Below are 44,315 nucleotides of genomic sequence, written 5' to 3' on the forward strand. Positions count from 1 at the left end.
GGCTTTGAGCATTCTTATACGAAATCGACAGATGCCAGCCAGAATGATCCATCAGCAAATGGCGTCACTTTTTATAACGCAGCGGGTAAAAAAACGGGCAGCTATGCCAATGATGTTCCTGGTAAATATGCCGATGCTACTTTCCGATCTTATGGCGATACGCTGGCATTAAAAGCTACAACGCCGGTTGGTGAGATTTTGACCGGTATCTGGGCAGATGTACAAAATGATCGGCGCTATACATATGCGGTTGATCTTTCGCAAAATTCTATCATGGTTCCAGGCAAGAATGGATCCGCCTACAGCTACAATATCCATGACATCAACACGACGTTACAGCCTTATTTAGAATTTGATTGGCACCCAATTAAAGGGATGACGATCAAACCAGGCATCAAATATTCCTATTTCCATCGGAATTACGATGCCTCCATGAACAAGAATACAAAAACACCTTTAAAAGACCAACAGACCTTCAAATCTTGGCAACCTTCAATCGCGATCAATCAGATGTTGATGAAGGGGTGGAGCGCTTATGCACAAGTTGCACGCGGTTTTCTGGCTCCCCCTTTAAGCGTATTTCAGACCCAGAATGTTGGTTATGTTAAGCCGGAAACAACTTGGAATTATCAAGTCGGAACGGTTCTTCAAAAGAAGAATTGGACGATTTCGGCCGATGGTTATTATATTGATTTTTCGAACTATATTGCCTCGGCACAAATCAATGTTCCCAATATCGGGACTGAAACTACCTATGTGAATAGTGGTGGTGCTGTTTATAAAGGGCTGGAAATCGAAGGCCAGTATGCCGTCGGGCATGGCGTATCATTATATGGGAATTACAGCGTCAACAGCGCCCATTATAAAGAATCCAAAATACGGGTAGCCGCTTCGCCCAAATCACTGGCTTCTTTTGGTGTGTTGTATGAGAAGAAGAATGGCCCCTATTTCTCCTTTATCGGAAAATATGTTGGCAACCATTGGGGATTGGATAGCACCACCGACAGTGCAGGTAATACGGTTTTCAAAAATCAGTATTTAATACACAGCAACCTTACGGCTGATCTTGCCTTTGGTTGGCATTTCAAAAATGTTGGCGGCAATATTCTGCGGAATATCACGCCCAGCATTAAGGTATCGAATATTTTCGACAGCCATGCCATCAGCGATTTTGCTGGTAACCAGTCAAAAACCAGTTCGGAATATCCGAATGGTGCGCCGCTCTATTGGCGGCTTTCCGGAAGAAGCATCTTCTTCAATTTAACGATGACAATTTTATAAAAGAAAAAAGCCTGCCCTTAAAAAGGGCAGGCTTTAAAGCCGATGCGTTGGCTATGCTTTTTTCTTCTTTTTCGGTACGGTTTTTGGATCGACAGTAAGCGGACGATAAATTTCGATCCGCGTTCCTTCTGTTAAAGGTGCATCGAGTTTTGCAACCTTGCCGAAGATACCAACCTTTTGTTTTTCTAGGTCAATATCAGGGCAACGTTTCAATATACCAGAGGCGTTAATCCCGTCTTCGATCGTCGCCCCGTCTTCTACTTCACATTCAAGCCATAACTGGCGTTCCGGTTTGGCATAGACGACTGATATTTTCATCTTTTTGCCCCTTTAAGCCCCATGTGCGCCGGACATGGAGATTTCCTTGCCCTGTGCAACATCAATCATTCTTTTCCCGACTAAAACAAAGCCGGTAACAAGGAAACCACCCGGTGGTAAGACCATCATCAGAATATGGCAATCAGCCGGTAACAGATGGCATTCAAGAAACTTGAAGCTTGAACCCAACAGCAAAGCGGCATTGGAGAAAAGCGTTCCTGAACCGATGATTTCACGAACGCCACCGATAACCGTCAAAGCAAAGGTGAAGCCCAATCCAGCAAAGACACCATCGACCAAGGATGCCGCCGGTGGTCTTTTTCCAGCGAAAGCTTCAAGATGCGCCAGAGGCAAACAGTTTGAAACGATCAGCGGAATAAACAGACCCAGCACCTTATAGAGCGGATGCATATAGGCATTCATGACCAGATCGACCAAGGTCACCATGGCCGCGACAATCAGGATATAAACCGGAACGCGGACTTCATAGGTAATATGATGTCTAAAAACAGAGACCAAAAGATTGGAAGCCGCCATCACTGCGGCGGTTGCCAATCCCATGCCCAAGGCATTCGTGGCGCTGGTGGTAACTGCCATGGTCGGGCACAAACCCAACAGCATGCTTAAAATACCGTTATTATCCCAAAGCCCGTCTTTGGCGATGCGGAAATACTCGTTATTGGACATTCGAACTCTCCAACAGAGTGCTTTTATGCGTCTCGAAAAATTCCAGACCGCGATGGATAGCAGCAACAACACCGCGCGGCGTTATCGTCGCACCGGAAAACTGGTCAAATTGACCGCCGTCTTTTTTGACTTTCCATTTGTTTTCCGATGGGTTGGTCAGAGAAAGACCCGTGAAACGCAAAATCCAGTTTGATTTATTGGCTTCGATTTTATCACCAAGACCCGGCGTTTCCTTATGTGCCAAAGCACGAACACCGAGAATATGACCTTGATCGTCAACCCCCATCATCAAGCGGATTTCGCCGCTATAGCCGCTGCCAGAAATTTCATAGGCAACGCCCGTGACATGACCCGCTTTTGTCGCCCGAAAGACGGTGACATCATGGCCTTCTGCATCTTTTAAATGCAGTGGGTTTGCCGAAATGTCATTGTCGTGAATGGAGGCTGGAATAACCTGCTCCAAAGAAGCCTGTTGATCTTCTACACCCCTCGCAACAATTGTTTGCGCCGTCAGATGATAGGTTAACGCCAATAAGGCACCGAAACCGAGACAGAAGACTGCCAACACAAGGCCGTGGATGAAAAACGGTTTTTCTTTTTCCGTTTTATCATCTTCATGCATCGCTTCATCTGCTCGAAATAAAGCGTCTTCTTCAACGGCTTCTTTCCGGTCTTCCGCTTCGTCCTTGTGATCGGTCATTTCTTGTCCCCAAATGCCACCGGTTGTCCTTGGCGAGTGCGACCGAACACACGAGGGCGGCTGTAATGATCAATGATCGGGGTCGTCGCATTCATCAGCAACACGGCAAAGGCCACCCCTTCCGGATAACCGGCGAAACTACGAATAATCCATGTCAGGAAGCCGACCCCAAAGCCGAAAATGATCTGACCTGTTTTCGATACCGGAGACGTCACATAATCGGTTGCAATAAAGAAAGCGCCGAGCATCGAAGCCCCTGACAGTAATTCAATCATACCAGAGGCATAGCGTGCTGGATTGATAGCTGAAAACAGCGTCCCCAATAAGAACAGCGTCAACAGCATCGATACAGGCGTATGCCAGCTGATAATCCGCCGCCACATGAGAAATAAGCCACCCAAAAGGATGAAAATGGCCGAGGTTTCACCCATGGAACCAGGCTTAATGCCCAGAATCATTTCTTTTAATCCCGGCAAACTTTGCACCGTATGCGTAACCGGAATACCCCGCGTTAATTCGGTTTTGATATGCCCAAGAGCAGAAGCCGCACTTAATGAATCCAGATTACCTTCACAGCCCAAGGTGATTTTTAAACCTGTCAGGATATCCGGTGCGTGAGCGGTGAATATCGGATGCGGGGCTGCAAATTGCGTCATCTGTAAAGGGAAGGAAATCAGCAAGGCCACACGGGCAACCATGGCCGGATTAAACAGATTTTGTCCTAATCCGCCAAAAACCTGTTTTGCCAAAGCGATAGCAAAAACAGCGCCCAAAAGCGCAATCCACCAAGGCGCCCAAGGCGGCAAACTCATTGCAATAAGCCAGCCGCTCAAAATAGCAGAACCATCTTTTAACGCTGGAAGAACCGGACGTTTCGCCAGCATCAGGCATCCGGCTTCAACGGCCAGACAAAAAAGAATGGTCAGACCAAAAAGGAAAATGGCAGGCCAACCAAATAACCACAAATCAAATGCAGTGGCGGGAAGAAGTGCCAGCATGACCATCTGCATGGTGCGCGAGACACTGTTATCAGCATGGGTAAAGGGCCCACTGATTGCGATACTGCCACTCATTAAACTGCCTTTTCCTCTTTATTGGCGGCTGCTTTGGCGGCTTTTGCGCGCTCTGCTGCCAATTGCCGCTGACGTAAGACTTCAGCCAGACGCGCTTCTTTGGCGGCGGCCAGTGCCTTGATTTTATTCTGCTTTCTTTCTTCGTCGCGACGATTCCAGATTTCGCCTTTGGCGTAATTAAAATATTGAACCAAAGGCAAATGGGACGGGCAAACGTAAGAGCAGGAACCGCAAGAAAAACAGTCCATCACCTGAAGCTGTTCGGCTTCATCCAGTTTATCACGCCGGATAAGGCTGGACATTTCAACCGGACTGAGACCGCAAGGGCAAACATCGACACAACGACCACAACGCAAGCAAGGTTCGGCCGGACGATGATCCATCTCTTCGGAAGTCAAAGCCAGAATACCAGCAGTGCCTTTGATAACCGGCACGTCAATATTGGGCAGTCCGACGCCCATTAAGGGGCCCCCTGTCACAATCTGTTCGGCTTTTTCATTCATGCCGCCACAATATTCGATCAGGGCTTTGACGGGTGTGCCGATAGGTGCATCCAGCGTTTTGGGATCATTCATGCCGCCGCCGGAAACTGTGACGATGCGTGAAATAAGCGGTTCGCCATAATGAGCTGAGCGCCAGACCGCACGCGCCGTTCCGACATTTTGCACCAACACCCCGACATCGGCGATACGGGTACGTGCTGAAATTTCAAGGCCGGTTAAAGCCTGCACCAAATGACGGGCAGAGCCGACTGGATATTGAGCCGGTAAATCAGCGATTTCTACATTATCATAGGCTTCGGCAGCCTTTTTCATGATCGCGATGGCTTCTGGTTTATTGCGTTCAATACCGATTACAACTTTGGGTGCGCCGACCGCATAGGCAATCAATCGGCCGCCAGAAATTACCTCATCGGCATATTCCTGCATCACCCGATCATCACCCGTCAGATAGGGTTCGCATTCGGCACCATTCAGCACCACCATTTTAATGGGTTTTTGGCTGCTCTGTTCTAATTTAACCGCCGCAGGAAAAGCCGCACCGCCTAAACCGACAACCCCAGCCCAAGCAACGCGTTCACGAATTAGCTTTGGATCGACCGAGAAAGGATCCGAATAGGCTTCGGGTAATTCAGCCCAGCTATCTTTTCCATCAGATTCCAAAACGATCGTCATGCCCGGCAAACCCGAAGGATGCGGCGCGGTCATATTCTGGATTGCGCGAACAATACCGGAAGTCGGGGCATGAACCGGTGCCGATATCCGACCAACCGGAGCGGCAAGCAACTGTCCCTTCCCTACGTGATCGCCAATATTGACGACGGCTTCTGCCGAAGCGCCTGAATGTTGGCGCAATGGCAGAAAATAAAACGGAACAACGGGTAAAGGCTCAATCTTTTTTGCGGTTGTTGCCTGTTTTCGGTAACTGGGATGAATACCGCCACGGACTGAAAATAATTTCATTGCTGCTCCCCTAGCCTATGGCTTCTTCTTTGGCTTCTTTTTCAAGAGAAGCTTTGTAGGCCTTACCCTGACCACCGTCGGATTCTTCCGTTATCCGGTTAGCCAAAGCCTGTGCGGCGAAAGCAGGATTAGCTAAGCTGTCCTGTATGGCGAGATTGGGTTTGTCCCAATGCCAATTGTCCAAGGTGACCGCAACAGGCACCATTTCAATTGCACCTGTCGGGCAAGCGGTTTCGCATTTGCTGCATCCATGGCAGACATCACCGATAACCGTATGCACCTGACGGGCGGCACCGATGATGGCATCACTGGAACAGTCACGGATACAAGCCGTACAACCGATACATAAATCTTCGTGGATCAAGGCCGTTTTGGGGCCAATATCTTCGGCATCGGAGAGATCAAGGCTGACCCCCAAAGCCTTTGCCAAAGCTTCGGCAACGCTTTTACCGCCAGGGGTACATTGAGTAACGGGTGCACCATCATGCGCCAAAGCGGCAGCATATTGGGAACAACCGACATAACCGCATTGTCCGCATTGTGATCCCGGCAACAAGGCTTGAAGCTGGCCTTCAATCGGGTCTTCTTCTACCCGAAGCAATTTTGAGGACAGACCCAGCATCAGGCCAAGCGCCAGCCCCATCACGCTCAGGCTTATAATGGCTATCAACATCGTTCTTTCTTCCCGTCTAGTGGACAGACATTCCAGAAAAGCCCATAAAAGCCAGCGCCAGCAAGCTTGCCGTCACAAACCCAATAGGCGGACCTTCGAACAAACGGGGCGTTACCGATAACGCCAATCTTTCACGTAATCCCGCAAACAACACCATCACGAGGCTGTAGCCTATCGAGGATGCGAAAGCGAAAACCGTGCTGTCCACAAATCCATAATGCTGTTCTACCAACAGCAAGGTAATGCCCAATACGGCACAGTTGGTTGTGATAAGTGGCAGATAAATGCCCAAAAGCCGAAATAACGTCGGCGAAAATTTACGAAAAAACGATTCTGTCAGCTGCACAGCCGAAGCGATAATCAGAATAAAGGTAACTGTCCGGAGGTATCCAAGGCCAAAAGGCGTCAACAACCAATGTTCCAAAGCCCAACTGGCCATTGAAGAGGTGGTAATAACGAAGGTACAGGCAGCCCCCATTCCGACCGCCGTATCAACACGCGTCGTCACCCCCATAAAGGAACATAAACCTAAAAAGCGCGTTAGAATAACATTGTTGACCAGACAGGCACTTACCACCAGAAGTAGTATATCCGTCACTGTTTTCTTCCTTCCTCAGGAGGTCTGAAGGCGAAAAACTACGCCCCCCCTTGTTCATATTCCCGCCGGATATATCAACTGACAGACGAAATATGTAATGGGTTCTTTGTAAATTTTTTTGAGCAAAATTTATGCCACTCTCATATTTAACGCTAAATTGGTGATTTTTCAGATCAAATGCTGGCCAAATCCGCGTTTATTGTCGCAAAAGTGACAAAACAAACACATTATGTCGCTAAAAAAAACCTTTTGGGCGAAAAAGGCAAAGCGCCATTTTGAAATTTAAATTTATTAAACGACAAAATATTCAAAAAATATTTCAAAAATATCTGATTATGTAAATTTTTTGGAAAAATCAGAAAAGAGCTTTCACGCCTTTACATTTCTTAATAATGATACAGTCATTAGGCCGGAATTTTTTTGAAAAAACACCGGCCTAACATGACTTCTCTGCGGTTGAGATAAGAAAAAAGCGAATCCTTACAAGGTGCATTCCAGCGTGAACTGATAGGTACGCGGCAGACCAGCATAAGCGCTGTTGGTGCCACCCGCTGCCCCGTTGATAGAAGACGGATAGACCGAAGCCCAATAATGTTCATTCATAATGTTGTTGACGGTAAAGCGGGCAACCCATGGTTTGTTCGCCATTTTGAAAGGATAGCGGATACCAATATTGGCGGTCACAAATTGAGGTGCGTAGGTTGTATTGAGATTATTGGCCGCCCGTGTTCCAGTATATCGAACGCTACCATTGATAGCCAATCCGTTTGCAAGACTTTGCTTGGAAAATGGCAGAGTATAGTCAATCAAGATATTGGATTGGACAGGCGGAACGCCAACGATTTCTTTATGGGAAGTGGTTAAATCACCCGTTGAACCCACCTTGGCATTCAGCCATGTGACACCGCCCAATACGGACAAATCATGCCGGATATGCCCCGCCATCTGGAATTCGAAACCCCAGTTCCGTTGGGTGCCATACATTCCATAGACATTGGTTGTTGTATCCACATAGGCATAAGGACGAGTCATTCTGAAACCATCGATATTCAAAGACAGATTGCGCCATTTCACCTTGTAGCCGAGTTCGTATTGCTCGCTTTCATAAGGGTTGAGAATCTGGCTTACATTGGCGCTTCCAGCAGGTGCGGTCATGCCTTGCTGAATGCTGCGTCCCCATGTGAAATAGGCAGTATGATTTTCAATGGGATGGTAGATCAAACTGGTATTCGGGCTAAACGCGCCTTGAGTATAATTATGGGCGGTACGCGCCCCCGTTTTTCCCCAGCTTGAAGAGGTCATCCAGCTCCAGCTAAAAGCACCCAAGATTGACCAATGCTTATTAAAGGTAATGGTGTCACTGACAATCAAAGACTGGTTACGGGCAATGGCAGAACGATAACTGCCAGAAGAATAAGGCTTGCTCCCCGTAAATTTGGTCGGATTATATATTGCTGGTACCGAGCGAAAAGTTCTGGCTAGTCAGAGGGTTATAGTTACTCATGACATAGCCATTGGTACCCAAAGCGACATCATGCCGAACAAATCCGGTATGAAAATGGCCATTTAAATAAGCAAGGTTACTGGCAATTTTGAAACGATAGGCAGTCGCAGCCGAGGCAATATTCTGTTTATAATCTCCAGCATTATCAATCAGAGTATTGGCATTTGAGAAAACGTCGCGCCAAGCATTTTGGAACAGGCCACCCGCAACAAGGCTCCAATTATCCCCGAATTGATGTTTGATCTTACCCGAAGCTGTATCGGTTTGCGCATGATAACCAGCATAGCTTTGCCCCAGATAAGGGGTGCTTAAATCCGGTGCCGTCGGAAGCTTGATAGAATTGCTGTAAGAAAATCCCGGTGCGCCGCCTTTGGTGTCATACACATAATGGCTGGCATTCAATTCGATAACAGTTTGCGGATCGATATGGATGTCAAAGCTGCCACTGACCAAATTACGGTTGAGATGGCCTGTTCTGACATAATTTGAACCAGCACCATGAACCAAATTAACCCGATAACCGAACCAATTGCTTTTTCCGGTTGAGCCGGAGAGATCAACCGCTTCGGTTACAGTTCCACGGGAATCAATACCGACAGAAAAATCTTCCATCATTTCGGTAGTTGGTCTTTTTAGAGTATATTCAAAAGTACCGGCTGGATTTTGAGGACCATAGATCGCGCCGCTTAGACCATTCAAAACCTGAAGATTTTCAAATTGCTCGGCAGCATATGGTGTCGTCGTCGCTATATTGAAGCCGTCCATACGACTATTGGCGATAACATCGGCTTCAAAACCACGTGATTGCGGACGAGATGTTCCGGGATCGCCGCGCATTTCCAATTGCACCGAAGGCAGATATTGCATCAAGTCATTAACATTACGCGCTTGCTGGTTACGAATAACATCATGCGGCACGCTCATGATAGAAAATGGTGCGTTTTCTGGCTTCATGTCTCCGAGAGGTCCAAAATTGACGGATGATAATGCCGTTCGAGCCGCAGTACCATTTTCGATTTTAGCGTTAACGGTAATATCCTGCGAGGCGACTTCTGTCGGCGCATCTTTATCGTTTTGATGATTCCAGTCGGTAGTTTTCTTTTTATTCGAATCTTTTTGAGAAGAATCGCCCCCAAGAATAGAATCATTTTTACTATAGGTTGTCGGCGTCTCTGCTTTGCCTTCTGCTATCAATCCTATTGATAACATTGCAGAATATAAAACTAATTTTTTATAGGAGTGCCATTTTATCATTCGCCCACCCAATCAACAAAAATATCAACAATCATTTTATTTTAAAAATTTTATTACAAAAATAAAGCCCACACAAACATAAATATTTAAAACAAGGCAAGTAATGATTATTAAATTTAAAATTACAAAGGATAAGAGCAATAAAAATTCAAAAGACTCGGAATGATGTTGGAAACATTTTTAACAACGAAATATCAATAAAAAATAATTTATTATAATTTTATATTTTTATAATATTAATTGTTAAAAAAATACCGCATATAGTCAATCTTCAGGATTTAAAGGAAATTTATAATTGATGACTATTGTTTGATTTTTTATAAAGATTAATATCATTTTTTATTATTATATAATTTATAAATTAGTCTTTAAAATAACAAATACCCTTTTTGATTCAATTATACTTTCATTGGAGCCGATCCAATATTTTGATAAAGCGAACTTTCAAGTAACCGTGCGCCCTGTCTAGTCGGAAAAATGGCGCTAAAGCGTCACCTGAAAATGATAATAACTTATTTATATTTATGGTGTTTTTAATCTTATAAAAATTTATATATTATGCTAAATTTATTTTATTGTTGCACTTTCTTTGCAGTCGGTTATCTTATTTTCAAATAAGGTTTGAGTAATTTCGACCCAATAAACAGTAGTTATTCTCCCCCCGTTAGACGAAGTAGGGGATCTGACATGTCTGCAAAACAACTTATCTACAAACAATACCCCGTCGAAGGTCAATCCGGTTGGTCTGATATGGCCTTGTTCGGTCTTTATGAGATTTCGAAAATCCTGTGCGCGCCAATGGAAACGGTGACGCTGATCAAACGGGTAATTGCGGTTCTGGAAAGCTTTATTGACTTGCATCACGCAGTGATTGCGCTGTTCGATGATCGTCAGGAAGCCGAAATTATAGCAGGCGCCAAAAGCGACCAACAGGGCGCTAAAATCTATTTCGATTCCATCCCTGAACAAATCATCGGACAAATTGTTACCGGAAAAATGCCGCTCATTATCAGGGATATTTCAAAGAATCCTCACTTTCTGAATGCCCGCTCCCATATATGGAGCATTAACAAAAAAAGCTGCGTTATCGGCGTGCCAATTATGACCCGCGATAAGGTGTCGGGTATCTTGTTTATAGATCGTCCAACGCCTCGTAACGACAAGGAATCTCTGGCACCTGACAGAGACGCCCGCATGTTAACGATGGTCGCGTCTTTGTTAGGACAAACGGTCAGATTGCATCAAATGGTGCGGCTTGAGCATGAGTTTTTGTTAAGACAGTCACTGTCTCAGCCTGCCAAAAATGAAGAAAAGACAGAAACTGGCCGTCGAGAGATTATTGGCGAAAGCCCTGTTATTCGGGCTATTCTGGAAAAGATTAATCTGATTGCCAAAAACAATGTCACAGTTTTGCTGCGTGGGGAATCCGGCACGGGAAAAGAGCTTTTTGCGCAAGCGATCCACCAAGCATCCCCGAGAAAAGATCTTCCTTTTATAAAGTTAAACTGTGCAGCTTTACCGGAATCGGTGTTGGAATCTGAATTATTTGGCCATGAAAAAGGGGCTTTCACCGGCGCCGTCAATATGCGGAAAGGCCGTTTTGAACTGGCCGATGGCGGGATTCTATTTCTTGATGAAATTGGCGAAATATCGCCTAACTTTCAGGCAAAGTTACTACGTGTTCTGCAAGAAGGCGAGTTTGAACGGGTCGGGGGCACCAAAACATTAAAGGTGGATGTTCGTGTTATCGCGGCGACTAATGTTAATTTGGAAGAGGCGGTTAGTCGCGGTAATTTCAGAGCCGATCTTTATTATCGCTTGAGCGTTATTCCAATTTCGCTGCCTCCGTTAAGGGAACATCCTTCTGATATTCCGTTGCTGGCAAAACAATTCTTGAAAAACTTTAACCAAGAAAACAAAACCAGCCTGACCATAACGGACACGGCCTTGGAGGTTTTATCCCGTTGCTATTTCCCCGGTAACATACGGGAGCTTGAAAACTGTATTCGGCGGACAGCGACTCTCGCCCGAGGTTCAAAAATTTCGGTGGAAGATTTCACTTGTTATGAAGATAACTGCTTATCTTCTATTTTCTGGCAGCGTCCTGATGAAAATAAGGCCAAACATATTTGTAAAACGGTCAATTCGGATGGCGAAGTCAATGAATGTCCTTCTTCGGCCAGTTGCCAGACAGCGGCTGCGACGCCTTCTGAAGCAGAAAAAGGAAATCACTCAGCCCCTTCATTCAAAGAAAATGCGCCATCGCCTGAACCCCGAAGCCAGAGAGATGAATTAGTGGATGCGATGGAAAGAGCTGGTTGGGTGCAGGCGAAAGCCGCGCGTATTCTGGGAATGACCCCGCGGCAGATAGGCTATGCTCTACGTAAAAATGGTATATCCATTAAAAAATTCTAAAAGCAGAATCGATATTCTGTCGCAATCTGCGCGCTCACAGAATGTCTGATTATTCCAAAAAATTTACCTATACCGACAATTTTGTAAGGGTTAAGACAATTATGTTTGAAATAATCACAGCATTATCCCGATTTTAAGGCGATGTCAGATTATGGCACGCCCGTTGCATATCCTTAAGGCAAAGACAGTCAGCCGTTAGGAATGTTATGTCCCAGCTCATCAATATCCAGCCTTTGGAACCGGAACGGGGAAATATCCGCGCGTCATCACCGGAGCAACCGAGTTGCGCTTCATCGGCTTGTGGCAAGGCGTCCGCGCCAGAAAGCCTTGATCCTGATGTCTGGGAAAAAGTGAAAAATCACCCCTGCTATTCAGAAGACGCCCATCAATATTTTGCCCGTATGCATGTTGCAGTCGCCCCTGCCTGCAACATCCAATGTCATTATTGTAACCGGAAATATGATTGCGCCAATGAAAGCCGTCCCGGCGTTGTTTCCGAACGCATGACACCAGAACAGGCCGTTCGCAAAGTTGTGACGGTAGCGAATGAAGTTTCCCAGCTTTCTGTTCTTGGCATCGCAGGGCCTGGAGATGCTTGCTATGACTGGGCAAAGACAAAAGAAACTTTTGAACAGGTTGCAAAGGTCATTCCTGATATCAAATTTTGTCTATCTACTAATGGTTTGGCATTGGCTGATTGCATTGATGATATCACACGGATGAATATCGACCATGTGACCTTGACGATCAATATGGTTGATCCCGAGGTCGGTGCCAAAATCTATCCGTGGATTTTCTTCAATAACAAACGTTGGACGGGCATAGAGGCTTCCCAAATTCTGCATGAAAGGCAGATGTTGGGATTAGAAATGCTGAAAAAACGCGGTATTCTTGCCAAAGTTAATTCGGTCATGATTCCCGGTGTCAATGACGAGCATTTGTTAGAAGTTAATCGGGTCGTCAAAGAAAAAGGTGCCTTTCTTCACAATGTGATGCCGTTGATTTCTGATCCGGCGCATGGAACCCATTTTGGTCTGACAGGGCAAAGAGGCCCGACCAATCAGGAATTGATGAACTTACAAAACCGATTATCTGATGGCACAAAATTAATGCGCCATTGCCGCCAATGTCGGGCAGATGCCATTGGTTTGTTGGGTGAAGATCGTGGGCAAGAATTCACTATGGATAAAATCCCCGAAGAGGTGGCCTATAATCCTGCCAATCGTGACAGCTATCGCGATATTGTCGCCCAAGAACGGGGCGAGCATTTGGAGCAAAAGCAATCCGCCGATAAAAAATTGGCTGTTTTAGAGGAAAAGCCAACCATTTTAGTGGCTGTTGCCTCGAAACAAGGTGGGCGGATTAACCAGCATTTTGGTCATGCCCAAGAATTCCAAATTTACGAGGCGTCGCCTGATGGCGTAAAATTAATCGGTCATCGTAAAATTCCGCCCTATTGCACGGGAGGAAATGGCGAAGATGAGGTTCTGGATAGAATTATTTCAGCCCTTGACGGGGTTCAAGCTGTTCTATGTGCCCGCATCGGTGATTGTCCTCGTGAAAAACTGGAAAAGGCTGGTATCAAGGTGAGTGACGCTTATGCCCATGACTGGATAGAAAGTGGTATTTCTGCTTGGTATTCTGCTTGTTTTTCGGAAGAAAAACGGCAGATAGCCTGAGTGTCGATTTGCAAAAGAGTACTTTTTCAAGGAAAGGATTAGATTTTATGTCTTATAAAATTGTCGTTGAAAACTGCACGGCCTGTGGCGCTTGTGAATTCGAATGCCCGAATTCTGCTATTTCCATGAAGGGCGATGAATTCATCATCAATGCAGATAAATGCACCGAATGCGAAGGTCAGTTTGACTCCCCGCAATGTGCCGATGTTTGCCCAATGCCTGACACCTGCATTCCGGCCTGATTTTAATCCGGTTTGTTATTACCCAAGGGAGGGCAGTATGGACGATGAAAATGAAATTCAAAGACCGCCTGCCTTTCCTGTCGGGACGAAAGTCAAATCAAGACTGCATATCAAAAATGACGGAACCTTTATCGGTGCCGATATCGGAGAAATCCTGATTAACAAGGGCGATGTCGGCTATATTCGCGACGTCGGCGTCTTTCTTCAACGCTATTATATCTATGCTGTTGATTTCATTGATCGCGGCAAAATTGTCGGAATGCGAAAACGAGAAATAGAAATCGAGCCTTAAACATTATTTCCGGAGAAAATTGATGAAGATAATGCTGCGCCAAACAGCGAGAGGGCTTTCTGTTTATGTTCCGAAAAAAGACCTTGAAGAACCCGTTGTCGAACAAGAAAATCCCGATATTTGGGGCGGCTGGGTGCGATTAAAAAATGGTTGGACATTGGCCTTGCCCGAAATGGCCGCCGACACAAAACTGCCAATTACTGTAGAAGCGCGCAAACTGGCAGAAGATAGCTAATGGATATCTTTTCTGACATCTCAGATCTTTTACGCCACCATGAACTGGCTTTTTATCTGGGGCCAGATGTCAGTGCCATTACTGCCAAAGAAGGCACGCCCGTTTCGACAAAAGAACTTGCTGATTTTTTAGGGCAAAAAGTTGCCCTTCCCAGACGAGCAAAAGGTAATCCTTGGGTCGCTGCTCAATATATTGAAAGCCACCGTCATCGGAAAACCCTGACTACGATTATGAATGCCGCCTTTGAAACGCCGGTTCCCCCTTCCCCCCTCCATCAGGTAATTGCGGATCTTCGCCCTCCTATTATTGTGGATAGTTGGTATGATGGCGCAATGCGTCAGGCGCTATCGAATGACACGGCATTAAATTGGGGCGAAATTCAAGGCATTAACCATGCAGTGATTAATGAATATCGTTGGTTCGCTGCCTATAATGCCACAGGTGAAGAAGTCCCGATCGAAACAGCTGAAGAATGGCAGACGGTTCTTTATAAACCGCATGGTTCGGTGACGCCGCATCAGAATTATTTAGTTTCAGACTCTGACTATGTCGAAGTCTTGACCGAAATTGATATCCAGACCCCAATTCCCGAAGTTGTGCAAAAAAGGCGCGCCTCTTGCGGCTTCTTATTTATCGGATGTCGCTTTTATGATCAGATGCTTAGAAGTTTTGCACGGCAGATCATAAAGAGATCAAAAGCACCGCATTTTGCAGTGGTCGATATCGAAAGCCTGACCAAAAACGAGTTACGTTTTTTTGAAGAGTTACAGATAACCCCCATCCCTCTTTCCCTCGAAAAGATAGCCGATCTTTTATCCCTTAACCTTTGATGGTCTATCCATCCAATTCGGCTAAATAAATGGCGATTGTTCCCTAAAATTCTTCGCCATTTCAACTAATAACGGGCAGTGTGAAAGCTGCCTGTTTTTTTATTTATGCCTAGGAAAAAATCGATTGAGCATTCAGAATATTTGCCATTAAGCGAGGCGCCCAGAGCAGGCTCTACTTTCCCCAAAATGGGCTTATGTAGCCCTTTGGAGCCGATAGTTTGGTTATTCTCGTGATTTGTCCCGCTTTATTTATGTTTTAGAATATACAGCATCATTTTATAATAAAATAATATCATTCATAAAGGGAATGTATTTTTGCGACATTGGCAATGTATGATTTGTCGTGCTTCGAACAATTAACCTTACAATTTATAAGTCGATCCGTTTTTTCATAATCACAAAAAAGCGATGGACGCCTTTTTATAGGCAAAATCAGAATTGGCACGCTGTTTGCGATGAGTGGGGTGTCGGGCCGAACGGTCCGCCTATCGCGACTTATCGGAAACAGGACATTAATCATGAGCAAAATTCGCCAGATTGCTTTTTATGGTAAGGGAGGTATCGGAAAATCAACGACCTCTCAGAATACACTCGCCGCATTGGTCGATCTCGGCCAGAGAATTCTTATTGTCGGTTGTGATCCGAAGGCCGATTCTACCCGTCTTATTTTGAATTCAAAAGCGCAGGACACTGTGTTGAGCTTGGCCGCCGAAGCCGGATCTGTTGAAGATCTTGAACTCGAAGATGTTCTGAAGCTTGGCTACAAAGATATTAAATGCGTTGAATCCGGTGGTCCAGAACCGGGTGTGGGTTGCGCTGGCCGCGGGGTTATTACCTCGATCAATTTCCTTGAAGAAAATGGCGCCTATGATGACGTCGATTACGTTTCTTATGACGTGTTGGGCGATGTTGTTTGCGGAGGCTTTGCTATGCCTATCCGCGAAAACAAAGCGCAGGAAATCTACATTGTTATGTCTGGCGAAATGATGGCGCTTTATGCTGCCAACAATATCGCCAAAGGTATTTTGAAATATGCTGGCACCGGCGGTGTCCGTTTGGGTGGTTTGATTTGTAACGAACGCCAGACCGATCGTGAATATGAACTGGCAGACGCCCTCGCCAAAAGACTGAATTCCAAGCTGATCCATTTCGTTCCGCGTAACAATATCGTGCAGCATGCCGAATTGCGGAAGCAGACGGTTCTTCAATATGCGCCCGATTCCGATCAGGCCAATGAATATCGCGAGCTTGCCAGAAAAATCCATGAAAATTCAGGGCAAGGTACCATCCCGACCCCGATCACGATGGAAGAGCTGGAAGAAATGCTGCTCGAATTCGGCATCATGAAAACCGAAGAGCAGGAACTGGCTGAACTCGCCGCGAAGGAAGCCGCAGTCGCCAAGTAAGGAGACGCAAGATGAGCTTGAACGAAGAAGAAACCATCTTCAACACGCGCCTCATCGAGGAAGTGCTTGAAGCTTATCCGGAAAAAGCCAAAAAGCGCCGTCAGAAACATCTGACGGTTGCTAAGGCGCCGGATACCGAAGCCGATCCGGGTGCCTTGAGCGAATGCACGGTTAAATCGAATATCAAATCGATTCCGGGTGTGATGACGATCCGTGGTTGCGCCTATGCCGGTTCAAAAGGTGTGGTTTGGGGCCCTGTCAAAGACATGGTTCATATCAGCCATGGTCCGGTCGGTTGTGGCCATTATTCATGGTCGCAACGTAGAAACTTTTATACGGGTACTACCGGCGTTGACAGCTTTGTAACGATGCAGTTCACGTCCGATTATCAGGAAAAAGATATTGTTTTCGGCGGTGATAAAAAGCTGAAAAAAATTCTGACTGAAATTGACGAATTGTTTCCGCTTAATCACGGCACGACGATCCAATCAGAATGTCCGGTTGGGTTGATCGGGGATGATATTGAATCCGTTGCCCGTGAACAAAAGAAAATCAGTGGAAAAACCATAGTTCCGGTGCGTTGCGAAGGTTTCCGTGGCGTTTCCCAATCTTTGGGACATCACATTGCCTGCGACGTCATTCGTGACTGGGTATTAGATCAAGACGGTAATCAGGTTCCCTTTGAACCATCACCCTATGATGTCAACATCTTGGGCGATTACAATATTGGTGGTGATGCGTGGTCTTCCCGTATTCTTTTAGAAGAAATGGGATTGCGGGTTATCGGTAGCTGGTCTGGTGATGCCACCTTGGCTGAAATCGAACGCGCCCCTAAAGCCAAAATGAATCTGATCCATTGTTACCGGTCGTTGAATTACATCAGCCGCCACATGGAAGAGAAGCATGGCATTCCGTGGATGGAATATAACCTTTTTGGCCCTAGCCAGATTGCAGCCTCCCTTCGCAGTATTGCCGAGCATTTCGATGACAAGATCAAAGAAGGTGCCGAGCGCGTTATTGCCAAATATCAACCTCTGGTCGATGCGATTATTGCGAAATATCGCCCACGTCTGGAAGGCAAAAAAGTGCTGCTTTATGTCGGTGGTTTGCGGTCACGCCATGTCGTGAATGCCTATACCGATTTGGGCATGGAAATTGTCGGAACCGGTTATGAATTTGCCCATAACGATGATTATCAGCGCACCGGACATTACGTCAAAGAAGGCACGTTAATTTACGATGATGCCTCCACCTATGAACTTGAAAAATTCATCGAGGCGATCCGCCCTGATCTCGTAGGTTCCGGCATCAAAGAAAAATACGCTGTGCAGAAAGCGGGCATACCATTCCGCCAGATGCATTCATGGGATTATTCAGGCCCCTATCATGGCTATGACGGCTTTGCCATTTTCGCCCGTGATATGGATTTGGCTATCAATAGCCCAGTCTGGGGCATGTTCAAAGCGCCTTGGAAAACTGCCGCTTAATTGATCGGCCTATGGCAGGGCACCGCCCCTGCCACCCCCTGATAAAAGAGGATTCGAGAATGCCTCAGTCTGTTGAAAAAACGCTTGATTACTCCTCTCTTTTTCTTGAGCCAGAATATAAAGAGATGTTGGCAACCAAAGGCAAACTTGAAAATATGCCTGAGGCTGACAAAGTCAAAGAGATAGCCGAGTGGACGAAAAGTTGGGAATATCGCGAGAAGAATTTTGCGCGTGAAGCCCTGAAGATCAATCCAGCCAAAGCTTGCCAGCCATTGGGGGCGGTTTTCGCCGCCGCCGGTTTTGAAGGCACGTTAAGCTTTGTTCACGGTTCGCAGGGATGCGTTGCTTATTACCGTTCGCATCTTGCCCGCCATTTTAAAGAACCGGCTTCGGCTGTTTCTTCATCCATGACCGAAGATGCCGCCGTTTTCGGTGGTCTCAATAATATGGTTGATGGTTTGGCAAATGCCTACAGCCTGTATAGCCCGAAAATGATTGCGGTTTCGACCACTTGCATGGCTGAAGTTATCGGTGACGACCTTCAATCCTTTATCAATACCGCCAAGGACAAAGGATCGGTTCCGGCTGATTTCAACGTACCTTTTGCCCATACCCCCGCCTTTGTTGGAAGCCATGTCACGGGCTATGACAATATGATGAAGGGTATTCTAGAAAATTTCTGGAAAGGCAAAACGCGCACGCCCAATAATTCCATCAATATCATTCCGGGTTTCGATGGCTATGCTGTCGGTAATAACCGCGAATTAAAACGTATTCTTGATCTGATGGACGTTGAATATACGATTTTATCGGATGTTTCCGACCAGTTTGACACCCCTTCAGACGGTGAATTCCGTATGTATGACGGTGGCACCCCATTGGAAGCTGTCGGCGGCGCCATCAATGCCAAAGCCACGATTTCGATGCAATCTTACTGCACGCCGAAAACCTTGGAATATATCGGAACATTTGGTCAAGAAACCGCTGCTTTTCATTATCCATTAGGCGTGACGGCAACCGATGATTTGTTGATGAAGGTTTCCGAACTGACCGGAAAAGCTATTCCGGCAGAACTAGAAAAAGAACGTGGCCGTTTGGTCGATGCCATAACCGATAGCCAAGCCCATCTGCATGGCAAAAGCTATGCGATTTATGGCGATCCTGACTTTGTTTACAGCATGGCACGCTTTGTCATGGAAACCGGCGGCGAGCCTCGCCATTGCCTGGCCACTAATGGCACCAAGGCATGGGAAAAGAAAATGCAGGCTCTGTTCGACAGCTCTGCTTTCGGTCAGGATTGCAAAGCCTGGGGTGGTAAAGATCTGTGGCATATGCGCTCCCTTCTGGCGACAGAAAAGGTCGATATGCTGATCGGTAATTCTTACGGCAAATATCTGGAACGCGATACGGATACCCCGCTTGTCCGCCTGACCTTCCCGATTTTCGATCGCCATCACCACCATCGTTTCCCGTTATGGGGATATCAGGGTGGCATACGGGTCGTCGTTGCCTTGCTCGACAAGTTTTTTGACGAGCTTGATAAGAAAGCCGTGGCTTCCGACGATGCAGCCTATGCTTTTGAATTAACGCGCTAATTCCAGAGACGGACAGAAAAAGCCCTGTCCGTCCCCCTTTTCAGGCGTTTACTTTTCCAGGAGCCATTGATGGATAACAGGTTAAAGGCAAAAGTTGTCAGTCTTTTCAACGAACCCGCTTGCGCGAAAAATGTCGCAAAAGGGAAGAAGGAACGTCGGAAAGGCTGTGGAAAACCTTTAACACCCGGTGCAACCGCCGGAGGTTGCGCCTTTGATGGCTCTAAAATCGTCTTGCAACCCATTACCGATGCGATTCATATCGTCCATGCACCGTTAGCCTGTGAAGGCAATGGATGGGATAATCGTCAATCGGCCAGTTCGGGACCGACCCTTTATCGAAACGGCATTACGACTGACCTGACCCAGATGGATATCATCATGGGGACAGGTGAAAAACGTCTTTATAAAGCCATTCGTAACGCCGCCGATCGTTTTAATCCTCCTGCAATTTTCGTCTATGTCACCTGTGTTCCGGCATTGATTGGTGATGATGTTGAAGCCGTCTGCAAACATGCCGCCAAAAAACTGGATATTCCCGTTATTCCAGTGAATGCGCCGGGCTTTGTCGGTACCAAAAATTTAGGTAATAAAATCGCCGGTGAAGCACTGTTCGATCATGTGATCGGCACAATGGAACCGGAACACAGCACCGATACCGACATCAATATTATTGGTGAATATAATCTGTCCGGTGAGTTTTGGCAGATTAAACCCCTTTTTGATAAATTGGGTATTCGGGTTCACACCTGCATTACCGGAGACTCCCGTTATCGGGACATCGCCTCTGCCCATCGTTCCCGCGTGAATATGATGGTTTGTTCGGCGGCACTAATTAACCTTGCCAGAAAGATGGAAGAACGCTGGGATATCCCGTTCTTTGAAGGGTCTTTCTATGGCATCGAAGAGACATCCCGTTCGCTTCGAAAAATCGCTGAACTGTTGGTTAAGCGTGGTGCAGCCGCTGATCTGATCGAGCGGACAGAAGCAGTGATCGAGGAAGAAGAAAAGCGTTGCTGGGAAAGGCTGGAACCCTATCGCCAAAAGTTACAGGGGAAACGCGTCTTCCTTTATACCGGCGGGGTTAAGTCATGGTCGATCGTTTCGGCATTGCAGCAAACCGGCATCGAAATCGTCGGCACATCTGTCCGTAAATCGACAGAAACTGACAAAGAAAAAATCAAAACCCTCATGGGCGGTGACGCCCATATGATTGAAAAGATTCCACCGCGCGAGATTTATAACCGCCTGAAAGCCGGAGAAGCCGACATTATGCTTTCTGGCGGACGCACCCAGTTCATTGCCTTAAAAGCCAAAATTCCGTGGATTGATATCAACCAAGAACGGCATCGCCCCTATGCCGGTTATGACGGCATTATCGCCTTGGTTCAGGATATTGATTGCGCCCTGTTCAACCCAGTGTGGCAAGAAATCCGCCAACCTGCGCCATGGGAAGAAGGTTGGGTTGCACCTGAAATAGACTGTCTTTTTGATGACGATCATCTTTTCAGCGAGAGGGCATCATGAGCATTGTTGTTGAGAATAAACGGCCAGAAACCATTAACCCTCTGAAAGTTTCGCAACCCTTGGGTGCGGCTTTAGCCTTCCTAGGTATTGATAAAGCGATACCACTTTTTCATGGTTCGCAAGGCTGCACTTCTTTTGCTTTGGTTTTAGCGGTCAGACATTTCAAAGAAACTATTCCGTTACAGACAACGGCTATGAATGAAGTGTCGACTATTCTTGGCGGTCATAACAATCTTGAAGAAGCTATTCTAAATCTGACTGCCCGCGTTGATCCGCGTTTTATCGGTATTGCCTCTACGGCATTGGTGGAAACCCGTGGTGAAGATTATGTCGGTGCCTTAAAGGAAATAAAGGCCAAAAACCCTGATCTTGCCAATCGTCAAATCACCTTTGTTTCGACACCAGATTATAACGGTGCGTTGGAAGATGGTTGGGCAAATGCCGTCGCAGCCATTATCGACGATGTGGTGGTTCCGTGGAGCACCGCCGTCACATCCTTTCAGCAAATCAATGTCTTGCCCGGTGTGCATCAGACAGCCGCCGATATTGAAGCGTTAAGAGATATTATCGAGAGCTTTGGCCTGTATCCGGTTATCTTACCTGATATTTCGTCATCATTAGATGGCCACATGCCAGAAAACTGGATGATGACGACCATGGGCGGCACCCGTATGGAAGAAGTGTCCCATATGGCGCGTGCGGTACATACCATTGCGATTGGCGAACATATGCGAAAACCTGCCGATCTTTTGGAAAGTCTGACAGGTATTCCGACCAGTTTATTTCCCGATATAACCGGAATATCCGCATCTGATCGCCTGATTGCTTTACTGTCCCGCATATCAGGGAAATCCATTCCTGTGCGTTACCGGCGGCAACGAAGCCAGTTGGTTGATGCGATGTTGGATGGTCATTTCTATTTTGGTGGGAAGAAAGTGGCGATTGCCGCTGATCCTGATTTGTTGGTTAGTTTGGCGCGTTTTTTTCACAGTATGGGTGCCATTATTTCGGTGGCGATTGCCTCGACAAGCCATTCCCCCGATTTGAAAGATATTCCGACAGAAAAAGTTATCATCGGAGACCTGGCCGATTTTGAAGATGCCGTGCGCGAAAAAGGCGCGGATATGCTGGTGACCCATAGTCACGGCAGGCAAGCGTCTGAACGGCTGGGTATTCCTTTACTTCGGGTAGGCTTTCCGATTTTTGACCGGATCGGGAATGCCCATAATCTGACCCTTGGATACCAAGGGACGCAGAATTTAATCTTCCGTATCGCCAACATGTTTCTGGATCACAACCATAGCCTGAAACCGGCTGATTTTGCCGACAAAACATCGGATATTTCGAAGGAGCCTCTTTATGCCTGAACGTCGTCTGCAATTGGTTGAATCCAATGGAAAAGCGGAATTGGCAGGAAATACAGAAGTCGCCCCACTATTACGCATTGCTATCGCGACCAATGATATGAAATCCTTGAATGCCCATTTCGGGGGTGCCAATCGTTTCGCCATATGGGATGTTACCAGTGATGATGCCCATTTCGTCGAAGCCTTAGGGTTTCAAAGCACATCTGACCAGACCGGTAGCCATAAGATGGAAGGCGATGACAAAATCACGCCCAAAGTTCAGGCGCTTTCCAGCTGTAAATTGCTTTTCATCCTCGCGATCGGGGGGCCTGCTGCCGCAAAAGTAGTCAATGCAGGTATCCACCCCATCAAATTACCAGCCGAAGAATCTATCAGCTCCATCATCAAACGGGTGCAAGCGATGATGAAAGGCAATCCGCCGCCTTGGTTAAGAAAGGCAATGGGGATGCCTTCCCGTTCGATGGATTTTCTTGATGAAGATGACGAGTAATGGAACGGGATAGAATTATGGATGATCTCAACACCCCCTTTATGAGAATGTTGATTAGCCGCATTCGCGCAGAAGATGCCTTTGGCGCGTGGGAAAATAAAAAAGATTCTACTTTGTTATCGGAATATCTGGTGACGAAAGAGGAAAGACGGGCAATCCCGATCATTGGTGACCCCGATCCTGAAACGGTCGATCGTATCCATTATTTCTATCAAGCGATTGCTTTGGCCATCGAAGAGAAAAGCGGACAAATGGCCGTGCCTATCATGAAATTAAGTCATGAAGGTTTTGGGCGGTTATTCGTCATCGTTGGCCGGTTAGTGGTTTTATCGAAAACACTACGGGATGTGCATCGTTTCGGTTTTGAAGACATGGCGGCATTGAACCGTGACGGTTGTCAGGCTGTCGATAACGCTATCGCCATTATGGAAAAATTCCCCGAAGTAGCGGCGGCCTAAAATACAGGGTTCACGCTCTATCAAAAGGAAACAGCAATGCCCCTTTACACCCGTGATGGCCGTGAATGGCAACCGCAATATCTGCTGTCGATCAATCCCGAACTCTGTATTGGCTGTGGCCGTTGTTACAAGGTTTGCGGTCACAATGTCCTTGGCCTTTATGGCGTGGATGAAGAAGGTCAATTGATTGACCCCGAAGAGGATGACGATGGCGATATCATCAAGACGGTGATGACGGTTCAAGACGAAGGTGCCTGTATCGGTTGCAGCGCCTGCGCCCGCGTTTGCCCGACCAAAAGCCAGACCCATGCGGCGGCGGCATAATCATCAATAGGGAATAGGAAGCTGTCTATGCGTATCTATGAACAACTGATTACCAAAAGTGGCAACAGCATATGTGACCAGTTCGAAAGTCATATACTGGCCTCGATTATAGCGATCAGCCTAGAAGATGCGCAAAAACAGCAATGCCCGTTATCAGAAACATTAGGTCATGGCGGGAAAATGGTTTCTCAGATAGTCGGGGATTATTTCCCCGATGCGTTACCGATCTTTGCGCCTTATGCCGATGAAGCCGCGCCGGAATGTGCAGAAGATGAACGTTATTTGCGGGATTTGCTTTGCCGCAACACCACGCAAGATTCCCGATTTGAATATATTCTTGCCGGAATGATTGCGCGCCGATCAATGGCACCGCATCATTTATGGCAGGATTTGGGATTAAGAAACCGTCGTGAACTGGGATGGTTGATGGAACGGTATTTTGAACCCTTGGCACAACAAAACAGTAAGGACATGAAATGGAAAAAATTTCTGTTCCGCCTTATCTGTCGCGATGACCATTATGGCCTGTGCCCTTCCCCGATATGCGAAGAATGTGATGATATCGAACAATGCTTTGGTGATGAAAAAGGCGAAAGCTTGTTAACCCATAGCCTTTAAATGTCAGGCAGTGGTTGCATCAAACGGTATTTATAAGACAGCGTGATATTGCCGGTTGTCCCAAAGCTTACATTTTGTTCTGAAGCCAAAGCGCACAAACCCGACATTGTCGTAAAAAAATCAAAAAAACAGCGCAAGCACGGTATGGCACAAGATTTGCTCTGATCTGTTGAGAGGCTTCTCCAGACAGGAAAATGCGATGATTCATCTGACCGAAAGTGCTTCTGATGCTATCCGCAATTCTATGGCGGGGGCGGCAAACGCTTCTGTCCAAGGTATTCGCATCAAGATCGAAGCAGGCGGTTGTGCCGGTTTCAAATATATGATGGCTTTGGCACGTGCGCCTGAAAGCGATGACGCTGTTGTCGAGAAAGAAGGCCTCAAAATTTTTGTCGAGGCCAATTCCGTCTCCCTTTTAAAAGGCACCACCATAGATTTTGTAACCAGTCTCGAAGAATCTGGATTTACCTTTGATAATCCGAATGCCGGTTCAAAATGCTCCTGTGGGAAGTCCTTTAATTAACCACAATCCGAACCAGACCGTTTTTGTCCCTCAATATAAATGAAGGCTTTCCGAAAATGGATTTACAGCAGCATCAGCAGGATATCGAGCTAGCGCTTGAAGAAATACGCCCGACGCTTCGTAGAGATGGCGGCGATTGTGAATTCATTTGTATCGAGGATAACAAAGTTATCGTGCGGATGACCGGCAGCTGTATTCAATGTCAGCTATCGACCTTAACCGTACATGGCATCCAAAAAACCCTGATTGACCGTATTGGTGTACCGTTACGGGTCATTCCTATGCCGCCTGGCCATTAATTCAACAGAAAGGGCGCTATAGAAAAATGCGGTTTGTCTATCTCGATAACAATGCAACGACCCGTGTCGATCCCGAGATCGCTACAGCGATATGGCCGTTTTTTAGCGAAAATTTTGGAAATTCCTCTTCCCTGCATCAATGGGGCATGACGGCTAAGAAAGCGATCAGAACAGCAAGGCAACAGGTGCAAAAGCTGTTAGATGCCGCCGAAGAACAAGAAATTATTTTTACCAGCGGCGGAACAGAAGCCAATAATACCGCGATATTATCAGCCTTGGTCTCGAATCCCGACCGCAATGAGATCATTACCAGTGCCGTTGAACATCCGGCAATCTTAAGCCTTTGCGCGTGGCTGCAAAAATACCGAAATTTAAAAATACATTATATAGGCGTCGATCATAAAGGTCGCCTTGATATGGAGGCCTATCGGCAAGCTTTAAACCCGAAAACCGCGCTGGTTTCTTTCATGGCTGCCAATAACGAAACCGGAACGATTTTTCCGATAGAGATCTTAAGTCGGATGGCTCATGAGGCAGGCAGCCTATTTCATACAGATGCGGTACAAATTATCGGGAAATTACCGGTTTCTGTGCAAAATTCAGATATCGATATGCTATCTATGTCGGGACATAAATTACATGCCCCAAAAGGAATTGGTGTTCTGTATGTCCGAAAAGGCTTGAAATTACAGCCCTTGATAAGGGGCGGACATCAGGAACGTGGACGGCGTGGCGGCACCGAAAATGTGCCTGCTATCGTTGGTTTAGGACTGGCCGCCGAAAGAGCACGCCAAAGTCTTTCAAAAGATAATTCCCATATCGCGCCTTTACGAGATCAGCTTGAACAGGGTTTATTAGACATTGCCGGAAACGGAAATGCGATGGTTCTGGGTGATAAAGAACATCGCCTGTCAAATACGCTGAATATCGCCTTTGAAAATACAGAGGGTGAAGCGCTGTTAACCTTTCTCGATAAAGCAGGAATTGCGGCTTCTTCTGGTTCAGCCTGTGCCTCTGGATCGATAGAGCCCTCCCATGTCTTAAGAGCGATGAAGATTCCTTACACCTTTGCCTATGGCGCGATCCGCTTTTCTTTCTCTTATGAGAACACGGAAGAGGATATCCGCTATGTCTTGGAAAAGATGAAAGAGATCTGGGGTAATAATCGCATTAGAAGAAATATATTATAAATATATAATTTAATTCATTTTAAAATAATAAAATATTATAAAGAATAATTATTCAGATAGAAAGTGGTTGCCATGCCTCTTAAAAGTGACAGACATCTGATAATTAACGATACCACGTTACGCGACGGGGAACAGGCTCCCGGGGTGGCATTCACTCTATCTGAAAAATTGCATATTGCAAAAATGCTTGATGAAGCCGGTGTTGATGAAATTGAAGCCGGTATCCCTGCGATGGGTAAGTCTGAAATAAAGGCTATTCGCCAAATCTGCGAACAAACAGTAACAGCGCGAGTTATTCCTTGGTGTCGAATGAAATATTCCGATGTGGATATGGCATTAGAAACAGATGCCAAGACTATTCATCTTTCGATTTCATCTTCTCCCTTTCAAATAGCGGCAAAATTTCCGGATTTGTTTTATTCTGATATATTAGCGATGAGCCGATGGGTTATAAGCTATGCCAAAGATCAAGGATTAGAGGTCTCGGTGGGTGCCGAAGATGCCAGCCGTGCGGATATGTCTTTCTTGACAGATTTATTGGGTGTCATTGAAGAAGCAGGCGCTTTTAGAATCCGTTTCGCCGATACGCTGGGAATCCTTGATCCCTTTGCGACTTATGAAGTCATTAACCAAATCCATAAAATAAGCCGTCTGGATATCGAATTTCATGGCCACGATGATTTAGGATTGGCAACAGCGAATAGTTTAGCCGCCATAAAAGCCGGTGCTTCAGGTGTGAGCGTCACGGTTTTGGGATTAGGCGAGCGCGCCGGTAACGCATCGCTTGAACAGGTGGTGATGGGTGCCAGTCATCTGGCCGGTAAAAAGATCAATATCCGGCCAGATAAGCTTTATGATCTGGCGCAATATGTTGCCCAAGCGGCGGGCAGAAAGATTCCACCCGATAAGGCCATTGTCGGAGAAGCGGTGTTCCAACATGAATCCGGTATCCATGTAGCCGGTTTGCTGAGCAACCCAGATAGTTATGAAGCTTTTGATCCCCAGAAATTAGGAAGACAGCGTGAAATTGTGCTGGGCAAACATTCAGGCCGCGCAGCCATCCGCCATGCGCTTTCTTTGTTAGGTATCAAGGCACAAGAAGACATGATTCAAAATTTGCTGGCTGCCGTCAAAACGCAAGCAACAAACCAGAAACGGTCGATAGGATTATCGGAGGTGGCCATGCTTCATAGCCATTTTACCAAATAGCCCCTGCCCTGCATTGATTTCGTGGGTTGTTAATAGCCTCAATTCCAAGGAGTGAGTATGTCTTTTGTTGATACGCTGCGCGAGTTATCTTCTGCGGAGGATTTCTTTTTGGCCTTGGATGTCGATTACGATCCAAAAATATTGAATGTCGCCAGATTGCATATTTTACGGCGGATGCATCATTATCTAGAGCAAGATCAAAGTGATCTATCCGACGATGCTGCTCAAAAACAGCTATATCAGCGTTATCTGGCAAAGGCTTATGCCGATTTTGTGCAATCATCCCCGATCAAAGAACGGGTTTTTCAAGTTCACCAAAATGCGGTCAAACCCGTAAAATTGCCGATGGTCAAGCTGTCTGCTTTAGCGATGCCGCCGGAATAATAGGGTTTCGAGAAAGTTGTTTTGATCTTCATTTCGTTCTTTGAATTTTCATCTCGGTTTCAGCAGATAAAGGAAAATCTATGTCGAGCTTATCCTATGCCGATTGCATTCTGCCTGTATCTGCCAGCTTGATAGAAAATTTATGGGCCGAAGATGTCGGTTATGGTGACTTGACCACAAGAGCATTAGGCATTCAAGATCAGCCTGCGCATATAACTTTTACGGCACGGGACGATCAGATTGCCAGCGGAATAGAAGATGCCGCCGCTATTTTAACGCAATTAGGCGCAGCAATAGAATATCGCATACCATCTGGCAGTCGGGCGTTATCGGGTTGCTTGCTATTAGCAGCCAAAGCGTCAGCTGCTATCCTGCATCAAGGATGGAAATCAGCGCAAACATTGATGGAATGGAGTGCAGGAATCGCAACGACAACCCATCAAATGGTGACGGCCGCCAAGAAAATATCACCCCAAGCGGTTGTAGGTTGTACGAGAAAAGCACCACCCCTAACCCGAAAATTAGCCATCAAAGCTATTTTAGCAGGGGGTGGCGTGATGCACCGGATCAACCTTTCCGAAACAGTATTGGTTTTTGCCGAGCATTTGGCCTTCATGAATTTTGATATTGGCAAAGCCATCGGGACACTAAAGCAAAATTTGCCCGAACGAAAAATCACCATAGAGGTCGAAACGATCGAGCAGGCTTTGACTGTTGCCCAATTTTCGCCTGATATTTTGCAACTGGAAAAATTCACACCACAGCAAGTTCGGGATTTGCGCGACCGATTAAAGTTTTTTGCCCATATCCCGCTATTGGCAGCCGCCGGAGGGATTAATCCCGATAATGTCGCGGCTTATGTAGAAGCGGGTGCGCATATTATTGTGACCTCGACGCCGTATTCAGCGAAACCCCGCGATGTTCAGGTAAAATTGGAACCCGCTTGATTGTATTGAGATAAACATCGTTGGTTTAATAGATATGCCAGCCCCCCGAAGGGGGCTGCCACAGTTTAGTTATTCTTCGATACCGACCATGATGTCGGAGGCTTTGATAACGGCAACAGCCGATTTACCTTCAGCCAATTTCAGATCTTCTACGGCTTCGTTCGTGATAGAAGCCATAAGCTGAGTTCCAGCGGCATCCAAAATAACATGGGAGGTTGTTGCCCCTTTTGAGATTTTGACGATTTTGCCTTTAATCTGGTTTCTAGCGCTTAATTTTAACATGGAAATTCCTAAAAAATATATTGTCCTATATCTGAAAAAATATACAATATATTTCAAATAATTCCATTTATTTTTTAATAAAATTCTAAAATATAAATAATAAAAAAAATTTTAGAATATATCCTTCAAATAAAGCTGTACAATTTTACCTTATGCCAGAAACAGAACATTCCATTTTGATGGTTAAAAACGGAATGACCTATGATGCCGATACTTTAAAGGTAAAAACATACGATCTTGAGAAAGAATAACGGGGTATCAGGGACATAAATGATGTTAGATATGAAAATTGATATCTTTATGATTGCCTGTATCAAAAAAGCAGGTTTAGAGCCATAAAACCCGAATGATCGAGTATTCGATTGAGCAAAACCACCCAATAATTGACAAAAAATAAAGCGATACAGGTCAGAATGATAAAACGCTTTGTTATTAAAACCGACCTGTATCAACCTTGGTATTTTATGAAATGTAGCTTCTCAAAACAGTTTCGGTATCCACAACCGGACCAAAACCGGCTGCCAATATAGCGGTTGTGGTATCTAATATCTGTTGAGCCGACAGATTGGAGGCAGGAAGATCGAAGCTTAACAGCGCATCTTTGACAATAACCACGTCAAAGCCGAGGTCTTTCCCCGCACGCACGGTCGAATTAATACAAAAAGCAGCTACGCCGCCGGTAATAATCAACCGAGAAATGCCTTCTTTCCGAAGACGATCGGCCAAATCGGTCGAAGCAAAAGCGGAGGATGTCGTTTTATATAATACCGTTTCACCCTTTATTGCCTCGGCACAGGGCATCGGGTAAAAGCTTTCTTTATTCGGATAGACATGCGCCATCTTTTCAGATTGTTGGTGCCGTATATGGAAAACGGGTTTCCCCGCTGCCCGAAAAGCCGATAATAATGCAGGAATATGGGTCTTTATTTCATGACTTGTATAGTCGCGCCCTTTATCAATATTCTCCTGCATCAGCATTTGCATATCTATTACTAAAAGAGCGGTTTTCATAACTCAGTCTTCTTCTCGCAGAGTGATTCAGAAAAATTATTGTAACTGCTTAGATATAAAAAATACCAAGAAAAATTACTTTAAAAAAGAATTTCCAAATTAAAAGACAGAATACAGTATTTATATTATAAAGTGCAGCAACAAAGATGTAGATGGTTTAATCTGCAACCCGCCGCACAAAGCTGAGCGAGGATGAATTATTTTTCGTAAAATAGCGGTTGCCAAGCCAGACACAAATAAAGCCACAACCCAAGCCAAGAAGGCTGGCCAAGGCCGCAAGGCCATCCCCAAAGCCCAAGCTGTATTTGGCCACCAAAGCAAAGGCCAATAATGTCAGCAACGGCATACCATAAGAGAATAAGGCCGTTTTAACCAGCAGACGAGCCGAGGTTGCAACAATAACCTGCTCGCCCAGTTGGAAATCTTGATTATTGGGTAAGGTGAAACGACGGCTTTGCGCGGGTGTTTTTTTAGTCAAAGCAGAAAGACATCCAGCGGAATGGCTACAACCGGCGCAACCGCTGGCAAGATCAGGTTCCAGCCAGACGGTATCCTTGTCAACAGCGACGACCTTTGCACAACTTTCGAGATTATTAGCCGAATTTTCGGCTAAATCATCGGGAAGGATAGTAGAAAGTTTCGAAAAATCGCCGCTCATATATTACGCCTCAATAATCTGGCTGACCCCGTTTGGTGTCACGAAGATAGCCTTGTCCCCCCCACCCGCAACAAGCAAAGCGCGACGTTGTTCAGCAGGCACCAACAACATTGCGGTCGAAAGGCTGTCGCCGATAGTGGCCGTTGGTGCAATAACCGAAACGCCCATCATCGCCGGTGCCGTCAAACCCGTTTTCGGGTTAATAATATGGGTAAATTTGCCGTTATCGTCAAACAACGTGCCATATCCACCGGAAGTTGCCACGCATTTATCGCGGACATTTACTTCTGTAATAGCCTGTGACGGATCGGCTGGGTTCGCAATACCAATATGCCATGGTTTGCCATCAGGACGTGATTTCAATGCGCGGGGTTCGCCCATATCCACCAGCATGGAATCAAAGCCATGTTGACGCAGAACATCGGATACCCGATCGGTGATATAGCCCTGCCCAATGCTGTTCAAAGTCAGCGCCATATCAGGACGGGTGAAGGCCACACTTCGGTTAGCCGTATCGACTTTGATATTCTGCCATCCGACTTTGGCCATAGCCTGTTCAATGGATGACTTTGCAGGGCCAGCAGGATTGGCGCCTTCTTGCATAAAATGATTGAAATAAAGAGACCACAAAGGCTGGATAGTCGGATCGAAAATGCCATCGGTCAATTTGGCGACATTTAAAGCCGTCCCAAGCAAATCCATAAATTCGACGGGAGCATGATCAATGTGATTGGTCATGTTCAAACGGCTAAGAACAGAATCTGTCCGATAGATGCTGAAAATAGCTTCCAGTCTGTCCAATTCGCCACGCGCGGCATCAATAGCCTTTTGTGCGACAGCCTCGTCTTTGTGATAGAGTTTGATGGTCGAAGGCGCGCCTAACGTCGTTCCATGCCAAACAATTTCGCGCAAGTCACCGGGGGCACCGAGCTTGAACAGAAAAGGTGCGGCAGCAACGCCAGCCGCTACAGCTGATAAGGCAATCGCACGGCGGCGGGTAACCTGACGAAAGAGAGGTGCCGAAACAGTTAAATTATCAGCTGCATTCATAATCCAACATCCATATTTATTATTGGGGAAATTATAACCTGAATGGCTTACTGCAACAAGCGCCAAGCATTATTCTACGTATAAATTAAGACAACAATTGAGAAAAATTGCAAGCTTTTTCAGACGTAAAATATAATTTAATAACTTTAAGTTAATCAAAATGTATTTTTTATTATAAAAAACAAAGGTTTACTTTTTATTGAATTTCACATTCATTCTATTTTTTCATTATAAAAAATATCGAAAAACGATTTTAAAATTATAAAATGACTCGCAGTGGCCTGTCAGGGCAGGGATAAAATGATTCTTGATTTTCCCCTGCCCGACAACAGTCTTATTTTTTTTCAAATGCCCGTTTTTCTATATCAGTTAAATCAGGCGCAATCCGTTCACCGGACTGGTTAGAAAGAATAGCCGCCTCAATAACAGCCATAACGGCAATTGCCTGTATCGGGGTAACCGGATTAGCATAGCCATTGATAAGGGCGGTATAAATCTCGCGATAATATTCGGTTTGGTCGCCAGAAGGTGTTGGGTAATGATGGCTTTTGCCATCGGCATCCCAAAAGACAAGTGGGTCGTTATCTTTTCCCCAATCTTCACAATTGGGTTTCATGCCGGCACGAAGCTGTGCTTCTTGTTGATCCGGATGTTGTTTTATCAAACTGCCCTTGTCACCATGCAAAGTGAAACGCGCCGTTCCACCCGCTACCAGCATGCTCCCCTGTAAGATGACGCGCTTTTCGCCATAAGAAAGAATGACATGCACCCAGTCGGTCGTTTTTGCGCCGGAACGCTGGGCGGCAAAGCTGGCTTGCACATTATCAGGTAAGCCAAAAAGTTGCAGCGCCTGATCGACCATATGGGGTGCCAAATCATACCATAACCCGCCGCCGGGGACGGCCTCTTCCCGCCATCTTTGACGAACAGCGGGGCGGAATCTGTCGAAATGGGATTCAAACTGAGCAAGTTCGCCGACGAGCCCATCCTCTATCACCTGTTTAACGCCCAAAAAATCGCTATCCCAACGACGATTTTGGAAAACCGATAATAACTTGCTTTCTCTTGCCGCTAAATCGGCAAGATAGCGGGCATCATCCGTCGTCAGGGTAAAGGGTTTATCAACGACGACATGCCGACCAGCCAAGATCGCGCGCTCTGCCAAGGGTTTGTGGGTATCATTCGGCGTCGCAATGACAACCAGATCAACATTGCTATTGCTGAGCATAATGTCGATATCGGGATAAACCGAGACATCTGGCAAGTCTTCCCTGACAATTTCGGGGTGACTGGAAACAATCGCCGCCAATTCCAAGCCATCAACAGCATTGATCAAAGGCGCATGGAAAGTTTTTCCGACAAAACCGTAACCGATCAGGCCAACCTTGATGATTTCTTTCTTCTCGACCATGAGGCATCCTCTTTATGTTTTTTAGGTCATTCTTCGAAAGAAGATAACCGTCAAATCATTTTCAAAATGATATCAAAAACAATTGGCGGCTATCCTTCAAAATATCATATTGAAGCGGGAATAGCCTGACCGCAAAAATTAGCGTTTCCGAACGAATTCAGTTCTGAGAACCAAGCCTTTGATATCCGATGTGCGGCAATCAATTTCTTCCGGATCAGAGGTTAAACGGATGTTTTTGATAACCGTTCCGCGTTTAATGGTCTGTCCAGCGCCTTTCACTTTCAGATCTTTGATTAGCAAAACGCTGTCACCGGTTGCGAGCGGTGTGCCATTGCTGTCTTTTACAACCGGCTGATCACCGTCTTCTTCAGAAGCAACCGTTTCGGTATTGTCGCTTTCCCAATCCCATTTCTGTTTTTTCGGCTTTTTCGCCATCTTAAAATCTCCTGTTAAATATTTTCGGCACCCGTTTTATAGCGAGCATCCAGCATTGGACAGCAAGATTTTTAGCTTGGACAATATTCAAGGGAGTCGATAGGAGTAAAAAATTCTGTAATGGCGGCCTTTTTGGGCTCAATCCCATGGCACTGTCATTGTTTTATCAATGTGATAAAGAGATTCTATCGCCGAACGGGTCAAGACATCCTGTGGCGCCCCGTCACCAATAATCTGCCCCTGTTGAAGAAGCACTGCCCGCGAAAATATCTGGCGCGCCCGTAAAGGATCATGGGTGGTCGCTAATATGCTGTAACCATCCCGAGATAAATCTTGAAGCAAGGCTGCTAATCGAAGCTGCTGGCCAAAATCAAGACCGGTTTCTGGTTCGTCGAGAATGAGGATATGCGCCCCTTGTGCTAAGGCACGCGCCAAAAGGACGCTTTGGCGTTCGCCGCCGGAAAGCTCGGTATAAGGACGATTTTTAAGATGGTTGATTTTCAGATATTCTAAAGATTGCTGCACGGCATCCTGATCAGAACGGGATAAATTTTGTCCAAAACCAATATAGGGCAGCCTGCCAAGCGCGATGATCTCTTCAACTGTGTAAGAGAAAACGGCTTTATGTTCTTGCGGGACATAGGCGATATGGCGAGCAATAGCCTTTCTGTTCATCGCCTTTAAAGATTGATCGTGAAGAAAGACTTCGCCTTTTTCTGGGGTCAGAAGTCCTAAAAGCAATCGCAGTAAAGTAGATTTCCCCGCACCATTGATACCCAGCAGGGCGATCAAGTCGCCTTTGGAAAGAGATAAGCTGACATTGTTCAGAATAAGGGCTTCATTCCGCCGGTAAGAAAGATCCCGTCCTTCCAAAAGCACTGTCATACGGGGATGTCCCGAGAAGAGGCCAAGACCCAAAGGAATAACAAACAGCCGACCAGATCGGTAATAATCCCGACCGGTATTTCTTCTGGCGAAAGACAACGCGCCAGATCATCGGAAAGTAAGAGAAAGATAGCGCCTATAACGGCGCTAAGGCCGATAAGCCGCTGATTGGAAGTACCGCCAATCAAGCGGGCGATATGCGGCACCACCAAACCTACCCAACCGATCATGCCCGCCATTGAAACTGTCAAAGCCGCCAGCATGGTTGCAACGGCGATCACAGTATAGCGAATACAGTTCACCGATAATCCCAAGGTATAGGCTTCATCATCCCCCATAGACAAAGCATCCAGCAAACGGCCACTGAGCGACAATCCTAAAATTCCACCCATCACCGGAAGAGAGACCAAAGCCAGTTGCGTTGAACTGATTTGTGTGAGGCTCCCCAATAACCAAAAAACAATATCCGGTAGTTGGCTTTCGGGATCGGCGATATATTTTAAAATAGACAATAAAGCCGTAAAGAGTGCTGCGCTGATAAGGCCGCCGAAAATGAGCATCAAAACTGAGCTATGGCCTAATATTTTTTGCACCAGAACCGAAATAAAGACTGCCCCAATGCCGCCGAGAAAAGAGCATAGCTGGGTCATCATCGGATTAAATCCGGCAATGATGGATAATGCTGCCCCGAAACCCGATCCGGCTAGAACGCCCAGCAATCCGGGAGAGACCAGCGGATTTCTGAAAATAGCCTGATACGCCGCACCGGAAGTTGAAAGCGCAGCCCCAACGCAAATAGCAGCCAAGATGCGCGGTAATCTGGAATTCCAGAGGATGGAGTGGATTGTCTGGATACGGTTAGTTTGGCTGCCTTGGTTAAAGCAGAAAAGGCTTTGCCATAATTCAGGTGCAGAAAAGGAGAAACGACCGATAAAGAGAGAAAATACCGCCAAAAATAGGCAAAGCCCAAGACAGAATGGCAACAAAAAAGAACTCTTGCGAAAACGCATTACTTCCGCATTTCCTTTGGTGGCAAGGCCGCAAGAATAGCGTCCACTTCATCGGGGCTGGCTGTGTAATGAAGATAGTGTTTATAAAAATCGGCTGTTTCGCGGCGCATATCCAATGAAGTGAACATCGCAGGATGAAATAACTTTGCTGCCCATTGTATTTGAAGCGGATATTCTAACCCGTAGCGATCCCATGCAAAGGCACCCGCGGGATTACGATAAACGCGTTTTTCCTTTACCGCGCGCAAGTCTTTCCAAACAGCACCTAAAGGCGTGTTCTCTTTTTCCGGAAGATCGTGGCATTGACTCCCTAGAATAATGACATCGGGATCCCATTCAGCAAGTTGTTCTGGCGAAATGATCTTTTTATTTCCAGTAAGATGGGTCGCGGCATTTCGACCTCCAGCAACCGTAATCCATTCATTAATTATGGTATTGTCGCCGTCAGCCTGTAACGGCGATAAAGATTGAAGATGCAATATGCGTGGGCGTTCTGCTTCCGGTAAGGAAGCTGTTTTAGCGCGTATCGCCGAAACAGTTTGCTGAACCTGATTATTATAGATTTGAGCTATGTTTTTAGCCGCGTCTGTATTGACGATATCAGCCAATAACAAGATTGACCGTTGGAAAGAATCCGTGTCGGCAAATCCTGCTTCGATCGCTGGAATCCAGGCTCTTTTGACGATAGGGGTCGCTGGTGAATGGGATGAGGCCACGGCAATATCAATATCCGCCGTTTTTAAGGTTTCTATATTCGGAATAGTGCCTTTGATTTTTATGGCTTTATTCAGTTGAGGCGCCATATGGTAAAGCCATGGCAACAGCCGATCATTCCCGACAGTAGCCGCGATCCTGTCACTGGCGCCTAGCATGACCATCACTTCATCTATCGGAAACCAGAGATCAGCAAAGTGACGAGGATTAACCGGCACGGTCACGGTATTATGGCTAGTATCGGTTAGTTTCCGGCCGGAATCGACAGAGGTTGAGCCGTGATGCATACCCCAAAAGAGAATGGCTATAACGATAAGAATGATGGCTATCAGGCCAAGCATTTTACGCTTCAACTTTATTCTCCAACTATATGGGAAGCCCGATTTGCGGTAACATCGACTAGATGTCAGATAACATAATATTATATTTATCGGCATAAAAAGAAATAACAATATATATAAATATAAATTTTTTATTTAAAATTTTAAAAAAGCCGATAAAAAGTTATAATCTTACTGGTAATGAAGCATCTGCAGGTTCAAGGCAGAGAGATATTTGTTAATCGCCGCCGTTCTATAATCATCGGAGAGTTTTTATGGCTATTGTGACTTTTTTCGGAAAAACGGTATGCCGTGGAAATTTACGGCAGCGCGCCATTTTAGAGCAGTCCGGACATACAGTGGATTTCCATGATATTTTGGCAGAAAATTGGAGCGAGGATTCACTAAAGCCATTCCTTGAGGCCCTACCACCGGCGGAGTGGTTCAATAAGTCAGCCAACAGAGTGAAAAGTGGCGAAGTTACCCCCGATAATCTGAGCGCAGAAGAGGCTATGGCACTCATTTTGGAAGATCATGCCCTGTTACGCCGCCCTTTGATGAAGTCTGGTGGTGTTTATCAGATAGGCTGGAACCCCGAAGCCATCGATCAATGGATTGGGCTAAAAAAAGATATAGATCATGGTAGTGAGGCCTGCCATCATAAGGAATAAGTCCTTATGAAACTGTCTTTTTTTAAGGGTATTATTTTATCGGAAGAGGAATTTCTTAGTCCCGTAGCAAAGCCCTCATACGGCCTAAAATAATATTGTCATAATACTTTATCTTTATCGATCGTTATAATTACTTGATGTAACCAGCTACCGGAATTTTATAATTTACTCTCTGTATTACGATCAAAGCAGCTTGTTTTGAGTAATCAGAGGAATGATTTTTGCATAAAATCCAGCCAGATATTTTAAAAAATTATAGGATTTTTGTCAGGCATTATTATGCCCTGCTTCCTCTGCTGATGCTCCCTGCCCTGTCAATTTTTATAAACCAAGCAGCAAAGGCGAATAGTGCGGTTACGGCAAAACCGGAAGAAGAAGAAATCAAGCAAAATCTGGTTACCAAAATGCCGAGAACAGAGAATAAAGCAGAGATACTAGCACCGCTGCCGAGTTTGCCACCTATTGAGAATTTCCCCCATGCTAATCCGGTGGGACAACCTTATTATGTGCCCCAAGCGGTAAATCGCCGCCTTGGCCACCAATGTGATTGGGGGGTGTTTAACCGTGGTGACGGGGAAGCTGCTGGTTTTGGCCCTGTTGGGCGTTATGGTGTCGCAGCATGGGCAGAAGATTGGAGCGCCCTTAGCGATCCAAAGAATAGAAAAGACCCGTTTGATTTTCTAAAATATCGCCCTTTGAATAAAAGCGGCTCCCTCTGGATCAGTTTTTCAGGTGAGACCCGTTTCAGAAACTGGTTTGAAACAAAGCCCCAATTGGGCGCTCAGAAAATTGATAATTCAGGGCGCTTTGGAATCCGCAATCTTTATGGCGCAGACCTTCATGTTGGTTCCCATTTAAGATTTTTTGCCCAGATCGTTAATGGCGATGCCTCTGGATGGAATGTGTATGGTTATGGCTCGACCTATCGCAAAAGCCTCGATTTGCAGCAGGCTTTCGTCGAAATAAAAGGGCCCGTCTTAGGTGCTAAAAGTGGTTTAATTATCGGAAGGCAACAATTTTTAGATGCACCTTCTTATATGCTTTATAACCGTGAAACGCCCAACGTTCCTTTATCATGGAACGGTTTTCGCGGTTATTCAATATGGTCACGAATTCGAATTGATGGCTGGTATTTTGTTGGCACCAATACCGATCACAATGCCATTTTTCACGATAACCAAGATTATGCGACCCGTCTTTACGGATTCAACACTACATGGGCACCACCGGATTTTTCATTTTTTAGGAAAAAAGGCTATTCGTTCCTAGATGCCTTTTATATCGGTTATAGATTGGTTGGCAGCTCGGGGGCGATTTCGGCGCCTAATCATAAAACAAGCCAAGGCACTGATCTCCGCAATAATTTTGGTATTCGGTGGCATGGTGCAGCGGGTGCCGTTGAATTTTCATTGGGCGCTATCTGGCAAGGAGGCTGCTTCCGTTATGCAGGGACAGATCGAAACCGCAATATTAGTGCCTATGCCATAAACTCGATTGTGGGATATCGTTTCCCCAAAAATTCGCTACGGCTTTTTGCCGGTATCCAGACAGATGTCTATTCGGGCGGAAACGCCTCAAAAACATCCGGCACCATTGGTGGCTATATCACGCCTTTCAATCCGCAAACGAATTATCTGGACACAACCACCTATATCGCACCATCGAACCTTATAAGCGTTGCGCCACTTGTCAGGTTAACCCCTTTAAAATCGGTCAGCCTTCAGATAAAGGCGCCTCTTTTTTGGCGAGAGAATACCGACGATCCGATTTATAAATCTTCCGGCATTTATAGCTTTGCCTATAACTTTGATGGCAAGTTTATTGGCACAGCGCCACAGGCCGCCTTAACATGGCAGATCAACACCCATATTTCATGGACGCAATATGTTTCACGGTTTGTAACCTCCCATGCTTTGCATCAGGCAGGTGCTTCTAGTGGCACCTATTACCAGTCCAATTTTGTTTTCCGATTCTAGTTTCTGGTGCGGTGCTTTACGGTTTACCATTTCAAGGGTAATGACTAGCCGAGGCGACCTTCCCGCTGACCTGCTTTATATAGCGTTCACATTGCTGGACCCGATCATAGCCCAGCAAGCTTCCCAGAATAAAATCCTGTTCCGGCGTCAGATCAGAAAGTGGGCAGGTTACAATATGGCGGATAGTGTTGACACAACTATCCCGTCCAAAAAAGACGTTCACCTTGGTTAGGCTCACTTTTTGGAGAAAATAGTCGATGGACTCTTTCTCCAATCTCTTTTGAACGGCCATGGCTTCATGTGGCGTCATTGTCAGCAAGAAGAGAAGCCGAACGCCCTTCTGATATTCATAAAGAAATTGGCTAAGATAGGATATGACAGGTGGCTTCATCATAAGATCTTTTTGAGCCAATCAGCAATGCGATCATCCGTTTCGAAAGGCTGATTATCTTCGTCTAAAGCTAAGCCGACAAAATGACCATCACGGACAGCAACGGATTTTGTGAATTGATATCCGGCTGTATCGGTAAAACCGATAATATTAGCACCGCGCTCAACCGCAATATCGTAAAGGATGCCGATCGCATCAACGAAGGAATCCGGATAAATATCTTGATCGCCTGTTCCGAAGATGGCGACCGTTTTGTTTTCAAGATTGGCTTGTTGCAAAAGGTCGAGCTTATCTTCCCAGTCGATTTGTAACTCTCCATCCCCATAGGTTGGGCAACCTAAAATAAGGAGAGAGCATTCGGTAAAGTCGGACGGCTGAGCTTTTAGAATGTTGATAGCGCGGGCATCTAATCTTTTTGCCATATCTAATGCGATTTTTTTTGTACAGCCACTGTCGGAACCAAAAATAATATTGATACTCATATTAAATGTTATCCCATAGCGATTGAAATTTGCATGTGGAGACAAAAGTCTATCTTTAAAAAGATAATTAAAATGATTATCAATATCAATAAAAATATATAGAAATGTCTAACTGGTATAATTTTCTAGGAAATACAGAGAGTTAGATAGTTAAAAGCCATATATTTTTAGATGCCTTGCCATCGAATGTTAAGAGCCGAGGGGTATCGAGTTGTTTTTTGATATCCAGCTTCGGCTTAAACTTAGCGTTTTTTAGAGCCCCGCCCTTTTTCTAGATCTTGTGAGCGGCGTTTCAAGCTGGGTAGGCAGCATCTTATCGATGAGATCCGGCTGTTATAAAGCACAGGCTAGCAATATCAGAGGCATTTTGCTGAGGTTTTATGGGGGAGTGTTTTAGGTGGGAAGGTAAAAAGGCAAAAAAAAGCCGTTAGCTTTGGGCTAACGGATGTTGGTTGCGGGGGCAGGATTTGAACCTGCGACCTTCAGGTTATGAGCCTGACGAGCTACCGGGCTGCTCCACCCCGCGACACTGGGTAAGAAAACGAGCAGTAGCTATTAAAATTGAGAATGGAAATTCAGGCACAAGTGACAAAGCCTGGCGACGACCTACTCTTCCGTTGCTTAAGCAACAGTACCATCGGCGCAAGACAGGTTTCACGTCCGAGTTCGAAATGGGATCGGGTGGGTCACTGACGCTATAGCCACCAAGCTATGACACCTGTGTCTGAATGAATATTGAAAATCGATATATTCAATTGAGCTAAGAAGAAAAGCCTTATCAGATCAGCAATGCTGACATTGACAGTGGAGTTCTCTAATTAAGCGTGAATAGAGCAATTAGGACCAGTTAGCTACATGTGTTACCACACTTCCACATCTGGCCTATCAACGTCGTAGTCTTCGACGGCTCTGAGATATCTTATCTTGAGGGAGGCTTCCCGCTTAGATGCTTTCAGCGGTTATCCCGTCCATGCATAGCTACCCTGCTGCGCGGCTGGCGCCACGACAGGTCCACCAGAGGCATGTTCACCCCGGTCCTTTCGTACTAAGGGCAACTCCTCTCAAATATCGACGCCCACGGCAGATAGGGACCAAACTGTCTCGCGACGTTCTGAACCCAGCTCACGTACCACTTTAATTGGCGAACAGCCAAACCCTTGGGACCTGCTCCAGCCCCAGGATGTGATGAGCCGACATCGAGGTGCCAAACAACCCCGTCGATATGAGCTCTTGGGGGTTATCAGCCTGTTATCCCCGGCGTACCTTTTATCCGTTGAGCGATGGCCCTTCCACGAGGGACCACCGGATCACTATGACCGACTTTCGTCTCTGTTCGACTTGTCAGTCTCACAGTCAGGCTGGCTTATGCCATTGCACTCTTACAGCCGGTTTCCAACCGGCCTGAGCCAACCATCGCGCGCCTCCGTTACTCTTTAGGAGGCGACCGCCCCAGTCAAACTACCCGCCACAGAGGGTCCCTGAACCAGTTTCATGGTTCTAGGTTAGACATCAGAAAACAACAGGGTGGTATTTCACCTTTGGCTCCACTCAAGCTGGCGCTCAAGTTTCAAAGCCTCCCACCTATGCTACACAGTTCTTTCCTAATGCCACTCTGAAGCTGCAGTAAAGGTGCACGGGGTCTTTCCGTCTAACCGCGGGTACTCCGCATCTTCACGGAGAATTCAATTTCGCTGAGCAGGTGTTGGAGACAGTGGGGAAGTCGTTACGCCATTCGTGCAGGTCGGAACTTACCCGACAAGGAATTTCGCTACCTTAGGACCGTTATAGTTACGGCCGCCGTTTACTGGGGCTTCATTTCAGAGCTTGCACTCCTCCACTTAACCTTCCAGCACCGGGCAGGCGTCAGGCCCTATACGTCGTCTTGAAGCCGACTTTGCAGAGCCCTGTGTTTTTGCTAAACAGTCGCTACCCCCTGGCCTGTGCCCCCTTAGAATAGTTGCCTATAATAAGGGCCTCCTTCTTCCGAAGGTACGGAGGCAATTTGCCGAGTTCCTTCAACACCCTTCTCTCAAGCGCCTTGGTATACTCTACCTGTCCACCTGTGTCGGTTTAGGGTACGGTCTATATGGAGAGGCTATTTCCTGGAACCGCTTATGAGCATGTCCAATCCGATAAGGACATACAATTTACACGATCCGTCACATCTCTCCAGGTACAGGAATATTAACCTGTTTCCCATCGACTACCCCCTTCGGGCTCGTCTTAGGGGCCGACTCACCCTGCGCGGATTAGCCTTGCGCAGGAACCCTTGGACTTTCGGCGATAGGGCATCTCACCCTATTTATCGCTACTCATGTCTGCATTCGCACTTCCGATACCTCCACAGTCCATTACCAGACTGCTTCACAGGCTTACGGAACGCTCCGCTACCACTGTTACTAATGTAACAATCCTAAGCTTCGGTGCATGTCTTGAGCCCCGTTACATCTTCGCCGCAAAGACCCTTATTTAGACCAGTGAGCTGTTACGCTTTCTTTAAAGGATGGCTGCTTCTAAGCCAACCTCCTGGTTGTTTTGGGGTCTTCACAAGCTTTCCCACTTAGACATGACTTGGGGACCTTAGCTGTAGGTCAGGGCTGTTTCCCTCTCGACGACGGACCTTAGCACCCGCCGTCTGTCTCCCATGTTAAACTCGTTGGTATTCGGAGTTTGGTTAGATTTGGTAGGTCGCGAAACCCCCGCATCCATCCAGTGCTCTACCCCCAACGGTCATCACATGAGGCACTACCTCAATAGTTTTCGCGGAGAACCAGCTATTTCCCGGCTTGATTGGCCTTTCACCCCTAAACACAGTTCATCCGATAACTTTTCAACGTTAATCGGTTCGGACCTCCAGTAAGTGTTACCTTACCTTCATCCTGACCATGCCTAGATCGCCGGGTTTCGGGTCTAATGCATCAAACTAAATCGCCCTATTCAGACTCGCTTTCGCTGCGCCTACACCTAACGGCTTAAGCTTGCTTGATACATTAAGTCACAGACCCATTATGCAAGAGGTACGCAGTCAGGCCATAAAGGCCCTCCTACTGCTTGTAAGCATTCGGTTTCAGGAACTGTTTCACTCCCCTAATCGGGGTACTTTTCACCTTTCCCTCACGGTACTTGTTCGCTATCGGTCATACACGAGTATTTAGGCTTGGAGGGTGGTCCCCCCATATTCAGACAAGGTTTCACGTGCCCCGCCCTACTCAAGACCTTTGATATTGTTTTAACATACGGGACTATCACCCACTATGGTGTCTCTTTCCAAAGACTTCTGCTAACGAAACCAAAGGTACTGGCCTACTCCGCGTTCGCTCGCCACTACTAACGGAATCTCGGTTGATGTCTTTTCCTCCGGGTACTTAGATGTTTCAGTTCGCCGGGTTCGCTTCACCAAAGCTATGTATTCACTTCAGTAATACCCTTCCCACCTAACTCCGCCACTGCCTAAGCAGTATCGAAATTAAATGGTGAGGGTGGGTTTCCCCATTCGGAAATCTACGGGTCAAAGATTGCTCACATCTCGCCGTAGCTTATCGCAGCGTGCCACGTCCTTCATCGCCTGTGTATGCCAAGGCATCCACCAAATGCTCTTACCTCACGCTTGAGAACTTCCACCATCAATATCAGAATTGCTTCTTCCACCGATGATGCTTTTTGTTAAATCTCAGCATCAATTGAATATCTTTACTTTATGCAACTTTCGTCTCTCAAACAGTCACAGAAGTGACCATCCGAAAACCGAAGTCGCGGCATCGATTTTCAATAATTCCATTCACAATTTCAAATAACATTCGGGAATAAATTCCCTAGCCTTCTGATATCATCAGAAGGATTCATTTTCTCTTCATCTTTTTTCGGAAAACAGCCAGAAAATTTCTGGTGGAGCCTATCGGGATCGAACCGATGACCTCAAGCTTGCAAAGCTAGCGCTCTCCCAACTGAGCTAAG

The 44,315-nt window shown here is 46.2% G+C and carries 44 protein-coding genes, 2 tRNA genes and 2 rRNA genes (2 of these 48 running past the window's edge); 24 read left to right on the top strand and 24 right to left on the bottom strand.

Features of this window, described 5'->3' with window-relative positions:
• A protein-coding gene (locus FBY58_RS08455) for a TonB-dependent receptor (RefSeq protein ID WP_141920524.1) crosses the window boundary here: on the top strand, positions 1–1,281 show its 3' portion. The gene continues 1,086 nt to the left of window position 1, outside the view; only the last 1,281 of its 2,367 coding nucleotides appear in the window; its start codon lies beyond the left edge, outside the window; the stop codon is at positions 1,279–1,281.
• Positions 1,282–1,332: 51 nt separating this feature from the next.
• Here FBY58_RS08455 and FBY58_RS08460 read toward each other — a convergent pair whose 3' ends face one another.
• The 9 genes from FBY58_RS08460 to FBY58_RS09570 all read right to left on the bottom strand — a co-directional run bounded on the left by FBY58_RS08460 (position 1,333) and on the right by FBY58_RS09570 (position 9,551).
• Complete coding sequence (locus FBY58_RS08460; protein WP_141920525.1) at positions 1,333–1,599, bottom strand: RnfH family protein; 267 nt, start codon at positions 1,597–1,599, stop codon at positions 1,333–1,335.
• Positions 1,600–1,611: 12 nt separating this feature from the next.
• Entirely contained in the window at positions 1,612–2,286 is a 675-nt protein-coding gene (locus tag FBY58_RS08465; protein ID WP_141920526.1) for an electron transport complex subunit E, read from the bottom strand.
• Positions 2,276–2,986, bottom strand: coding sequence for an electron transport complex subunit RsxG (rsxG, locus tag FBY58_RS08470; RefSeq protein WP_141920527.1), 711 nt, complete (start codon positions 2,984–2,986; stop codon positions 2,276–2,278). Before rsxG ends, FBY58_RS08465 begins: the two co-directional genes overlap by 11 nt.
• Positions 2,983–4,059, bottom strand: coding sequence for an RnfABCDGE type electron transport complex subunit D (locus FBY58_RS08475; protein ID WP_141920528.1), 1,077 nt, complete (start codon positions 4,057–4,059; stop codon positions 2,983–2,985). Before FBY58_RS08475 ends, rsxG begins: the two co-directional genes overlap by 4 nt.
• Positions 4,059–5,522, bottom strand: coding sequence for an electron transport complex subunit RsxC (gene rsxC, locus FBY58_RS08480; RefSeq protein WP_141920529.1), 1,464 nt, complete (start codon positions 5,520–5,522; stop codon positions 4,059–4,061). Before rsxC ends, FBY58_RS08475 begins: the two co-directional genes overlap by 1 nt.
• A gap of 10 nt (positions 5,523–5,532) precedes the next feature.
• Positions 5,533–6,195, bottom strand: a complete 663-nt coding sequence (locus FBY58_RS08485) for an RnfABCDGE type electron transport complex subunit B (RefSeq protein ID WP_141920530.1) — start codon at positions 6,193–6,195, stop codon at positions 5,533–5,535.
• 16 nt (positions 6,196–6,211) lie between these two features.
• A complete protein-coding gene (gene rsxA, locus FBY58_RS08490; protein WP_141920531.1) occupies positions 6,212–6,793 on the bottom strand; it encodes an electron transport complex subunit RsxA in 582 nt (193 codons plus the stop codon).
• Between the two features lie 480 nt (positions 6,794–7,273).
• Entirely contained in the window at positions 7,274–8,245 is a 972-nt protein-coding gene (locus tag FBY58_RS09565) for a TonB-dependent receptor (RefSeq protein ID WP_409373548.1), read from the bottom strand.
• Positions 8,238–9,551 (bottom strand): TonB-dependent siderophore receptor, encoded by a 1,314-nt coding sequence (locus FBY58_RS09570; protein WP_260432167.1) that lies wholly within the window; start codon positions 9,549–9,551, stop codon positions 8,238–8,240. Before FBY58_RS09570 ends, FBY58_RS09565 begins: the two co-directional genes overlap by 8 nt.
• A 687-nt stretch (positions 9,552–10,238) precedes the next feature.
• Between FBY58_RS09570 and nifA the strand changes: the two genes are divergently transcribed.
• From nifA to modD, 21 genes are all read left to right on the top strand, one after another.
• Positions 10,239–11,966 carry a nif-specific transcriptional activator NifA gene (gene nifA, locus FBY58_RS08500; protein WP_141920532.1) on the top strand — a complete coding sequence of 576 codons (1,728 nt, stop codon included), beginning with the start codon at positions 10,239–10,241 and terminating at the stop codon, positions 11,964–11,966.
• Between the two features lie 206 nt (positions 11,967–12,172).
• On the top strand, positions 12,173–13,645 hold the full coding sequence (gene nifB / locus FBY58_RS08505; RefSeq protein ID WP_141920533.1) for a nitrogenase cofactor biosynthesis protein NifB: 1,473 nt from the start codon (positions 12,173–12,175) through the stop codon (positions 13,643–13,645).
• Between the two features lie 47 nt (positions 13,646–13,692).
• Complete coding sequence (locus tag FBY58_RS08510) at positions 13,693–13,887, top strand: 4Fe-4S binding protein (RefSeq protein WP_141920534.1); 195 nt, start codon at positions 13,693–13,695, stop codon at positions 13,885–13,887.
• A gap of 37 nt (positions 13,888–13,924) precedes the next feature.
• The gene (locus FBY58_RS08515) at positions 13,925–14,179 is read left to right on the top strand and encodes a nitrogen fixation protein NifZ (protein ID WP_141920535.1); all 255 of its coding nucleotides are present in this window, start codon (positions 13,925–13,927) and stop codon (positions 14,177–14,179) included.
• Between the two features lie 22 nt (positions 14,180–14,201).
• On the top strand, positions 14,202–14,414 hold the full coding sequence (gene nifT / locus FBY58_RS08520; RefSeq protein ID WP_141920536.1) for a putative nitrogen fixation protein NifT: 213 nt from the start codon (positions 14,202–14,204) through the stop codon (positions 14,412–14,414).
• Positions 14,414–15,244, top strand: coding sequence for an SIR2 family protein (locus tag FBY58_RS08525; protein ID WP_141920537.1), 831 nt, complete (start codon positions 14,414–14,416; stop codon positions 15,242–15,244). The genes nifT and FBY58_RS08525 overlap by 1 nt, the downstream gene beginning before the upstream one ends.
• Positions 15,245–15,762: 518 nt before the next feature.
• Positions 15,763–16,650, top strand: a complete 888-nt coding sequence (gene nifH / locus FBY58_RS08530) for a nitrogenase iron protein (protein WP_141920538.1) — start codon at positions 15,763–15,765, stop codon at positions 16,648–16,650.
• Between the two features lie 11 nt (positions 16,651–16,661).
• Positions 16,662–18,137 carry a nitrogenase molybdenum-iron protein alpha chain gene (nifD, locus tag FBY58_RS08535; RefSeq protein ID WP_141920539.1) on the top strand — a complete coding sequence of 492 codons (1,476 nt, stop codon included), beginning with the start codon at positions 16,662–16,664 and terminating at the stop codon, positions 18,135–18,137.
• A 59-nt stretch (positions 18,138–18,196) separates the two neighbouring features.
• Positions 18,197–19,732, top strand: coding sequence for a nitrogenase molybdenum-iron protein subunit beta (gene nifK, locus FBY58_RS08540; RefSeq protein WP_141920540.1), 1,536 nt, complete (start codon positions 18,197–18,199; stop codon positions 19,730–19,732).
• 69 nt (positions 19,733–19,801) lie between these two features.
• Positions 19,802–21,256, top strand: coding sequence for a nitrogenase iron-molybdenum cofactor biosynthesis protein NifE (gene nifE, locus FBY58_RS08545; RefSeq protein ID WP_141920541.1), 1,455 nt, complete (start codon positions 19,802–19,804; stop codon positions 21,254–21,256).
• Entirely contained in the window at positions 21,253–22,623 is a 1,371-nt protein-coding gene (gene nifN / locus FBY58_RS08550; RefSeq protein WP_141920542.1) for a nitrogenase iron-molybdenum cofactor biosynthesis protein NifN, read from the top strand. The genes nifE and nifN overlap by 4 nt, the downstream gene beginning before the upstream one ends.
• Positions 22,616–23,113 carry a nitrogen fixation protein NifX gene (nifX, locus tag FBY58_RS08555; RefSeq protein WP_141920543.1) on the top strand — a complete coding sequence of 166 codons (498 nt, stop codon included), beginning with the start codon at positions 22,616–22,618 and terminating at the stop codon, positions 23,111–23,113. The genes nifN and nifX overlap by 8 nt, the downstream gene beginning before the upstream one ends.
• A gap of 17 nt (positions 23,114–23,130) precedes the next feature.
• Positions 23,131–23,571 carry a NifX-associated nitrogen fixation protein gene (locus FBY58_RS08560; protein WP_141920544.1) on the top strand — a complete coding sequence of 147 codons (441 nt, stop codon included), beginning with the start codon at positions 23,131–23,133 and terminating at the stop codon, positions 23,569–23,571.
• A gap of 36 nt (positions 23,572–23,607) precedes the next feature.
• Positions 23,608–23,895, top strand: coding sequence for a ferredoxin III, nif-specific (gene fdxB, locus FBY58_RS08565; protein ID WP_141920545.1), 288 nt, complete (start codon positions 23,608–23,610; stop codon positions 23,893–23,895).
• Between the two features lie 27 nt (positions 23,896–23,922).
• Entirely contained in the window at positions 23,923–24,513 is a 591-nt protein-coding gene (locus tag FBY58_RS08570) for a nitrogen fixation protein NifQ (protein WP_141920546.1), read from the top strand.
• Positions 24,514–24,712: 199 nt separating this feature from the next.
• Complete coding sequence (locus FBY58_RS08575; protein ID WP_141920547.1) at positions 24,713–25,036, top strand: iron-sulfur cluster assembly accessory protein; 324 nt, start codon at positions 24,713–24,715, stop codon at positions 25,034–25,036.
• Positions 25,037–25,092: 56 nt separating this feature from the next.
• Positions 25,093–25,335, top strand: coding sequence for a NifU family protein (locus FBY58_RS08580; RefSeq protein ID WP_141920548.1), 243 nt, complete (start codon positions 25,093–25,095; stop codon positions 25,333–25,335).
• 26 nt (positions 25,336–25,361) lie between these two features.
• The gene (gene nifS / locus FBY58_RS08585) at positions 25,362–26,525 is read left to right on the top strand and encodes a cysteine desulfurase NifS (protein ID WP_141920549.1); all 1,164 of its coding nucleotides are present in this window, start codon (positions 25,362–25,364) and stop codon (positions 26,523–26,525) included.
• Positions 26,526–26,597: 72 nt separating this feature from the next.
• A complete protein-coding gene (nifV, locus tag FBY58_RS08590; RefSeq protein ID WP_141920550.1) occupies positions 26,598–27,734 on the top strand; it encodes a homocitrate synthase in 1,137 nt (378 codons plus the stop codon).
• A 57-nt stretch (positions 27,735–27,791) separates the two neighbouring features.
• On the top strand, positions 27,792–28,118 hold the full coding sequence (gene nifW, locus FBY58_RS08595; RefSeq protein WP_141920551.1) for a nitrogenase stabilizing/protective protein NifW: 327 nt from the start codon (positions 27,792–27,794) through the stop codon (positions 28,116–28,118).
• A gap of 80 nt (positions 28,119–28,198) precedes the next feature.
• Positions 28,199–29,065 carry a ModD protein gene (modD, locus tag FBY58_RS08600; protein WP_141920552.1) on the top strand — a complete coding sequence of 289 codons (867 nt, stop codon included), beginning with the start codon at positions 28,199–28,201 and terminating at the stop codon, positions 29,063–29,065.
• 69 nt (positions 29,066–29,134) lie between these two features.
• Here the strand turns inward: modD and FBY58_RS08605 are convergent, their stop codons facing one another.
• From FBY58_RS08605 to FBY58_RS08645, 9 genes are all read right to left on the bottom strand, one after another.
• Positions 29,135–29,347, bottom strand: a complete 213-nt coding sequence (locus tag FBY58_RS08605; protein ID WP_141920553.1) for a molybdopterin-binding protein — start codon at positions 29,345–29,347, stop codon at positions 29,135–29,137.
• Positions 29,348–29,809: 462 nt separating this feature from the next.
• Positions 29,810–30,358: a cysteine hydrolase family protein gene (locus FBY58_RS08610; RefSeq protein WP_141920554.1), complete on the bottom strand. Its 549-nt coding sequence runs from the start codon at positions 30,356–30,358 to the stop codon at positions 29,810–29,812.
• A gap of 157 nt (positions 30,359–30,515) precedes the next feature.
• Positions 30,516–31,016, bottom strand: a complete 501-nt coding sequence (locus FBY58_RS08615; protein WP_141920555.1) for a SoxR reducing system RseC family protein — start codon at positions 31,014–31,016, stop codon at positions 30,516–30,518.
• A gap of 3 nt (positions 31,017–31,019) precedes the next feature.
• Positions 31,020–32,066 carry an FAD:protein FMN transferase gene (locus FBY58_RS08620; RefSeq protein ID WP_141920556.1) on the bottom strand — a complete coding sequence of 349 codons (1,047 nt, stop codon included), beginning with the start codon at positions 32,064–32,066 and terminating at the stop codon, positions 31,020–31,022.
• 334 nt (positions 32,067–32,400) lie between these two features.
• Entirely contained in the window at positions 32,401–33,477 is a 1,077-nt protein-coding gene (locus FBY58_RS08625) for an oxidoreductase (protein ID WP_141920557.1), read from the bottom strand.
• Between the two features lie 138 nt (positions 33,478–33,615).
• Positions 33,616–33,912: an alkylphosphonate utilization protein gene (locus tag FBY58_RS08630; RefSeq protein WP_141920558.1), complete on the bottom strand. Its 297-nt coding sequence runs from the start codon at positions 33,910–33,912 to the stop codon at positions 33,616–33,618.
• A 138-nt stretch (positions 33,913–34,050) separates the two neighbouring features.
• Positions 34,051–34,797: an ABC transporter ATP-binding protein gene (locus tag FBY58_RS08635; RefSeq protein WP_141920559.1), complete on the bottom strand. Its 747-nt coding sequence runs from the start codon at positions 34,795–34,797 to the stop codon at positions 34,051–34,053.
• On the bottom strand, positions 34,794–35,807 hold the full coding sequence (locus FBY58_RS08640; protein ID WP_141920560.1) for an iron ABC transporter permease: 1,014 nt from the start codon (positions 35,805–35,807) through the stop codon (positions 34,794–34,796). The genes FBY58_RS08635 and FBY58_RS08640 overlap by 4 nt, the downstream gene beginning before the upstream one ends.
• On the bottom strand, positions 35,807–36,874 hold the full coding sequence (locus tag FBY58_RS08645) for an ABC transporter substrate-binding protein (RefSeq protein ID WP_260432168.1): 1,068 nt from the start codon (positions 36,872–36,874) through the stop codon (positions 35,807–35,809). The genes FBY58_RS08640 and FBY58_RS08645 overlap by 1 nt, the downstream gene beginning before the upstream one ends.
• A gap of 242 nt (positions 36,875–37,116) precedes the next feature.
• Here FBY58_RS08645 and FBY58_RS08650 point away from each other — a divergent pair, with 242 nt between their 5' ends.
• Positions 37,117–37,512 (top strand): ArsC/Spx/MgsR family protein, encoded by a 396-nt coding sequence (locus tag FBY58_RS08650; protein ID WP_141920561.1) that lies wholly within the window; start codon positions 37,117–37,119, stop codon positions 37,510–37,512.
• A 299-nt stretch (positions 37,513–37,811) separates the two neighbouring features.
• Entirely contained in the window at positions 37,812–39,488 is a 1,677-nt protein-coding gene (locus FBY58_RS08655; RefSeq protein WP_260432169.1) for an alginate export family protein, read from the top strand.
• 31 nt (positions 39,489–39,519) lie between these two features.
• Here FBY58_RS08655 and FBY58_RS08660 read toward each other — a convergent pair whose 3' ends face one another.
• The 6 genes from FBY58_RS08660 to FBY58_RS08685 form a co-directional block, all read right to left on the bottom strand.
• Positions 39,520–39,882: a DUF2023 family protein gene (locus FBY58_RS08660; RefSeq protein WP_141920563.1), complete on the bottom strand. Its 363-nt coding sequence runs from the start codon at positions 39,880–39,882 to the stop codon at positions 39,520–39,522.
• The gene (gene fldA / locus FBY58_RS08665) at positions 39,879–40,361 is read right to left on the bottom strand and encodes a flavodoxin FldA (protein ID WP_141920564.1); all 483 of its coding nucleotides are present in this window, start codon (positions 40,359–40,361) and stop codon (positions 39,879–39,881) included. Before fldA ends, FBY58_RS08660 begins: the two co-directional genes overlap by 4 nt.
• Positions 40,362–40,810: 449 nt before the next feature.
• Positions 40,811–40,887, bottom strand: a tRNA-Met gene (locus tag FBY58_RS08670).
• Between the two features lie 67 nt (positions 40,888–40,954).
• Positions 40,955–41,070, bottom strand: a 5S ribosomal RNA gene (gene rrf / locus FBY58_RS08675).
• Between the two features lie 109 nt (positions 41,071–41,179).
• Positions 41,180–43,970, bottom strand: a 23S ribosomal RNA gene (locus FBY58_RS08680).
• A gap of 274 nt (positions 43,971–44,244) precedes the next feature.
• A tRNA-Ala gene (locus FBY58_RS08685) sits at positions 44,245–44,315 on the bottom strand; it runs 5 nt beyond the window's last position.

The sequence above is a fragment of the Zymomonas mobilis genome (assembly GCF_006715975.1).
In the GTDB taxonomy this organism is placed as follows: domain Bacteria; phylum Pseudomonadota; class Alphaproteobacteria; order Sphingomonadales; family Sphingomonadaceae; genus Zymomonas; species Zymomonas mobilis_B.

Coding starts and splice junctions, on each gene's coding strand:
- rsxC (WP_141920529.1), bottom strand. CDS start 5,522: ATGAAATTATTTTCAGTCCGTGGCGGTATTCATCCCAGTTACCGAAAA.
- nifW (WP_141920551.1), top strand. CDS start 27,792: ATGTCTTTTGTTGATACGCTGCGCGAGTTATCTTCTGCGGAGGATTTC.
- nifV (WP_141920550.1), top strand. CDS start 26,598: ATGCCTCTTAAAAGTGACAGACATCTGATAATTAACGATACCACGTTA.
- nifT (WP_141920536.1), top strand. CDS start 14,202: ATGAAGATAATGCTGCGCCAAACAGCGAGAGGGCTTTCTGTTTATGTT.
- FBY58_RS08610 (WP_141920554.1), bottom strand. CDS start 30,358: ATGAAAACCGCTCTTTTAGTAATAGATATGCAAATGCTGATGCAGGAG.
- nifD (WP_141920539.1), top strand. CDS start 16,662: ATGAGCTTGAACGAAGAAGAAACCATCTTCAACACGCGCCTCATCGAG.
- nifB (WP_141920533.1), top strand. CDS start 12,173: ATGTCCCAGCTCATCAATATCCAGCCTTTGGAACCGGAACGGGGAAAT.
- nifN (WP_141920542.1), top strand. CDS start 21,253: ATGAGCATTGTTGTTGAGAATAAACGGCCAGAAACCATTAACCCTCTG.
- FBY58_RS08615 (WP_141920555.1), bottom strand. CDS start 31,016: ATGAGCGGCGATTTTTCGAAACTTTCTACTATCCTTCCCGATGATTTA.
- FBY58_RS08640 (WP_141920560.1), bottom strand. CDS start 35,807: ATGCGTTTTCGCAAGAGTTCTTTTTTGTTGCCATTCTGTCTTGGGCTT.
- nifS (WP_141920549.1), top strand. CDS start 25,362: ATGCGGTTTGTCTATCTCGATAACAATGCAACGACCCGTGTCGATCCC.
- FBY58_RS09570 (WP_260432167.1), bottom strand. CDS start 9,551: ATGATAAAATGGCACTCCTATAAAAAATTAGTTTTATATTCTGCAATG.
- FBY58_RS08465 (WP_141920526.1), bottom strand. CDS start 2,286: ATGTCCAATAACGAGTATTTCCGCATCGCCAAAGACGGGCTTTGGGAT.
- FBY58_RS08515 (WP_141920535.1), top strand. CDS start 13,925: ATGGACGATGAAAATGAAATTCAAAGACCGCCTGCCTTTCCTGTCGGG.
- FBY58_RS08655 (WP_260432169.1), top strand. CDS start 37,812: ATGCTCCCTGCCCTGTCAATTTTTATAAACCAAGCAGCAAAGGCGAAT.
- FBY58_RS08560 (WP_141920544.1), top strand. CDS start 23,131: ATGGATGATCTCAACACCCCCTTTATGAGAATGTTGATTAGCCGCATT.
- modD (WP_141920552.1), top strand. CDS start 28,199: ATGTCGAGCTTATCCTATGCCGATTGCATTCTGCCTGTATCTGCCAGC.
- FBY58_RS08510 (WP_141920534.1), top strand. CDS start 13,693: ATGTCTTATAAAATTGTCGTTGAAAACTGCACGGCCTGTGGCGCTTGT.
- nifE (WP_141920541.1), top strand. CDS start 19,802: ATGGATAACAGGTTAAAGGCAAAAGTTGTCAGTCTTTTCAACGAACCC.
- FBY58_RS08650 (WP_141920561.1), top strand. CDS start 37,117: ATGGCTATTGTGACTTTTTTCGGAAAAACGGTATGCCGTGGAAATTTA.
- nifH (WP_141920538.1), top strand. CDS start 15,763: ATGAGCAAAATTCGCCAGATTGCTTTTTATGGTAAGGGAGGTATCGGA.
- FBY58_RS08635 (WP_141920559.1), bottom strand. CDS start 34,797: ATGACAGTGCTTTTGGAAGGACGGGATCTTTCTTACCGGCGGAATGAA.
- FBY58_RS08485 (WP_141920530.1), bottom strand. CDS start 6,195: ATGTTGATAGCCATTATAAGCCTGAGCGTGATGGGGCTGGCGCTTGGC.
- FBY58_RS08620 (WP_141920556.1), bottom strand. CDS start 32,066: ATGAATGCAGCTGATAATTTAACTGTTTCGGCACCTCTCTTTCGTCAG.
- FBY58_RS08475 (WP_141920528.1), bottom strand. CDS start 4,059: ATGAGTGGCAGTATCGCAATCAGTGGGCCCTTTACCCATGCTGATAAC.
- FBY58_RS08605 (WP_141920553.1), bottom strand. CDS start 29,347: ATGTTAAAATTAAGCGCTAGAAACCAGATTAAAGGCAAAATCGTCAAA.
- fdxB (WP_141920545.1), top strand. CDS start 23,608: ATGCCCCTTTACACCCGTGATGGCCGTGAATGGCAACCGCAATATCTG.
- FBY58_RS08580 (WP_141920548.1), top strand. CDS start 25,093: ATGGATTTACAGCAGCATCAGCAGGATATCGAGCTAGCGCTTGAAGAA.
- FBY58_RS08525 (WP_141920537.1), top strand. CDS start 14,414: ATGGATATCTTTTCTGACATCTCAGATCTTTTACGCCACCATGAACTG.
- FBY58_RS08570 (WP_141920546.1), top strand. CDS start 23,923: ATGCGTATCTATGAACAACTGATTACCAAAAGTGGCAACAGCATATGT.
- FBY58_RS08575 (WP_141920547.1), top strand. CDS start 24,713: ATGATTCATCTGACCGAAAGTGCTTCTGATGCTATCCGCAATTCTATG.
- FBY58_RS08625 (WP_141920557.1), bottom strand. CDS start 33,477: ATGGTCGAGAAGAAAGAAATCATCAAGGTTGGCCTGATCGGTTACGGT.
- fldA (WP_141920564.1), bottom strand. CDS start 40,361: ATGAGTATCAATATTATTTTTGGTTCCGACAGTGGCTGTACAAAAAAA.
- nifX (WP_141920543.1), top strand. CDS start 22,616: ATGCCTGAACGTCGTCTGCAATTGGTTGAATCCAATGGAAAAGCGGAA.
- rsxG (WP_141920527.1), bottom strand. CDS start 2,986: ATGACCGATCACAAGGACGAAGCGGAAGACCGGAAAGAAGCCGTTGAA.
- FBY58_RS08660 (WP_141920563.1), bottom strand. CDS start 39,882: ATGATGAAGCCACCTGTCATATCCTATCTTAGCCAATTTCTTTATGAA.
- FBY58_RS08460 (WP_141920525.1), bottom strand. CDS start 1,599: ATGAAAATATCAGTCGTCTATGCCAAACCGGAACGCCAGTTATGGCTT.
- nifK (WP_141920540.1), top strand. CDS start 18,197: ATGCCTCAGTCTGTTGAAAAAACGCTTGATTACTCCTCTCTTTTTCTT.
- nifA (WP_141920532.1), top strand. CDS start 10,239: ATGTCTGCAAAACAACTTATCTACAAACAATACCCCGTCGAAGGTCAA.
- FBY58_RS08630 (WP_141920558.1), bottom strand. CDS start 33,912: ATGGCGAAAAAGCCGAAAAAACAGAAATGGGATTGGGAAAGCGACAAT.